Raw genomic sequence first — 56735 nt, 5'->3', positions numbered from 1 at the left:
ACTCCGCTGAGCAGCCGGCGCCGGAACCGGTGCCGGTCGGTGCCGCGGTCGGAACCGAAGCGGCATGGAGCAGCGACGACTCCCCCACCGAGGTGTTTCCCGCCATCGACCCGGATCGGGACGGCAGGCGCTGACACCGGGTCCCACTCCTCTGCGGGCCGCCGCGACCATCCCGGTCGCGACGGCCCGCAGTCGTCTCCGGCGCCCCCGGGTGCGACCGCTCAGTTTCGGTGTCGGGACCGGTCTGTCCCGGTGACAACCCGATCATTCGAGAACCGAGGCTCCCCGATGACCGAAATGCTCGACCTCTTCCCTGCCGCCCGGATGATGACCGAGGTGATCGCCGGGATCCGCGACGATCAGCTCACCGCACGGACGCCGTGCCGGGACGCCACCCTCGGCGACCTGCTCGACCACATCGGCGGCCTGTCCGTGGCGTTCACCGCCGCGGCGATGAAGGAACTCGGCGAGATCACCGCACGTCCCCCGATACCGTCGGCCGCCAACCTCGGCGACGACTGGCGTTCCCGCATCCCCGCGCAGGTCGCGGCGCTGGCGCACGCCTGGCACGATCCCGCCGCGTGGACCGGGACGACACAGGCCGGTGGCCTGGACCTGCCGGGCCGGATCGCGGGACTCGTCGCTCTCGACGAACTGGTGATCCACGGCTGGGATCTCGCTGCTGCCGCGGGCCTGCCCTACCGGTGCGACGAAGCGTCGATCGCCGCGTGCACGGCGTTCGCGTCCACCGTCACCGCGGAGCAGCGCGCCGAGGGCGGCCTCTTCGGTCCTGCCGTCACCGTGCCCGACGACGCGACCGCGTTACAGCGCCTCATCGGCATGACCGGTCGCGATCCGTCCTGGACGCCGCCTCGCGAAGCCGCCTGACATCGGCCGAACTGCATCACATATTGGGTGATGTCACAATCAACTGCCATGAGCACTATGACGAAGAAATCGGCTGCGCTCGCGCTGGGCGTGCGGGTGACGGTCCGCACCGGCTCCGGGCACGCTGCACCGGAACGGGGTGAGATCGTGGCCGACTACGGCCGTGCCGCCGACCTCGTCGCCGACGACCTCGGCCGCGACTGGGCACCCGTGCGTCGGTGGGCGGTCGCGCTCGACGACGGCCGGCTCGTCTTCGCCGACGACGCCGACCTCGACCTCGACACCGCTTCGACGGCCGCCCGCGCCTCGTCCTGAGGCCCGCACCGCCCGAATGTCTTGCCGGCGACGCGTACGCCGTGTGCACACGGCGTCGGGGTGGCACGATCGATTGTGGAGATCGTGACGTCGACGTGACGTTCGGCTCCCGAACAGGAAGTTGGGCAAGATGGCGCAGGGCACCGTGAAGTGGTTCAACAGCGAGAAGGGTTTCGGATTCATCGCTCCCGATGACGGGGGCGCCGACCTGTTCGTCCACTTCTCCGAGATCCAGGGCAGCGGCTACCGCTCGCTGGAAGAGAACCAGCGGGTGGAGTTCGAGGTCGGGCAGGGCCAGAAGGGGCCGCAGGCCCAGCAGGTCCGCGCCCTCTGACGAGTCCGCGAATGCCGATATCGGGGCGCACCCCGCGCGGGTGCGCCCCGATCGGCGTTGTCCGCGCCCGGGGTGACTGCTCCTAGGGAGCAACCGGTACGAACGGCAGGATCTCGTCGCCGTAGGCCCCGACCGTTCCGGCGCTGGACTCCGGCATCTCGTTCCACGCTCCCGGCAGGTCGCGTAGCGGTTCCGAGACCACGATCCGGGCTTTCGGGCCGAGTTCGCCCAGTACTTTCACTTCCGGGTGCAGAGCCTGCAGCGTGGACATCTCGGTCGAGTAGAACAGGGACCGGGAGTGCTTCTCGCTGGAATAGCGAAAGAACCACAGCGACGTGCCGTCCGACGTCGCGACGGTCATCTGCACCGGGTTCGCGATGTCGTGGGCGTGCGCGACCTTCTCGACGAATCCGACGGCGCGGCCGACGGCGCCGAGCGGGTCGTCGGTCAGGCCGAAGGTCAGGGCAAGATAGAACAGCGCCTCCGAGTCCGTCGAGCCGAGGATGTTCGGGTAGAGCGCTGCGTCCACCGCGAGCAGCAGGTCCCGCTTGATCTTCAGGTAGTCCGCGATCGCACCGTTGTGCATCCACAGCCAGTTGTCCTGCCGGAACGGATGACAGTTGCTGCGCTGAACCGGCGTGCCCGTCGACGCGCGCACGTGCGCGAACAGCATGCCGCTCCGCACCTGGGTCGCGAGTTCGCGCAGGTTCCGGTCGTTCCACGCGGGTTCGATGCTTTTGAACAGCGCGGGTCGTGGACCTTCGCCGTACCAGCCGATCCCGAACCCGTCTCCGTTCGTGGTGGTGGCCCCGAGCTGGGAGTGCAGGCTCTGATCGATGAGCGAGTGCACGGGCCGGAACAGCAGATCCTCGGCGAGGATCGGCGCGCCGGAGTATGCCATCCATCTGCACACATCCTCCATTGAAACAGAGTTGCCCGCTCGGCCCCCTCGTTTCCGGGCGAACGGGCATGTTCACCCGACGGCACTCGCACCGTCATTGCTTCGAAACAGACTCTCCTGCAACGTTTCACGGCACTGTTCGGCGAACCCAGTCGATGACGCGCCCGATGGAACCCACAGCCCACGACACGGGGGTTCGCCGGAGTTGACGCCTCCCCGCCTGGAGACAGGAGATTCCCGGCTCAGACCGCAACCGCATCACCGCCGAGGGGAGGTGATCCGCCTGACTCACGTCGTCGACCGCGCCCACGCAGCAAACTCCACGCACTCAATAGAACACATTCGATCATGTTTGCTCACATATCCCGGAACAGTTCTCAACCCCTCGGGGTCGCACGCGCCGACCGGGCGCTGCCGGCGATGGAGATGATCGGGGCGCCCTACCCGCCCGGCCATCCGGGCGGAGGCCGGTGTCGTGAGTGACTTTCCCATCGACGATGGTCCCATCCATCGGTGTCACCGCTCCGAATCACTTCCCGGAAGGTGAGGGCTGCGTCTCCACAGGCGAGCCGGACGTTCGAGAAAAGGATTCCGAAATGGCGTTGTCGAGAGTTTCTACGCATTCCCGTGACGATTCGGCGCCGGCCGCTACCGGATTCCTCCACATGTTCATGGAGGCCAACGCGCTCGCGGGTCGGACGGCGTCGAGGGAGCCGTGGGCGCGGCAGACTCGGGAAGCGAACGGACCGGCACGGGCCCGCCGTACCGACACCCTGGGCGATCGGCGGCCGGAGTGACGTCCTTCGGGTCGTGCCGGACCGTCCCGACTGCCGAAGCGGGTCCCGCTCGCCACCGCGATCCTTGCCGGACCCGTGATGGACTCCGCCCATCCGTGGGGCGCGAAAGACCCCGGTCGAGTCCGGACCACTGCTGTACCCGCCGAGCCCACCTCCTGCGCGCCGAGCGCCGGAGCGAGAGAGGTAATCCGATGCCGATCCTGGACGGTGCCGTGTGAAGGCGATCGACGGACGCACCGACTCGGTCGTGGTGGTGGGAGCGGGTCTCGCCGGCCTGTCCACGGCACTCCACCTCACAGGTGCGGGCAAGCACGTCACCGTCCTCGAACGGGAGAGTTCGGTCGGCGGTCGCGTCGGCACGTACGAGGTGCTGGACGGCTCGGGCCGGCGGTTGTACGGCATCGACAACGGCGCCAGCGTGCTGACCATGCCCTCGCTCGTCGGCGACGCCCTGGCGGCGGTCGGTGAATCGTTCGAAACGACTTCCCCTCCGATCACATTGACCAGACTCTCGCCGAGTTACCATGCCCGCTTCGCCGACGGCACGTCACTGGACGTCTTCTCCGACCCCGACGCGATGTCCGCCGAGATCGAGCGGGTGTGCGGGGCAGCCGAAGCCGCCGGTTACCGCCGGTTGCGCCGCTGGTTGGCCTCGATCTTCGACACCGAGTTCGACCGCTACATCGCGTCGAACTTCGATTCACCGCTCGACCTCGTGTCCTCACGTGGAGCGCTGCTCGACACCCTCAGGCTCGCTCGTCTGGGAGGATTCGGCCGGCTCGGGCCGCGGGTCGGGTCCTTCGTCCGGGACGATCGGCTCCGCCGCATCTTCACCTTCCAGGCGCTGTACGCCGGCATGGCACCCGCGAAGGCGCTGGGCGTATACGGCGCCATCGCCCACATGGACACCTCCCTCGGGGTCTTCTTCCCCGACGGTGGCATGTCCACCATCGCGCGGGCGATGTCGGATGCACTCACACGGCACGGTGGGATCGTGCACGCGGGCACGGAAGTCTCGGCAGTGGATGTCGACGGCACCCGCGCCACCGGCGTCCGGACGGCGGATGTCCGCCATTTCGCTTGCGATGCACTGGTTCTCACCGCGGATCTGCCCGTAGTGGACCGGCTGCTCGACGGTGCGGGCGTCACCCCACGTGGGCGCACACGAGGCTACGCCGTCGCATCACCGTCGGCCGTGGTTTTTCATGGCACGGTCCCGACAACGGTGACGCGGACGTGGCCGAGTCGCGCTCACCACACCCTCGACTTCGGTGCGCAGTGGTCCGAGACATTCGCGCGGATCACGGCCCCCCGTGGTCGAGGTCGGCTGATGTACGACCCGTCGCTGCTGATCACGCGCCCGGCCGTCACCGATCCCGGCCTGCACGTGGTTCGTGACGGTGTCGAGAGCGAGCCGGTGTCCGTCCTTGCACCCTGCCCCAACCTCGACAGCGCCACGCTGGACTGGGGCCGGCTGGGGAGGTCCTACATGCGTGAACTCCAGAAGGACCTGGAACGACGGGGCTATCGAGATCTGCGGTCGGCCATGGTCGTAGACCATCTCGACACCCCACAAACCTGGCTCGACAAGGGCATGCTCGCGGGAAGTCCGTTCTCCTCGGCACATGTGTTCCGTCAGACCGGCCCGTTCCGTCGCAAGAACATGGTGCCCGGACTCGACAACGTCGTACTGGCCGGCTCGGGCACGACTCCCGGGGTCGGAGTTCCGACCGTTCTCATCTCGGGGCGCCTTGCCGCCGAACGGATCACCGGCGCCCCTGCGGTCACCACAACATGTCCGACAGCGTCTCGTGTGGGAGCCCGCCATGGGTGAACTCGAGGGTATCGATCCGAGTCTGCAGGCGGCCTACCGCTTGTGCCGCAACCTGAATGCGCAACACGGCAAGACGTATTTCCTGGCAACCAGGCTGCTTCCGGCATCCAAACGGGCCGGTGTGCATGCCCTGTACGGCTTCGCACGGATGGTCGACGACGTCGTCGACGTAGGCGCAGGCACCCACGTCACTCCGACGGACCGGGCGGCCGCGGATGCGCTGGACGACCTCGAGACGCGTGTCCGCTCGGCGCTGGACGGCAGGCTGTCGGGGCAGACGGAATCCGACCTGGTCCTTCGCGCACTGGCGGACACCACTGCGCGATACGACATTCCGCACGACCACCACTTCGCCTTCCTGCATTCGATGCGGATGGACGTACCCGGAACCCCCATGTTCCGTTCGAGGTACCGGACGATGTCGGAGCTGTCGGAGTACATGTACGGCTCCGCCTCCGTCATCGGGCTGCAGATGCTTCCCATCCTGGGCACATCTGTTCCGTTCGACGACGCCGTCGCACCGGCTCGCGCACTCGGCGAAGCGTTCCAGCTGACGAATTTCATCCGCGACATGGGCGAGGACCTGGACCGCGACCGGATCTATCTTCCGACCCGCGAACTCGAGGCGTTCGGCGTCGACGAGGATCGTCTCCGGCACTGTCGCGCAACCGGCAGGACCGACACCCGATTGGGACGGGCACTGGCCCATCTCGTCGCCCACACCAGATCGGTATACCGCACCGCGGAACCGGGCATCCCCATGCTCGACCCTGCCGTACGCCCGGCGATCCGCACCGCGTTCGTTCTGTATGCCGACATCTTGCGGGCAGTGGAAGAAGGGGGGTACCGCGTGCTCGACGAGCGGGCCGTCGTCTCCCGGCGACGCCGACTCGCCGTCGCGGTGCCGCAACTCCTGATGTCGGGGTTGACGTCGGCCCGACCACGGCGAGCGGTGCTGCCGAAATCCCGCACGGCGTGATCCGACAGTCCCCACCCGACCGAAGAGGAATCCCATGGAACATGTCGTGCTGCTGGACGAGGCCGGCCGTGCCGTCGGCACCGAACCGAAAGCGACCGTGCACACCACCGAGACCCCGTTGCATCTGGCGTTTTCGGCGTACGTCTTCGATCGCCACGGAGGGCTCCTGATCACCCGGCGCGCCCTCGACAAGGCCACGTGGCCCGGCATCTGGACGAACAGCTGCTGCGGTCATCCGGGACCGGATGAACCACTGGGGGAGGCCGTTCGACGGCGACTGCATCACGAACTCGGGATCGATTCGTCCGATGTGGATCTCGTTCTGCCCGACTTCCGCTATCACGCGGTGATGGACAGCGGCCTGGTGGAGAACGAAATCTGTCCCGTGTTCCGGGTGCGCTACGACGGGCCGCGCCCGGTCCCGCATCCGCAGGAAGTGGACGACCTCGAGTGGATCGACTGGCCGACGTTCTCCGAAGGAGTCGACAGCGGCATCCGCACCGTCTCGCCGTGGTGTCGCGAGCAGGTGCGGCAGCTGCGCCGGCTCGGTCCGGTTCCCGCCGACTGGCCCGTCGCACCGATGGCGGCCTTGCCGCCGGCCGCGAAGGACATCCGCGATCTGCCGACCAGCCGCGATCGCTGTCACGGGCAGGCGTAGGCACCGGCCCGGTCACGGCACACGATCTCGGCACCGGGATGCGTTCGGCGCTGTACCAGTCGCATAGTTCGGTGTCATCGAGCACCTCGATGACATATCCCCAGGGCACTTGGACCAACGGGTCGTCGACCAATTGCGTCGGGGTCGGGCACCTTGCTGTCGCGTGGGACCGTCTTCTGTCGCTCGATGATTGTCGCGCCGATCTGCCGAAAGCGAGCACACTGAGAGGTGGCAAGCACGCTCAGGGACAGCAAACAAGGCGAGCGGTATGAGTACACAACAGAATTCACGCGGCCGGGCCGCGCCGGCCGGGCCGCACCGTCGGGGCGCGGCGAACGACCGGAAATCCACGGACAGCGGCAACGTGACGGCAACCACCGCACCCCGCACGGGAGTTCGTTCACCGAAGACGGCGACAAGGTCGAAGCCGTCCCCCCAGACACCTTCGGCGCGAGCCCCCCACAAGGAAACGCCCGGCCCGAGGTCGCCCGCACCGCGGCGCGACCAACCGTCACGGGCAGAACCGCCGTCTCGACGGAAACGAACAGATGCCGCGTCCGGCACGTCGGCTCCGACCACGCGCCGTGTGCACGAGAGACCCCACGGTGCCGTGCCCCGAGAGCATCCGCAGGCGGAGCCGACCACCACCAAGCCGACCGCACGGAAACGTCCCCGAAAGGACGAGACCCGCCCGCCCGCGCACCCGCGGTCCACACCGCCGATCAACACGCATCAGCCGGAAATCTCATCGACCGTGCGGGGCGGCACCACCGACACCGGGCCTGCCGGCACTGTCTGTGATGTGGTGCGTCGATCGTTCGGGGCAGCCGTCGAAGCGTTGGAAAACCGCATTCACCAGCTCGTCGGCGTGCAGAATCGCGGTGACCTGGCGAAAAAGATCCGGAAGTGGATCGACCCACTTGTCGATGAAGTTGCGCACGGCAGCGTGGGCATCAAAGCCGGGCTGGCAGGACTTCAGGCCGTTCTGGCGGGTAAGAACCCGGTGTGGGCTGCGATCAAAGGCCTGGTTTCCGGGTTGAGCCTCGAGGCCAAGATCGGTCTCGTTCTCGTGCTGACCCTCGGGCTCCTGCTCGGGCCGGTGCTGCTCGTGGTCCTCTTGCTGGCACTTCTTGTCGTGGTGGTGGTCGCGGTGGTGCGAGCTGTCACCGAGTAGCCTCACCGCCCACTCCAGCCACCGTCCACGACGATGGTCGTCGGCGTTGCCTTCCCTCGGCAGCGGTGCGTTTCTCCGCATGTACTCGGTCGCGCGAAGGTTCTCGTAGGAAGGCCCGGTGAACTCGCTGCGAAAGAAGCCTGTCACCCCCGTGTCCACGGGGATCGAACGCCGGGCCCACTGCACCGCGAGCTCCGAGGTCAGGTCGAACAACCCGAGTTTGCTCGCGGCGTACGAGGCCTGCACACGGCCCGTTCCGGTCGCCGACGAGAAGCAGCCCGTCGAGTACCCGATCCCGGTCCACGGCAAGGTGTGCAGCCGCATCACCGTCCCACCGACGCGCTCGTGGTTCCTGCCGAGATAGTCAATGTCGGATATTCGCAACTGCTTCCGACATTCACAACCACGGCGCACAGGACGCATCGGGCTCTCGGCGTCTGTGCGCTGGGTCTACCGAGGCGTTTCGCGCTCGGGCCTCTGCCGAAGCGCTCAGGGATTCTTGTGCTCGATCTTCTCGAACTCGGCGACCTCGCCCGCGTCGTGTGCGCGCTCCTTCGCCTCCTTCGCCTCGAGCTGCTTGGCGACCGCATCCTTGAGGGAGACTTTGGCAGGCTCGGCGGCCTCCTCCTCAGCCTTGTGGATGCGCTCCTCGTCCTTCTTCACCGCATCGGTGGCCCGACGCTTCGCGGCTACTTCCTGATCTGCCTTCGCGGTCGCGGCGGCCTTCTCCTGCTCGGCTTCGTTCTCCGCCTGCTTCGCGCGTTCCTGCGCACGCTCCCGCGCCTGCTCGACTTCCTGCTCGCGATCACGCCGTGCGACTTCCTGCTCGGTGGCGGCCCGCTCACGAGCCCACGGGACTTCGGCGTCCGCCGCACGCTTCTCGGCCGCGGCCTGGGAATCGAGCTGCTCCGCGCGCTTCACCGCGTCGGCACGTTCGGTAGCGAGCGCCCCGCGCGTGGCGATCTCCTGGTCGTCGAGCACGCTGCCGACGATTCCGTCCAGCATGCCCAGTCCCCGTTCGTACATCAGGCGCGGCGGGGCGTCGGTGGGCAGGAACCTCAACTGCTGTTCGATCAACCCGAGGGGGAACCGGGCGATCTTGTACTGCAGTCGCAGGACGCTCTTGGGCAGGGTGGTGAGGTTCATGGGCGCATCTCCAACTTCGATGGGGGTAGAGATCCGTAAGTAATGCCGATCGTGTTCATCAGCGATCCGGATCATCGGTCAGCGTCCGATCGAGGACTTCGACCTCGCGGCGTTCCACTTCGACCTCGTGAGATGTGCGCTCGGCGTCGCGGGGGGCGCCAAGGTGGTCCTCGTCGGCGGCTGCGACCTTCTTGACCTGGGCTTTCTCGTCGCTGCGCGCCTGCTGTTCGGCAGTGGTGGTCTCGCGGGCTGCTTCGAGCTGTTCCCGGACCACGATCTCCTGGCATTCGAGTTCGGCGGCCTGCTTGCGGACCCGCGCCTCGCGCTCGGCCTGCGATTCGGCGGCCTCGGTCCGGTACTGCAGGGCCTCGCGTTCGTGCTGTCCGGCTTCGCGTACGGCGCCGAGTTGTTCGACCGCCTCTTCGCTCTCGGCTTCTGCCATCCGGGAGAGGGTGTCGGCCTTCCTGGCCTGCCGGGCCTGCTCCTGCTCGAGGCTGCCTTCTCTGGCGAGGGACTCGTTGCCGGTCAGAGCTCCGGCGACCTGCTTCGTCTTGCCGACCACGGTCTGCTTCAACCCGAGAGGTGTCTTGTCGGATGCGCTGTCTTCGGTCACAGTCATCTCCCGTACGCGAAGGGAACGGCCCCATGGCGACGGGTAGCCCGGCACGGTGGGCTTCAATCCTCGAAAGACTCGAAAGGTGGATGTGCGCGCCGTCGAAGTCGACGACGTCACCCCCGGTCCTCGGCGCGATTCACCTCATTGAAGATCTCGTGCCGCGCCTCGGGGTAGTTCTTCGATGACGACCGCGACCTGCCGGCGACGATCATCCGGTCGCAGTGCCGTCGAGGAAACCAGTTGGTCGTCCTCACCGTGCAGCCCGCGGCAGGGTACGTCGTCGACGCTGCCGGCGGCGGTGATCGTGTGGATGCAGGTGCTCAGCCCCTGGACGGTGGCGCCCAGCACGCCGTGCCCGAAGGCCATCAGCTCGGCGACCTCGGGTCGGGCTTCCACTTGGTGGCCCGGCGGCTCACCCGGATGAAGACGTCGCGTTCGTCTCTGCCGACGAGGACCGAGGAACGAAGGCCGCCGGCAGCGGTAGCGCTGGACACCGATTCCACGTCTGTCTCGCTACCTCAGCTACCTCTCGCGTGCAGGCAGGACCGCGTCCGCTCGGTCCTGCGCACCTGCCGGGGTGTCCGGACCGAAGCCGGTGTCGAGGCATCCCTCGTCGAGGGCACCTCGCCGGAGCCGATTCCTACCAGGGCAGCGGGGACGAGGACCCCACCGCTGCCGAACCCGTCGAGATGATGCTCGACAGGCAGGCAAGCAGCGACAGGTGCGCGAACGGCCCGGGATTGGTGCACCAGGTGGTGGAGATGCTCGCGGGTGCGGTCGGGGACGGCAGGACGACGGTGTGAGCAGTGGCGGCGGCGACCGAACCCGTCATCATCCCGGCCGTGATTGTCAAGACACACAAGGTTTTACGCATGTGATCAACATTTCATGCGGGCATCTGGCCGGGAAGAGTTCGTTCGAACCAATCGGTCCGTGGTAGCGGAACGGGTGGGGCGGGTAGTGGAACCCCACCGGGACCAAGCGCCGCCGTACGCTCGGAGGTCAACCCGTCCTGCTCGCCCCGATGAGCGTTCGCCGCATCGCAACCGGCCCGTTCGGCGATGACGGCGTCGATCGAGCACGTGAATCCCCAGGCGCGATGTCATTCCAACAACGGTCGGACTCTCGGTCCGGACACCGATGGACCATCCGGTCGATCATCGCCGCCGCACCGGCCTGAACTCCGCTCAGCCGCTGAACGGCAAATTGCCCGTCAGGACAACGAACAACCTACCGGTCGGTCGCCCATGGCCTCGTGGCCGGCGGTATCAACCTGTGCAGGGTTTCGTGGGTCCCATGGCCTCCGGCCGATCCTCACTCGAACAGCTCGAGAAACAACGCCTGCGCGGCCCGCGTCGCAGCCGCCTCGTCACCGTCGATCACCGCGGTCACCAGCGCCTCGTGTTCGTCGTGAAATCCCGCACCCGTGGTCCTGATATGGCGGCCCACCGTATCGGTGATGACAGGCAGGAGCGAGTCGTAGAACTCGAGGTAGACCGCGTTGTGGCTGGCTTCGACGATCGCCCGGTGGAGGGTGACGTCCGCAGCGACCGCCGCGTCGGTGTCCTCTCCGTCGAATCGGCCGGCGCGTTCGGCCACCAGCTGTTCGAGCCGGGCGATGTCCCCCGGAGTGCGCCTGCGCGCGGCGAGCGCGGCGGCGGTCACGTCGAGCGCCTGACGAAGTTCCATCACGTCCTGTTCGTGCGCGGTGGCGAAGTACTTGCCGAGCGTGCTGCCGACATCGGATGTCGCGACGACGTAGGTGCCCGCCCCTTGGCGACGCTCGAGCAGTCCGGTGTGCACGAGGGCCTGCACGGCTTCGCGGACCGTGTTGCGGCCGGTCCCGGTGAGCTCGCACAACTCAGGTTCGGTGGGAATACGGTCACCGACTGCCCAGCGGCCGCTGCAGATCTCGGTGCGCAGATGTTCGGTGACCTGCGAGATCAGACTCGCACGCCGGACCGGTTCCCGATAATTCATCCCATCATCCTATGATTTGTCGTTGTGAATATGCTCCGTGGCCGACTGCTCGTCTTCTGCGCGATCGCAATGTCCGCGATCGTGCTCAGACTGGCTGTCACCTCGTTCAGCCCGTTGGCCGCCGAGATCCGGAACGACCTCGGCTTCTCGACGACGGTCGTGGGGGTGTTCGGGATGGTGCCGACAGCGATGTTCGCCCTGTTCGGAGCCGCTACACCCTTCCTGGCCGGACGGTGGGGACTCGAGCGGACGGCCATGATCGCGATGATCATGGCCGGTATCGGAATGGCCACCCGCGCGGTCGTGTCCGACACGTGGTCACTGCTCGGATTGTCGGCTCTGGCACTGGCGGGAATGGGCATCGGAAACGTCGTCATCCCGCCACTGGTGAAGCGGTATTTCTCCGACCGACTCGCTTTGATGAGCTCGGTGTACATCGTCGGCGTCCAGATCGGCACCATCGTGCCCGCGTTCGTGGCAGTGCCCCTGGCCGACGCTGCCGGGTGGCGCGTCTCGATCGGGGTGTGGGCGCTCGTCGGCTTCGCAGCGACAGTCCCGTGGCTCGCCATACTTCTGCGCCGGCGGCGCATCACCCGTGACGAGGAGATCCCCGCGGACACCTCGGCACGTGGGCGGATGTGGCGCTCCCCGCTCGCCTGGGGAATGGCCGGCATGTTCGGCATGACCTCACTGATGACCTACTCGATGTTCGCGTGGATTCCGAGCATTCTTGCCGACGCCGGCGCCTCCCCCGCATTCGGCGGCGCCATGGTGGGCCTGTTCGCCTTCATGGGCCTGGTTGCCGCGTTCGGCGCGCCGTCGCTGTGCGCCCGGATGCGCAACCCGTTCCCGGCAGTGCTCGGCTGCGCAGCATGCTTCCTCGCCGGGTTCGCAGGCTTGTGGCTCGCGCCGATGAGCGCACCGATCCTGTGGACCGTGCTGCTCGGCCTCGGTCCCAGTTCCTTCCCCATGGCACTGACGTTGATCAACCTCCGCACGCGCACCCACACCGGCTCCTCTGCCCTGTCAGGCTTCACGCAGGGGGTCGGCTATGCCGCCGCCTGTGCCGGACCGCTGCTGTTCGGCGTGCTGCACGATGTGACATCGGGATGGACCGCGTCGTTCGCCTTCATGGTTCTGGCCGTCATCCTGCTGGTCATCGCGGCTCATCAGGCGTGCAAACCACGGTTCCTCGAGGACAACTGGATCCGAGTACAGCCCCGATCCGCCGCGTACCACTCGTAGCGACGACGGCGACAAACCGCGCGAACAGCCGGGTTCCGCCCGGCGGTCATCTCCGAAACGAGGACGGCACCCCCGACGAGGTACCGCCGCGCTCATGCCGATCCGACCCGCCTGCGTCAACCGATCTGTTCGAAGAGGGACACGATGATCCCTTCGGGCCCGCGCACGTAGGCCATCCGCACACTGTTCTCGTACTCTCCGATGCCGCCGACAAGCCCGTACCCGTCCGCAGCGACCGAGTCGACAGCCGCCTGGAGATCACCTACCTCGAAGGACACGTTGCGCAGCCCGAGCTCGTTCGCCATCGCGGACGGCGATCCGGGCACGTGGTCGGGGGTGCGGAAGGACGAGAGCTCCAACCGGCACCCTCCGCCGGGCGGCCGCAGCATGACGATCTCGCAGTGCGCGCCGGGGATACCGCAGACGGTCTCCACGAACTCGCCCTCGACGGATCCGGTGCCCTCCACTTCGAGACCCAATCCGACGAAGAACGCGGTTGCCGAGTCGAGGTCCGCGACCGTGATGCCGATGTGGTCGAAACGTTGAACATGCGCCATGGGATCCATCCTCCCTCCGGTCGACCGTGCGGGGACGGACCGGATGCTCGGCGATCGGCGTCGCCGGAAAACGGTGGTCCACCGGCACGAAGCGAGCCGCAAGCTGTGGACGAGCAGAGCCTCACGAACGCCACGGACAGGGCCACCACCCGAGATCCCAGGCCTCGGCTGCCTCGAGGACCAGCCCGGCACCTCGATCGCGATGTCCGCTTTGCTAGTTTCGTGAAGCCAGGTAGTCCCGGAGACGGGGCCAGGTGGAATCCGGTGGGAATCCGGAGCTGACGCGCAACGGTATGGGGTCGCGCGACCCCGAGCCCGATACCCTGCTGGACCGGTGAGGCCCCGCCGTCCCCGGTTGTCACGTGTGGCCCGCTCGCGTGCAGCGGCCACGGGAAGTTCGATGTGCAATGCACCGAAGGATTCGGAAGGCAACAACATCCGCTGCGGTACTGGTGGTTCTCGGCGTCGCCGGATGTGGCTCGCCCGACCGTGGCGACGACGCGGGAGACACCGTCGAGGCAGAGAAGGTGATCAACTGCGGAATCCCGGTCTCGCCGAGTGAACCTGTCGAGCGGGCGGTTGCCGTCAATCAACCCGCGGTCGAACTGTTGCTGAGCCTCGGCCTGGAGGATCGACTCGCCGGGGTCGCGCTCGGTGACGACCGGCTCCTGCCGGAACTCGAGGCGGCTGCCTCACAGGTGTACCGGTTCGACACGGAATTCCCCTCTTTCGAAGCGGTGCTCGACCACGAGCCCGATTTCGTCTACACCACCTTCGACTACACGTTCACCGACGAAGGCATCGCCGACCGCGTCCGATTCACCGAACTGGGGATCGCGACGTACCAGTCTCCGAGCGAATGCACCGGGCAGGACGCTGTCCAGGATTCCGAGCTCACCCTCGAGGACCTGTATGCCGAAATCCTGGAGGTGTCCACACTGTTCGATGTTCGAGATCGCGGTGACCGGCTCGTCGGTCGATTGCGCGACCGGGCGGAGGCGGCGGCCGGAGACATCGATGCCTCCGGTGTGACCCTCGCGTGGTGGTATGCCGGCACCGCGAGTCCGTACATCGCCGGATGCTGCGGCGCCCCGGGAATCATGACCCGTGAAGTCGGCGCGCAGAACGCGTTCCGGGAAAGCAGGCAGTTGTGGCCCGAGGTCGGCTGGGAAAGCATCCTCGATCGCGACCCCACCGTACTCGTCCTGGCCGACCTGACCCGTGGCGGTGACGGCGACAGTGCCGAAGAGAAGATCCGGTTTCTCGAATCGGACCCGGTCGCCAGTCGTCTGACCGCGGTGCGGAACAAGCGGTACATCATCCTCGAGGGCACGACCATGGACCCGTCCATCCGCAACATCGCAGGAATCGAGCAACTTGCCGCCAGTCTGCGCGAACTGGGCGTGACGCAATGACATCCGAGGAACTCGCCGGTCGAACGGGTGGCGACAGTGTGCCCTTGAACACTCCCCGAGCACACCATCCGTGCCGAACGATGACCTGTCAGCGGGCGGTGGCTGCGCGGTCGACGTGGTATGGATGGGGGCGAGGCATACCGGCATTCGCCGTCGTCCACACCGAGCCGAGTACCGATCGTGAGCAAGGAGTCGCGCGATGGCCGCAACGCAGCAGAACACGGCGACGGTCGCCGAACTGATGGCCGAACTGGCCGAACTCGACGACCCCAAGATCCGCGCGGTCAACCTGAAGCACGGCGACGACCACGGGGTGAACCTCACCAAACTGCGGGCCGTCGCGAAACGGCTGAAGACACAGCAAGAACTCGCGGGCGAACTTTGGGAAACCGGCGACAGCGCGGCGCGGCTCCTCGCGATCCTCATCTGCCGCCCGAAGACGTTCGAGAAGGACGACCTCGACGCGATGCTCCGGGCTGCCCGCACCCCCAAGGTGCAGGACTGGCTTGTCAACTACGTGGTGAAGAAGAATCCGCACTGCGAGGATCTGCGCACCGTGTGGTTCGCCGATCCGGATCCGGTCGTCGCGAGCGCCGGGTGGGAACTGACCGCTGCCCGCATCGCGAAGAGTTCCGACGGTCTCGACCTCTCCGGACTGCTCGACATCATCGAGGCACGGATGAAGGACGCCCCGGACCGTCTGCAATGGGCCATGAACCACTGTCTCGCCGAGATCGGCATCGAACACGCCGGGTTACGCGACCGTGCGATCGACATCGGTGAACGCCTGAAGGTGCTCGAGGACCATCCGACCTCCCCCGGTTGCACGTCGCCGTTCGCGCCGACCTGGATCGCCGAGATCGTGCGCCGGCGCAGCTGATCGTCGTCGATGACATCGGCGTGCCGCCACCCGGTCACAGAATCCCCGTATCGGCAACGGACATCGGGGTTTTCAGCGCGGCCGATGCCGACACAGCGCCTGCCGGAGGGCCGTGCCGGTGATGCAGCGCGATCGGTTCAGCTCGCCTGCCGAGAGTCGGGCGGAGTGTTCGCCTGCAATCGACGGATGGCGTCGACCAGCGGCGCGAGAGCAGGTTGGGCTGCTGCCTGATCGAGCTCCTCCCGCAAGGCGCTGTTGTGAGTGGGCCGGGCCTCCTCCAGCAGACGTCGTCCGGCGTCCGTGACGTCGGTGTAGATTCCGCGGCGGTCGGTGGGACACAAGTACCGCGACAGCAACCCGCGCTCCTCCAGCCGGGTCACCAGCCGTGTGGTGGCACTCTGACTGAGAACGACGGAATCGGCGACCTGTCGCATCTGGAGATGTCCACCCTCGCCGTCGTGCTGGCGGCCGAGCACGTCCAGGAGCGAGTACTCGCGTGCGCTCAACCCGTGCGCCGCCTGCAGTGCGCTTTCGATCCTGCCCTCGATTCGCCCGTGCAGTAGCGAGAGCGCCGACCAGCTGTGCGCGAGTGCGGTCATTGTCGGATCCGTGGCGGTCATGGGGCGGCTCCCTCGGTCAGGTCGTGTGAACAGGTGACCACGGCGTGGACCGGCGCGATCAACACACGCCCAACTATACCCGCGCTTGCAATTAGTCAGCGTCTGCAATTATTGTCAACGCTCATAAAGCGCATACGCGCTTCTTCGTCACCCGATCAAAGGATCCTTCTCATGCCGCTCGCACTGCTGGCGCTGGCCATCGGGGCCTTCGGAATCGGCACCACAGAATTCGTGATCATGGGACTGTTACCCCAGGTCGGCGCGGATCTCGGCGTGTCCGTACCGACGGCCGGATATCTGGTCACCGGCTATGCCCTCGGCGTCATGATCGGTGCACCGATCATGACCGCCCTCGGTACCAAGATCTCTCGCAAGAACATGCTGATGCTGCTCATGGGGCTGTTCATCCTCGGCAACGTCATCTCCGCGATCGCCCCGGCCTTCGCCGTCATGCTGATCGGCCGCGTGGTTGCTTCGCTGGCCCACGGCGCCTTCTTCGGGATCGGGTCCGTCGTCGCCGCCGAACTGGTGGCGCCGCAGAAGAAGGCGGCCGCCATCTCGCTCATGTTCACCGGGCTGACCGTGGCCAACGTCGTCGGCGTGCCGATGGGCACGTTCGTGGGCCATACCGTCGGCTGGCGCGTGACGTTCCTGATCGTCGCCGCCCTCGGCGTCCTCGGTCTGGCCGGAGTCGCCAAGCTCGTGCCCGACCTCCCCAAACCGCCGGGCGTGCAACTCCGGCACGAGATCGCAGCCTTCAGGAACACCCAGGTCGTGCTCGCCATGACGATGACCGTTCTGGGCTTCGGAGGCGTGTTCGCGGCGATCACCTACATCGCACCGATCCTGACCGAGGTCGGCAACTTCGCAGAGTCCTCCGTCACGTGGCTGATGGCCGTCTTCGGGATGGGCATGGTGGCAGGCAACCTCATCGGCGGGCACTTCGCGGACCGCAAGCTCATGCCGATGCTCTACACCGCGCTCGCAGGCCTGGCACTGATCCTTGCCCTGTTCACTTTCCTGGCCTCCGACAAGGCGATGTCCGTCGCGGCCGTCTTCCTCATCGGCGCCCTCGGTTTCGCCACCGTCCCGCCCCTGCAGAAACACGTCCTGGACCATGCGCACGGTGCACCGACACTGGCCTCGGCCGCCAACATCGGCGCCTTCAACCTCGGCAACGCTCTGGCGGCCTGGCTCGGCGGCCTGGTGATCTCCGCCGGCCTCGGCTACACCGCAGCCAGCGCCGTCGGCGCGATCCTGGCCGCGTCCGCTCTGGTGCCGGCCGTCGTCTCGCACCGACTGCAGCGTCGATCCGCCCGCGCCGCCACCGTTCCCACACCGGCCCATACCGGCCTCGGCGGCGCCACTCGCGCCACTGCAGACGCCGTCCGCCCCTGACCCTGCCGCATCACACCGGAATCACGGACGGCACCACCGTCCGAGGGCTTTCGGCCCGTAAACCCTCACCCCGCAACACCTTCGAAGGAGAACGCCACCATGACACCCTCCACGGTGCCCACCGTGACCCTCAACAACGGCGTCGAGATCCCCCAGCTCGGCTTCGGTGTCTTCCAGGTCCCCGACGACGCCACTTCCGACGCCGTCACCGCCGCACTACGGGCCGGCTACCGCAGCATCGACACCGCCGCGATCTACGGAAACGAGGCCGGCGTCGGCCGTGCCCTGGCCGCCTCCGAGGTGCCACGGGAGGAACTGTTCGTCACCACCAAGGTGTGGAACGCCGACCAGGGCTACGACGCCACCCTCCGTGCCTTCGACGCCGGTCTCGCCAAGCTCGGCCTCGACTACCTCGACCTCTACCTGATCCACTGGCCCACCCCCGCCCGCGACCTCTACCTGGACTCCTGGCGAGCACTCGAACACCTCGCCCGGGAAGGACGCATCCGCGCCGCAGGGGTATCGAACTTCCAGCCCCATCATCTCGAGCGCCTGCTGGACAACAGCGAGCTCGTCCCGGCGGTCAACCAGATCGAACTGCACCCCGGCCTGCAGCAATCCGAGTTGCGCGCCTTCCACAGCGAGCACGACATCGCCACCGAGGCATGGAGTCCACTCGCCCAGGGCGCCGTCCTGGACGATCCTGCAATCGCAGCGATCGCCCAGCGCATCGGCAGGTCACCTGCCCAGGTGGTGCTGCGCTGGCACCTGCAGCTGGGGAACATCGTCATCCCCAAATCGGTCACTCCGGCCCGCATCCGCGAGAACCGCGACATCTTCGACTTCGAGCTGACCGACACGGACATGGCCACCATTGCAGCGTCCGACCGCAAGCTGCGCACCGGACCCGACCCGGACCGCTTCAACTGACGAATCCCGATCCCGCCGACCGGGCGGGCCCGGGCGCCGCCCGGTACGGGTCGGGTTGTGCAACGCGCGCCCCCGGCACCCCACATCGCGGACATGAGCACCACCACGCCCGCGGTCTCGCCCGGTTGCCGGTGCCGGTATGCACGCTCATGCTTCAGAGATGGACGGACCCGTGTTCCCGCCTCCTCCGCGCTCGGCACGACGCGTGCGACACGAGTGGGACGCCCTGAGCACTCTCCCGCCGTCGGCGCGCCGCTTCGACCCCGAGCAGGTAGCGAACCTTCCGTCGGCCGCTCGACGGTGGCTCACGCACACGCTGGAGCCGGGGGTACCGCTCGCCCGCGCGGTACGGCTGACCATGCGCGGGCACATCAGGCTCGGGTCGTGGCGGCCGTTCCGGGCGACACAGATTCTCGCGCCCGGTGTCGGGTTCGTGTGGGCAGCCACCGCGCGGGTCGCCGGCCTGCCGGTCCTCGGCTACGACCGGTACGCCGAGGGCCGCGGTGAGATGAACTGGAAGCTCGGCGGGCTGGTCCCGGTGATGTCCGCGGCATCCACCGACGTCACCACCAGCGCCGCGGGTCGGCTCGCCTCCGAATTCGTTTTCGTGCCTTCGATATTCGACGATGCAACCTGGCACGGGGCGGGTCCGGACACGGCGTTCGCAACTTGGCGCATCGGTCCCCACACCGAGACCGTGTGTCTCGAGATCCTCGGTGACGGGCACCCCGTCGCGGTGCACATGGACCGCTGGGGCAACCCGAACGGAGAACCCTTCGGCCGTTACCCGTTCGGGGTGGACATCGAGGCGGAGACAGCATTCGGCGGCATCACGATTCCGACCCGGTTCCGCGCAGGATGGTGGTGGGGAACGAACCGCTGGCCCGAGGGCGAGTTCTTCCGCGCGGTGATCACCGGCGCCACCTTCCGGTGAAGGGCAGCGGCGCCGATCTCCCGCAGATCAGAGCAGGACGGTACCGGCGTCGGCCTTGCCCTGTTTGGCGACCTCCGAGTACGCCGCGGCGAGCAACGTCGGATCCGGACCTTCGAGCCGGCCCGGCTTGGCGAGACCGTCGAGGACGACGAACCGCAGCATCCCGGCGCGGTTCTTCTTGTCGGTCTGCATGCCCTTGTGCAGATCGCCGAAGGCCGCGGCGTCGTAGGTGGTGGGCAGACCCACCGATTCGAGGATCGACCGGTGCCGGTCGGCGGTCGCGTCGTCGAGACGCCCGGCCAGCCGGCCCAGTTCCGCGGCGAACACGAGCCCGACCGAGACCGCGGCACCGTGACGCCACCGGTACCGCTCACGACGCTCGATGGCGTGACCGAGGGTGTGCCCGTAGTTGAGGATCTCGCGCAGGCTCGACTCGCGCAGATCAGCGGCGACCACCTTCGCCTTGACCTCGATGGAGCGGCGGATCAGTTCGGGCAGCACCGTGCCGGTCGGATCCAGCGCGGCCTGCGGGTCGGCCTCGATGAGATCGAGGATCGTCGGGTCGGCAATGAAACCGGTCTTGATGACCTCGGCCATGCCCGCGATGATCTCGTTGCGCGGCACCGTCTCGAGCGTCGCCAGGTCCACGAAGACGGCGGACGGTTCGTGGAAGACACCGACCAGGTTCTTACCGGCCTCGGTGTTGATGCCGGTCTTGCCGCCGACCGCGGCGTCGACCATCGCGAGCAGCGTCGTCGGGATGTGGAAGATGCGCACCCCGCGCATCCAGGTCCCGGCGACGAATCCGGCGAGGTCGGTCGCGGCGCCGCCGCCGAGCGACACGACCGCGTCGCTCCGGGTCAGGCCGATGCGGCCGAGCACCTCCCAGCAGAACCCGGCGACCGCGAGGTCCTTGCCGTCCTCGGCATCCGGGATCTCCACGCGGTGCGCGTCGATCCCCTTCTCCGCGAGGACTTCCCGCAGCGCTTCGGCTGTCGCTTCGAGCGGCGGCTGATGGAAGATCGCGACGGTGCGGGTCCCTGTGAGCGTGTCGACGATGTCGCCGAGCAGGCCCCGCCCGATGATCACCGGGTAGGGCTGGGCGGTCTGGACGTCGACGCGTACCGGTTCGGTCACGGTGTGGTGCTCCGCTTCTCTGCGCTGGTGGACGTGCTCTCGGTGGTGCCGGAAGCGGCTTCCGCGTCGAGCTTGGTGATCAGGTACTGGACGACGCGTCCCGGGCTGCGTCCGTCGGTCCGGACCCGGATGGTCGCGGCCTGCCGGTACAGCGGTCGACGCCTGCGCATCAGCTCGCGGTACTTCCTCGCCGGATCGTCGCCGCTGAGCAGGGGCCGGCCGGCGCCCGTTCCGGTCCGGCGCAGACCCTCCGCGATGCTGATCTCGAGATAGATCACGGTGTGCCCTGCGAGCCGGCTGCGGGTTCGCTCGGACAGGATCGCACCGCCGCCGAGGGAGACGATCCCGTCCTGCTGCACCAGTGCGTCCGCGACGACGCGTTCCTCGATCTCCCGGAAGGCGGGCTCCCCGTCCTCGACGAAGATCTCCGGGATGGTGCGCCCGGTGGTGCGTTCGATCTCGGCGTCGGTGTCGAGCAGCGGGAGCTCGAGCGCCTGGGCCAGACGTCGACCGATCGTCGACTTTCCGGCGCCGGGCGGCCCGATCAGTACGGCGCGTGGCCTCATGACAGTCACCGCGGCGGACGTGCCGCGATGCCCTTCAGGTAGTGGTCGGCGTTGCTGCGGGTCTCGGCGAGCGAGTCGCCACCGAACTTCTCGAGTGCGGCCTGCGCGACGACGAGCGCGACCATCGCTTCGGCGACGACACCGGCGGCGGGCACCGCGCACACGTCGGACCGCTGGTGGATGGCGACGGCTTCCTCACCGGTGGTCATGTCGACCGTGGACAGGGCACGCGGGACCGTGGAGATCGGCTTCATCGCTGCACGCACGCGCAGCGGCTCACCGTTGGTCATGCCCCCTTCGAGACCGCCGGCGCGGTTCGTCGACCGCAGGACCCCGTCCGGGCCGGGCTTCATCTCGTCGTGGGCGGCGCTGCCGCGGCGGCGGGCGGTCTCGAAGCCGTCGCCGACCTCGACGCCCTTGATCGCCTGGATGCCCATGAGTGCTGCGGCGAGTCGCGCGTCGAGACGGTCGGCCCCGCTGATGAACGAACCCAATCCGACGGGCAGCCCGTGGACGACGACCTCGACGACGCCGCCGAGGGTGTCACCGTCGCGCTTGGCCGCTTCGATCTCGGCGATCATCGATTCTTCGGCGGCCTTGTCGAAGGCGCGCACCGGGCTCGCGTCGATGGCTTCGAGGTCCGCTCCGGTCGGTTCCGCTCCGACGTACGGGTCGGAGGCGCCGATGGAGATGACGTGGGAGACGACCTCCGCGCCGAACACCTGGCGCAGGAAGTTGCGGGCGACGGTGCCGGCGGCGACGCGCGCCGCGGTTTCGCGGGCGCTGGCGCGTTCGAGCACAGGGCGGGCGTCGTCGAAGCCGTACTTGAGCATGCCGGAGTAGTCGGCGTGGCCGGGGCGAGGACGTGTCAGCGGCGCGTTGCGGGCCTGACCTGCGAGTTCGTCGGCGTCGACCGGGTCGGCGGACATGATGGTTTCCCACTTGGGCCATTCGGTGTTGCCGACCTCGATGGCGACGGGGCCGCCGAGGGTGAGTCCGTGCCGTACACCACCGATGATGGTGACCTTGTCGGCCTCGAACTTCATGCGTGCGCCGCGCCCGTAGCCGAGCCGGCGGCGGGCGAGCTGCTCGGAGATGTCGTTCGACGTCACCTCGACACCGGCGACCATCCCCTCGAGCATCGCGACGAGGGCGGGACCATGGGATTCTCCAGCAGTTATCCAGCGCAGCACACCGCATATCCTTCCATGCCCGATCCGGTTGTCGTGACGGTGGTCCGGTCATGCGGCGGTGAGCACTGCGAGCACGGTGACCGCGCACATCGACGGACCGTGCGGAACGAGCACCGGTCCGGGTCCCGGACCCCACTGCCGCCCCACCCGCATCACCAGCCCCGCGACGGCGGTGAGCAGCGGTGGAAGGACCGCGACGAGCAGCCACGCGGCCGGTCCGGCGACACCCGCGGCGGCACCCACACCGACCGCGAGTTTGATGTCGCCGGCACCCAGGGACCGTGGGGACACGAGATGGGCGAGCAGCATCGGCCCGGCGAGCAGTGCCGCACCGGCGAGTGCCGCACGCCCGTGCCCGGTCCCGGCCGCGAGCCCCACGATCACGACGGCACCGGGCACGGTGAGGACGTTCGGGAGCCTGCGTTCGAGCACGTCCACGGCGCTCAGGCACACACACCACCAGGTCAGCACAACGAGCACTGGCATCACCACCGGGGTCGGGCCGGACAGCGTGGCACACGCAGCGCCGGCGGCGCATGCGGCCTCGCAGGCGCCGTGGAAGGGCGCTCGCCCGGCGAGGCGGGAAGTCAGAGTGCGGACTCCGATTCCGGCGACGAACCCGGCCGCTCCCCACAGCAACGTTTCCATGTGTGCAGCGTGCCGCGTGCTCGACGACGGATCCGCGCTCTGAGGGCCCGGTGCCGGAATCTGTGGATGGATCGCGCGGGTGTGAACAATACGGATCGGCCCCTTGATCGACCTCTCGACCGTGTGACAATCGAAACGAGCCCGATCGGGACTTCAGAGGAGCGAGACCATGCCCATGGCGCCGTTCGACTCCATCACCGCGGTCTACACCCCTGCGCACGCCTGGATGTACGAGGCGATCGTGGCACCGGCGGTCTACCCCTCGCGCCACGTCATCGACGAGCACTTTCTCCCGTTTCTCGCGGAGAACGCGCACATTCTCGACGTCGGCTCGGGAGGCGCCTCGTTCACGAAGTACATCGCCGACCGACGCCCCGACCTGGACATCATCGGTCTCGATCTGGCCGTGCCCCAGGTCAAGCGCGCCACCAGACGAATGCGCCACTACGGCGAGCGTGTCCGTTTCCGGGTGGGAGACGCAACCCGGCTCGACTTCGCGGACGGAGTCTTCGACGGGGTGATCAGTTACGGGTCCATCAAGCACTGGTCGTCACGCGAGACCGGGCTCACCGAGTGCATGCGCGTCCTCAAACCTGCGGGCCCGCTGCTGATCACCGACGCGGACCGCAGCACGAGTTTCGACGACGCCGAGAGGTTCATCGAAAACTACAGAACGCCCCGTCTTCTCGGCGGCATCAATCTCGCGATCTTCCACACGTGGATCGCGGGCCGCTCCATCAGCCTCGAAGAGGCGCGTGACCTCGCGGACCCGCTGGACCTCGTCGACGAGGAGGTCTCCCGGATCCCCGGCATGCCTCTCGTCATGATTTCAGGACGCAAAGCCGGCTGACGATCCTCGGCCTCACGTGCGGGCGGGAAGGGAGCCGAGTCCGCTGATGAATGCGGACAACAACAATTCGGGTTCGCCGACCGCGCGGACGCCGGGATGGGTTGCGAGCAGTTCCTCGAGCATCACCCGCATCTCGGTTCGGGCGAGATTGGCACCGAGGCAATGGTGGATGTCCCGTGCGCCGAATCCCAGGTGCCGGGCGGCGTTGGGACGGGTGATGTCGAACCTGCCCGGGTCCGCGAACACGGTGGGGTCGTGGTTGGCGGACAGGTACCACATGACCACCTTCTGCCCCGCCCGAATACGAACCCCGCCCAGTTCGGTGTCGACGGTGGCGGTGCGTCGCATATAGGGCACCGGGGAGGCGTACCGGATCACTTCGTCGATCGCACCGTCGATATGTGCGGCGAAATCGCTGTGCAGCAGCCGGAACTGGCCCGGATGCGCGCTGAGCAGATGCAATGCCCATCCCAGCGCCTGCCGGGTGGTTTCGAACCCCGCGGTGATCAGCAAGATGACGAACGAACCGAACTCCGAAGCACTCAGGGACTGCCCGTCGGCGGTGGGTTTCATCAAGGCCGAGGTCAGGTCGTCACCCGGCTCGGCTCTCCGCCTCTCCCCCAGTTCCAGGGCGTAGCCGTAGATCTGGGCCAGCCCGGCCGCACCCCCGGGGCCGGTCGCGAAGTCCTCGCCACCGTTGAAGATCACGTCACCCGCGAGTTCGATGATCCGCGGCCGATCCTGCTCGGGGATGCCGAGCAACTCACAGACCACCTGCACCGGCAATCGGCTGGCAACCCGGTCGACGAAGTCGAACACCTTCCCGCGCGGCAGATCGGTGGCGATCCGGTGGGCGTGCCCGCGGATCCGGTCCGTGATGGAGCGGACCGAGGCCGCGGTGAACGCCGATTGCACGATCGAGCGCAGGTATCGGTGACGGGGGTTGTCCATCGCGATCATCGACATCGCGAATTCCCGGATCTCGGCCGGGACGTCGTCGATCGTGAAGCCCTGCGCCGAGGAGAACACCTCCGGATTGTGGCTCACCGTGACCACGTCGTGGTAGCCGACCACCGACCAGAAGCCCGGACCCGCTGATTCGGCGTGGAACTCGATCGCCGGCCGGGCACGCAACGCCTCGAACAACGCCAACCGTCCGGCGACACTGCGGTCCCAGAATGCACGGGCACCCGGCGACACCATCTCGGACACCGGCACAGGCCCCCTCTGTTCGGGTCATCGCGGTCACGGCTACCGCAGCAACTCCTATTGTGCGTCGACCCGCTCGATCTTCCCTGCGCTTTTCCCGAGGACTTCCGGATCAGGGCTTGTGGCGCTGTGAAGGACCACCGCGGGGAACGGAGTCCGGCTGCACCGCCGGGCCGGTGACGTCGCAGTGTGGCCTGCACGCCACCGAATCCGCCGGTATCGCGGCGGCGGGCGCGGGAACGAGGACGGCCGCGAGCACCGCCCCGACGCCGAGCAGCCCCGCGCAGATCAGCATCGCGACATCGAATCCCCCGTCGAACGCGGCCGGGTCGGCGAGTGCTGCGCCACCGATACCGGCGAGCCCGGGAAGCGCGGCGACGGCGAGCAGTTGGCTGGTGCGCGCGACCGCGTTGTTGACGCCGGACGCGATCCCGGCTCGCGCGGTCGGCACCGCTCCGAGGACCGCGGCGGTCAGGGGTGCGACCAGCGATGCCAATCCGAGCCCGAACACGACGACAGCGGGCAGCACATCCCGCAGGTAGGACGCGTCCGCGTCGATGCGCAGCATGAGCAGCAGCCCGACTGCCGCGACGGCGGGGCCGAGCGTCATCGGGCCGCGCGGGCCGTGTCGCTGCGCGTAGCGACCCGCCCGCGACGACAGGAGCAGCATCAGGACTGTGATCGGGATCGTCGCGGTGCCCGCCTCGATCGGCGAATAGCCGACGACGAGTTGCAGTTGCAGCACCAGCAGGAAGAACACGCCGCCGAATGCGGCGTAGACGGTGAAGGTGACCAGGTTCGTGGCGGTGAACATACGGGAGGCGAACAGATCCGGCGGGATCAGTGCGACCGGCGAACGCCGCTCGATCAGCACGAACAACACCAGTACCGCGATGCCGAGGACGGCGACGAGGGGTTGTGCCTCGATCAAGCCGTAGGTCACCAGGCCCAGCCCGGCCGCGCCCAGGACCGCGCCCGCAACGTCGAGTCGGTCCGGCGGCGACGGATCGCGGCTCTCCGGCACGTGACGGACCGCCGCCCACACGACGGCGGCCGCGAGGGGAAGATTCAGCAGGAACACCGACCGCCAGCCGGCGACCTCGACCATCCAGCCGCCGAGCAGCGGACCGACGGCACCGGCGACGCCGCCGAATCCGGACCACAACCCGATGGCGGCGCCGCGATCGTCGTCACGGATGGTAGCCGAGATCAATGCGAGGGATCCCGGCGTGAGCAGGGCCGCGCCCGCGCCCTGCAGGATCCGTGCGATCACCAGCGTGGTGACGTTCGGGGCCAGTCCGCACAGGAGCGACGCCGCCGCGAACCACACTGTGCCCCAGACGAATACCCGGCGTCTCCCCCACCGGTCACCGAGCGCGCCGCCGAGCAGGATCAGCGACGCCAAGGTGAGCGTGTATCCACTGAGCACCCACTGCATGCCGGCGACGCCGGAACCGAGGTCGGCGGCGATGCGCGGGAGGGCGATGTTGACGACCGTGCCGTCCAGCAACGCGAGGCTCGAGCCGAGCACCGTGGCAACCACGATCCATCTGCCCCGCCCGGTGTGCAGACCCACGGCTGCCTCGGTCATCTGTTCATGGTGCCCGTCTCCTCGGTACCTCCGCAGCCGATCCCGGGGCCCGGACGGCGACCCCTCGCCACCGTCCGGGCCGGGTCTATTTCGGCTGGAACCGTTGGGCGCCGTCGATGCGCACCACTTCACCGTTGATGTAGGGGTTCTCGAGCAGATGTTCGGCGAGAAACGCATACTCCGCGGGTGCGCCGAGCCGCTTGGGGAACGGCACCGATTCCGCGAACTTCGCGAGTTTCTCCTCGCCGAGGAACTCCATGATCGGGGTGCGGACGGTACCGGGCGCGATGCTGTTGAGGCGGATGCCGACGGCGCTGAGGTCGCGGGCGCCGGTCAGGGTCAGGGCGTTGACGCCGCCCTTCGCCGCGGCGTACGCGGACTGGCCGATCTGTCCTTCGTATCCGGCGATCGAGCTGGTCATCACGATCGCGCCGCGTTCCCCGTTCTCCTTCGGTTCGAGTGTGGCGATCTTCGCGGCGGTCAGCCGCAGCACGTTGTAGGTGCCGCTCAGGTACAGCGCGATGGTGTCGGTGAATCCGTCGAACGTGTGGGGGCTGCCGTCCCGGTTGACGACCTTCTCGAGCACGCCGAAGCCGCCGTGGGCGATCACCGCGTACCGCAGCGTGCCCAGAGCGTCCGCGGCGGCCAGTGCCGCCTCGATGCTCGCGCTGTCGAGGACGTCGGTCCGCACGTACTCCGCCTTGTTGCCGAGTTCGTCGGCCAGCGCACCGGCCTTGTCGTCGTTGACGTCGGCGATGACGACGGCGGCACCGGCGCCGTGCAACCGGCGCACGGTGGCCTCGCCGAGGCCACCGGCGCCGCCGGTGACGAGAACTACTTCACCTTCGAAAGGCACAGTTCCTCCAGGGATTGTCGTGGATGTGTGCTCAGGCACCGGTCCATTGCGGGGCGCGCTTCTCGGCGAACGCCCGCGCGCCTTCCGTCGCGTCCTTCGACGTGAACACCGGGATGATCAGCTCGAGTTGCTTCTGCCACATCTCGTCGTCGGACCAGCCACGCGATTTCGTCATGATGTCCTTGGTGACCGCGACGGCGAGCGGCCCGTTCGCGGTGATCCGGTCGGCGAGGGCGAGGGCCTGGTCGAGGGCCTCACCCGGTTCGGTAACCACGTTGACGAATCCGTATCCCGCGCCTTCCTCGGCGGTGAAGCTGTCGCCGGTCAGCGCCAGTTCGAGCGCCTTCTGATAGGGAATGCGCCGGTGCAGTCGCAGCAGCCCGCCGCCGGCGGCGACCAGGCCGCGTTTGACCTCGGGGATCCCGAATTTCGCGGTTTTCGACGCGACCACCAGATCGGTCGCGAGTACCAGTTCGGTGCCTCCGGCCAGCGCGAAACCCTCCACGGCGGCGATGATCGGTTTGGTGGGTGGGCGTTCGGTGAATCCGAGGCCGCGGCCGGGGATCGCGACGATCTCGCCGGCCGCGAACGCCTTGAGGTCCATGCCCGCGCAGAAGTTGCCGCCGGCGCCGGTCAGCACTGCGACCGACAGTTCCGGACTGTTGTCGAGTTCGTCGACCGCGCCTGCGAGCCCGTGGCTGACGGCCAGGTTCACGGCGTTGCGCGCGTCCGGCCGATTGATCGTGATCACCAGCGTGCGTCCGCGACGTTCCAGCAGTACTTCGTCCGCCATCGATTGCCTCCCAGCAAATTTCCTATCGTTACGTTTCATGCGACCATTTCCGTGACACCGGTCAGACCTCGACGACGACCGCGCCGCCCTGCCCACCCCCGGCGCACATCGCGGCAACACCGATGCCACCGCCCCGGCGCCGCAGTTCGTAGAGCAGGGTCGTGACCATGCGGGCGCCGGATGCGGAGATGGGATGACCGAGGCTGCAACCACTTCCGGAGAAGTTCACGCGTTCCTCGTCGAGCCCGTACTCGCGGCACGCGGCGATCGGCACGGATGCGAACGCCTCGTTGATCTCCCACAGCGTCACGTCCGAGGCCGCCAGACCCGCCCGGTCGAGGACCTTGCCGATCACCGCGACCGCGCCGAGCCCGGTGTCCCGAGGCGCGAGGGCCGAGTTCGCCCAGGCGCGCACCGCGCCGAGCACGTCGAGGCCTTCGGCGGCGGCGTAGTCCCCGGCGACGAGGGTCACCGCGGCCGCGGCGTCGTTGATGCCGCTGCTGTTGCCGGCGGTGATGGAGAAGCCGTCGATCTCCGGGTGCAGCACCGGCAGCGACGCGAGGCGTTCGAGGGTGGTGTCGCGGCGCGGGTGTTCGTCGACGGCGAAGTCGAGCACCGAACCGTCGGGTTGCTGCACTTTGATCGGCACGATCTCGTCGACGAATTTTCCGGCGTCGATCGCGGCGACGGCACGGCGATGGGAGCGTTCAGCCCAGGCATCCATCTCCTCGCGGGTGATGCCGACGGCCTGCGCGGTGTTCCAGCCGACGGTGATCGCCATGTCGAGGGTGGGCGCGTCCGGTGTCTCCGGATGCGACGGGGGCATCCACGGCTCGCGGAACTCGAGGGCCGGGCCGGGCACGCGCCACTTCATGATCGGCGAGGTCGACAAGGACTGCACGCCCCCGGCGACGATCACGCGTTCCATGCCGACGCCGATGTGCGCGGCGGCGTTCGAGATGGCGGTGAGGCTGCCGGCGCAGTGCCGGTTGACCGCCTGACCGGGCACGGTGGTCATGCCTGCGGCCACGGCCGCGTACCGGGCGAGATCACCCCCGCCGTAGTTCAATTCGGCGAAGATGACGTCGTCGATGTGGGACGGGTCGATGCGGGCGCGGCGCACCGCCTCGGTCAGGACCGTTTCGGCGAGGGTCTCCGCCGGCACGTTGACCAGCGCTCCCTTGAAGGATCGGGCGATCGCGGTGCGGGTGGCGCCGACGATGACGGTTTCGACCATGTGCATCAACCTTCGTGACGTGCCGACCGGGACGGCCGGCGGGTGGGTTGGTGTTCATTGCTTCGCTGCTCACCGACGCGGCATGCGACAGGCGATGGTCTTCGTCTCGAGGTACTGCTGGAAACCTTCGAGCCCGCACTGACGGCCGACTCCGCTGTTCTTGTAGCCACCGAACGGCGTGTCGGCGCCGTAGAACATTCCGCCGTTGACCCCGATCGCGCCGGTCCGGATGCGCCGCGCGACCGACATGCCACGCTCGGTCGATCCCGACAGCACCGCCCCGGCCAGTCCGTACCCACTGTCGTTGGCAAGGCGGACCGCCTCGTCGTCGTCGGCGAACGGCATCATCACCAGGACCGGCCCGAAGACCTCCTCGCGTGCGATCGAGAGGCTCTGGTCGTCGCACACGAACACGGTCGGTTCGACGAAGAAGCCACCCGCCAAGTGGGGCGGCAGGTCGCGCACCGCTCCCCCACCCGTGACGATCCGCGCCCCCTCGCCGACGGCGCGTTCGCACGCATCGAGGACCCGGGCGCGCTGGGCGGCGCTGACGACGGGGCCGACGAGGGTGTCGGGCAACACCGGATCCCCCACCGGCACCGACGCGTACATCGCGGCCACGTTTGCGACCATCTCGTCGAACAACGAGCGGTGCACGAGCATCCGGCTCGTCGCCGCACACGCCTGTCCGGCGTGCACGCACACGCCGACCGCGCTGCGCAGCGCCGCCGCCGGGTCGGCGTCGTCGAGGACGATCAGGGCGGATTTGCCACCCAACTCCAGGAAGTTGCGTTTCATGGTGGCCGCGCCGTCACGCACGATGGTGCGACCGACGGCCGTGGAACCGGTGAACGAGATCAGGTCGACACGCGGGTCGACGACCGGCAGCGCGGCAACCTCGTTCGAATCGGTGGTGACGACGTTGACGACCCCGGCGGGAAAGTCGGTGTGCTCGGCGACGATCCGCCCGATCCGGGTGGCGTTCCACGGAGTGTTCGGATCCGGTTTGAGGACAACGGTGTTACCGGTGGCGAGGGCCGGTCCGAGCTTGTTGAGGATCACCTCGATCGGGAAGTTGGACGGAGTGATCGCCGCGACCACCCCCACCGGTTCCTGCACCACTGTGCGCACATTCCGGGAACCGAACAGGCCGCCACCGTCGAGGACTCGTTCCCACGGGTACTCGTCGATCAGGCGGACCGGGTAGCGCAACGACTCGGCCAGCGGCCAGTTCAGTTGCGCGTTGCCGGTCGTCATGACCGGGCAGCCGGCCTCGGCGACGAGTTCATCGCGCAGGTCGTCCCTCTCGGCCTCGAGTCCCGCCTGGAGCTGGTCGAGGCATCGCGCGCGCAGGGACCGGTTCGCGGACCAGTCGGTGTCGTCGAAGGCGCGGCGTGCGGCGCCGATCGCCCGGTCCATGTCGGCGTACCCGGCCGCCGCGACGGTTCCCAGCGTCCGGCCGGTGGCCGGGTCGAGGTTGTCGTAGACGGCGCCGGAGGCCGCGCCGACCAGCTTCCCGTCGACGAGCATCCGGCGCTCGGCGCGTTCGGCCACCCGGGAGTGTCGCTCCGGCCGCGGTGCGGTTCGCGTCCCGATTTCGCTCACATGACCCCCGTCCACCATCCTGGATGATTAACTGTAACCGTTACCGTATAGTTCATCAACACGTGTTCGACAAGCGGAAGGGGAACCGATGTCGGGTCTGCTCCAGGGCATTCGCATCGTCGAATTGGCATCGTGGACGTACGTTCCCAGCGCCGGTGCGGCGTTGAGCGACTGGGGGGCGGAAGTCGTCAAGATCGAGGACACGCGCGGCGGTGATCCGTGCCGCTACCTCAACATCGGCGGACTCGACCCGGCGCAGTCGCGGTGGACGCGAACTTCATGATGGAACTCGGGAACCACGGCAAACGCAGCATCGGCGTGGACATCAAGTCCGAGCGGGGCCGCGACATCCTGCGGCGGTTGATCGAACGCGCCGACGTGTTCCTCACCAACTGGCTGCCCGCCGCACTCGACCGGGCGGATCTGTCCGTCGAGCGCCTCCGGGAGTTCAACCCGAACGTGATCGTCGCGCGCGGAAGCGGCCAGGGCAGCCGCGGACCCGAACGCGACCGCGGCGGATTCGACGCGGCGAGCTACCTGGCCCGCGGCAGCGTCGCCTACGCGTTGACCCCACCGGACGCCGAATACCCGGTGACACAGACACCCGCCTTCGGCGACCTACAGGGCGGGATCACCCTCGCCGGCGGGATCGCCGCGGCCCTGTTCCATCGCGCCACCACGGGCCACGCCCCGATCGTGGACAGTTCCCTACTGTCCCAGGGTATCTGGGCGATGGCGCCGGACATCGCAGCGGCGGACTACTATGGCATCGACCGGATCCCCGTCGGCAATGCCGGCGCCGCCCCGAATCCGGCCGTCAATCGGTACCGTACCCGCGACGGCCGGTGGATTCAGCTGGTGTTCCTGCAGGCCGATCGGTTCTGGAAGGGTTTCTGCGACCGTATCGGCCGTCCCGACATGGGAACCGACGAACGCTTCGTGCCGTTGGCGAACCTCGTGGCGAACAGGGAGACCGCGACCGCGGAACTGCGCCGCACCTTCGCCGAACGCGATCTCGCCGAATGGCAGAAGATCCTCGGCGACGAGCCGGGCGTATGGGCGACCCTCGCGAGCCCCAAGGAGGTGCTCACGGATCCGCAGGTCGTCGCGAACGGGTATCTCATGACCGTCGAGGACGCCGCGGGCCGCGAGTACCGCACCGCCGCCGCACCCGTCCAGTTCGACGAGACCCCGCCGCCGCCCCGCCGCGCCCCCGAATACGGCGAGCACACCGAGGAGATCCTGCTCGAGCTCGGCATGGACTGGGACGCCATCATCGCGGCCAAGGAAGCCGGAGCCGTCCTGTGAAACGACACCTGAACTGCCCCTGCGGCGAATACCTCACCGGCGCCGACGAGAACGAACTCGTCGAGAACGCGCGAGAGCATCTGACCGAGAAGCATCCCGGGCACGACTACGACCGCGAGCAGATCCTCTTCATGGCCTATTGAACACTCTGTCCCCCAACACCTTTCGCCGCCGAGGAGCGTCGACGTGAACAAGAACGACATGATCCTGATCAGCGTGGACGATCACATCATCGAGCCACCGAACATGTTCGACAACCACCTGCCGAAGAAGTACGCCGCCGACGCACCGAAACTCATCCACACCCCCGACGGCGCCGACATGTGGAAGTTCCGGGACACAGTGGTGCCCAACGTCGCGCTCAATGCGGTTGCCGGGCGGCCCAAGGACGAGTACGGGCTCGAACCCGACGGTCTCGACGAGATCCGGCCCGGCTGCTTCGACGTGCACGAACGCATCAAGGACATGAACGCCGGCGGAATCCTCGCGTCGATGAACTTCCCCTCCTTTCCCGGCTTCGCCGGCCGGTTGTTCGCGACCGAGGACCCGGAGTTCTCGCTCGCGCTGGTGCGCGCCTACAACGACTGGCACATCGACGAATGGTGCGGCGCGTACCCTGGCCGGTTCATCCCGATGGCGCTGCCGGTGATCTGGGACGCCGAACTGTGCGCCGGCGAGGTCCGACGCTGCGCCGAGAAGGGCGTCCATTCGCTGACGTTCACCGAGAATCCCACGGCGCTCGGCTACCCGAGCTTCCACGACCCGTTCTGGAACCCGTTGTGGAAGGCACTCGTCGACACCGACACCGTGCTCAGTGTGCACATCGGGTCGTCGGGGCGGCTGTCGATCCCCGCCGTGGATTCACCACCGGACGTGATGATCACGTTGCAGCCGATGAACATCGTGCAGGCCGCCGCCGATCTGCTGTGGTCGCGGCCGGTCAAGGACTACCCGGATCTGAAGATCGCACTGTCCGAGGGCGGCACCGGATGGATCCCGTACTTCCTCGAACGCATCGACCGGACCTACGAGATGCACTCCACGTGGACCCTCCAGGATTTCGGCGGCAAGCTGCCGAGCGAGGTGTTCCGCGAACACTTCCTCACCTGCTTCATCAGCGACCCGACCGGGGTGCGGCTGCGCCACGACATCGGAATCGACAACATCGCGTGGGAGTGCGACTATCCGCACAGCGATTCCATGTGGCCCGATGCCCCCGAGGTCCTCTCGTCGGTCCTCGTGCGCGAGAACGTGCCCGACGACGAGATCGACAAGTTGACGCACCTGAATGCGATGCGCTGGTACTCGTTCGACCCGTTCACGCACATCGACCGCGAGCAAGCCACGGTCGGCGCACTGCGCGCCGCAGCGGCCGGGCACGACGTGAGCATCCAGCCGCGCAGCCACAAGCACACGGCCGCCGAGGACAAGCTGTCGGCATTCCAGGCGCAGATCAGGGCGGCCACCGCCCACACCGCGACCTGACCGAAACCCCGTGCCCCGTGCGCGGTTTCGGTAGCTCCCGCTACCGAAACCGCGCACGGGTGCCGGCGGCAGTTCTCAGGCGTCGACGTCGAGCGCCACCCCGTACAGACGCGACACCTTCAATCGGACGACCAGCCGGCGCTCGGCGACCAGCTTCTCCAGGAACGCTTGTTGATCGCGAGGGTGCCGAACTGCTGACTACTCAGCAGTTCGGGGACGGTATCGTCGGAGAGCAACTTTCGCCTGTCCCGGGGCATTCCGCGTTCGGCACGGTCACTGCCACCCGGCACGTCACCAGCCTCTGACCGCGGTCCCGTCCCATGCCGGATCCGTCGACAACTCCGGGGCCGGACCGACGAAGGCGGGCGCGGCGTTGTCATCGCCGGTGAGCGTGAAACGCAGCCAGGCGGTGAGGTAACCGCGGAATCCGCCCCCATCGGCCGGCCAGTTGTGCCCCATCCCCAGCAGGCGTCCGCGGACCGCGGGCCCCGGACCGAGAGCGTAATAGGCGGCCTGCGGTACCGCCGTCGAGAGCGGATCCTCTGCTCCGGTCAGGTAGAACACCGGACCTGTCAGCCGGGTCACGTCGATCACGTCGACGGGTCGAGTGGCCCACCAGGGATCGGGCAGGTTGAGCACAGCGGTCGAGGTGATGAGGCCGTCCGAGCCGGTACTGGCATTGATCGCTCCCCCAGCGCCCTGCGAATGTCCGACCGCGGCGACGTGCTCGACGTCGATGCGATCGTGAAAGACGCTCTCCGGATTGTCGTTCTGCGCCAAGACGTAGCGCGCCGCAGCCAGGATCTCGCTTCCGTCGCCGGTGACGCTGCTGTCGGCGACCACGACGACGAAACCCCAGGAAGCGAGGTGCCGGAGCAACTCCTCGTACTGCTCGTATGTCGCATAGCTTCCGTTTCCGAAGGTGACCACCGGATGGCGGCGGGAACCGGTCGCGATGTCGGCGGGGTGGAACACCTGATATCCGGGCACCCCAATCGAGGTGACGGCGTGGATACCGGGGGCCGTGTAGCGCTCACTGACCCATTGCCGCTCCGGAACGGCAGGAGCCACCGGCGCTGCGGGACCTGTCGTCGGCTCCGATGCGAGCGCCGGCGCCGGGAATCCCGCAGCCATCGGCATCGCGATGATCGCGGCGACGAGCAGGGTCCGGGCGTGGCGGGTGGCAGCCGATCGCGGTCGTCGAAACGTCACGCGGCGCATCCTATCCAGTGCCGGCCTAGCGGGGTCGGACGTCGGCTCCCTGCCCGGTGTGTACTTTTGGTGGCTGGGACCGCCAAAGGTACACACCGGGCACGGGGTGTCGCTGTCGAGGAAGGACCTTCATCGGTGCAGGTACAGCAAGAGGTGCGTGGCAGGACGCTGGTGATCCGGCTCGATCGCGAGGACAAGCGCAACGCGATCGACGGCGCGATGGCCGCGGGGATCGATGCGGCCCTCAACCGTCTGGACGACGACCCCGACCTGTGGGTGGGCGTGATCACCGGTACACCGTCGGTCTTCTGCGCCGGTACCGACATCAAGGATGGTTCCGGCGAACCTACCCAGCGCGGCGGGGAGTACGGGATCATCCGGCGGCAGCGCCGGACTCCGCTGATCGCGGCCGTGGAGGGACCGGCCCTCGGCGGCGGGTTCGAGATCGCCCTCGCCTGCGACATGATCGTCGCGGCCGAGACCGCGGTGTTCGGGTTGCCCGAGTCTCGGCGCGGCCTGGTTGCGACCTCCGGTGCCCTGTTCCGCGCTCCTCGCGCACTGCCGCTGAACGTTGCCCGTCAGCTGCTCATCACCGGTGACACGCTGTCCGCCCGTCGCGCCTACGACCTCGGTGTCGTCAACGAGGTCACCGCGACCGGCGGCGCGCTCCACGCCGCCCTGGCGACGGCCGACAAGATCTGCGCCTCCTCCCTGACCTCGGTACGCGAAAGTCTCGCTGCGGTGAATGCGCTTACCGCGGCCGACGACAACCTCGGCTGGGAGATCACGGCCCGGGCGAAGGACACGATCACCGCGTCCGCCGACATGAGTGAGGGAGTCGACGCCTTCTTCGAACGACGGGAGCCGCGCTGGACCGGCCGCTGATCGCTCGCTGACGGACGGCTGCGGCACCCACGGGGATCAGACGGTGGCGTCGACCGGCGGGACGTCGTAGAACTGCTGAGCCCACTTGCGCAGCGACAGATACGGTTCGGAGTCCTTCGGCGACAGCGGCGGATGTTCGACGTATTTCTGGTGCCGCCAGATGCTCAGGTCTTCCCATACCGTGACGAGGAACTGCCGCTCGACACGGTCGCGGACGTCGGCCGGCGGCACGTCGTCGTCACCGGGGTTGCGAGGCCACCAGATCGAATAGAACAGGTCCGAACTCTCGTCGTCGACCGGGGTGGTCGCGAAGATCAGCCGATGCTTCGACGATCCCTCGAACGCGCTGATCGACCCGCCGAGCCCGAACATGTGGGCGTGGATCTTCAGCGCCATCTTCTCCGGGTCGTCGCTGCGCGCGTCGGGCCAGCCGGTGAGGAACGTCCACGCGTGCTCGGACGCACGGTAGTCCAGCATCTGCGGTGTGACGGTCGCGCCGTGCACGTATCGGAAGTGCAGGCTGTCCGGCCCGTTCTCGAGCACCACCTGCGGGTGCACGGGTTCGCGTTCGGTCTTGCGGGAGAACTCCGGATACGGGCGGTAGTAGTCCGGCAACTCGCCCGATCCGACATCCGGGAACAACGCGAGGATGCCGGGCATCTCCCAGGCCGGTGCGGTCCCGTCGGGGTGATGCCACATGAACACGCACCCGTCGCGTTCGACCACCGGATACACCCGCAGCCGCACGGTCGGCCTGGTGCGGTTCTCACCGGGGATCGCGCGGTTGGTGCCGTCCGGTCCCCATCGCCAGCCGTGGAAGGGGCATTCGACGCAGTCCCCCACCACGGTGCCGCCGTAGCCGATGTGCGCACCGAGGTGCCTGCAATGGCCGGTGAGGATGTGCATCTCACCGGCATCGTCGCGGTAGGCGACCAGGTCCTCGCCGAAGTACTTCAGCGGCCGGACCTCCCCCGCCGGGAATTCCGCGGACCATCCCACCATGAACCACCCGGTTATCTTCCAGGTGAACGGAACCTTCACAGCACCTCCAGATTTCAGGCAGTCGGACGTTCGGCGGCGATCGCGCACTCCTCGACGAACGCCAGCACACTCCGGTGATAGGCGCCCGCCGCGAACCCGACACTCATGTTGTGTCCGCTCGCGGATTGGCGGTGCGACACCAGCCGGGGTGTCGACGTGAAGCCGCGTGCGATCTCGCCGAGTGTCTCCGGATCGGTGCGCCACACCCGTTCGTGTTCGGCGTGGGTGAGCCGCACCGGAACTCGGATCTGCGGGGACAGCACCGGGAACTTCGTCGGCCACCGGAACGCGACCGTCTCCTCGTGTCGGGGTGTGCGCGACGACAACGACCGTCCGCCGCGCACCTCCTCCGGGTACAGGTGCGCGGGAAACCACAGCAGATCCCGGATGGTTCCGCGGTCGCCGGTGCCGCGCATCTGCGCGATCACCCGCTCCGCGTCATCGAATTTCGCGGTGCCGGTCCCGGCCAGTTCCAGGCCGAGCAGGTCGGCGCCACGCGGGTCCGCGGCCATCCGGGCGCCGAGGTCGCACCCGGCCGAATGCGCCAGCAGGAACGTGCCGGCGCCGCGCGGCGCCGCGCCGAGCAGTGCGTCGACGGTGTCGTAGCACGCCCGGATACGTCGGGCCGGGTCGTCGAATTCGTCTCCGAACGGCGCGGATGCACCGTAGCCGGGTCGGTCCGGGGCGATCACGGTGTAGCCGAGTGCGGCTCCCGCGCGCAGCAGCGACAGTTCGGGCCTGCCCGGCAGATCGAAGTATTTCGCGGTGGTCGCGCCGCCGTGCAACGCGACCACGACCGCGCGGGGTGCGGCGACTTCGGCGCACAATGCCGACATCGGGATGCCGTCGACGTCGACGACCCGTTCGGTCACCGCACCGAATTCGGTGTCGCAGCTCCGCATTTCGAGTCCTTCCGTCGTCATCGGTCCGCCCGCAGCAATAGGACACCGCTCGGGGTCAGGCCGCCACTGCTGACCACCGCGACCTTCGCGTCGCGGACCTGCCGCAGGCCGCCGTGCCCGCGTAGCTGGACGACGGCCTCGTGCACGAGTCCCATCCCGTGGGTGCGACCGTGCGACAGTTGCCCGCCGTGCGTGTTCAGCGGCAGCACCCCGTGGGGCGCGATGGCGGTGCCGCCGGCGAGAAAGTCCTTGGCCTCGCCGATCCCGCAGAAGCCGAGCGCTTCGATCCAGGACAGGCAGTTGAAGGTGAAGCCGTCGTAGAGTTCGGCGACGTCCACGTCGGCCGGGCGCAGGGAGGTACGACTCCACAGGTGCGCGGACTGGCCGAGCACCTGCGGTTCGTGGGTCAGGGTGCTCTGATCCCAGTCGACGCGTTCGATCATCTGGGTGCCCACCGCCTCGACGAGGACGGGTGGTTGTGCGAGGTCCCGGGCGGTTTCACGGGCGGACACGATCACCGCGACCGCGCCGTCGCACGGCACGTCGCAGTCGTACAGGCCGAACGGTGTCGTGATGGGGCGCGCGGACAGGTAGTCGTCCATCGACATCGGCTCGCGGTAGATCGCGGTCGGGTTCACCGCGGCGTTGGCGCGTTGGTTGAGCGCGATCCATCCGAGGGTTTCACGGTCGGTGCCGTACCGGTGGAAGTGCCGCTGCGCGGTCTGCGCGAGCAGGTGCGCCGCCGAGACCGCTCCGAACGGCGCGAACCACCCGTCGGCCACCCCGGCGGGTGGGCCGATATGTCCGGCCCGGGCGAGCTCGGCGTAGGTGGATTCCCACACCGTGCGGAAACAGAGCACGTGCCGGGCAAGGCCCGCGGCGACGGCGAGCATGGCCGCGATGACCGAACCGCCCGGACCGAACGTTTCGGCGGCACCGTTGTGCCAGGTCGGCCGCAGGCCCAGGGCCGATTCGACGGCGGTGACCCCGCCTTCGGTGAACGGGCCGAGCGCACCCGCCCCAGGGTAGGTGGACAGCCCGTCGATGTCGGCGACGTCGAGGCCGGCGTCGGCGAGTGCGGCACGGCACGCCTGCACGGTGAGCGACAGCGGATCGGCCATGAGCCGGCGCCCGATCTGCGACATTCCGATGCCGGTGAGCGCGACCCGATCCTCGAACTTCGTCACGGTTGCCATCGGCCGCACCGCACCCCGCATCGCCGCCGGGTCGATCTCGTCGGCCGGCAGCTCACCCGCCTCCGCGTCCGGGACCGGCCGGAACAGCGGCAGCCACACGTCCCCGACGTGCTCGAAGACCACTTCCATCCGCATGCCGAGAACGAGGTCGCCGGCGTGGCATTCCACGGCGTTTGTCGTCAATCGCACCCGCGGGTCCTCGTCCACCGCGACCTGGGCGACGATGTACGGCGAAGGCATGCCGGGTGGCGCGAAGCGATGGTTGACGGTGAACCCGATCAGCGTCGCGTTCCCGGAGACCGCGCGGGTGCCCATCGACTCGCCGCGACAGTAGCGGCACACCGGTTGCGGCGGATGGATCAGCGCCGCGCAGGACAGGCACTCCCGGAACCGCAGCCGGCCGTCAGCACCGGAGGTCCAGAAGAACTCGTTCTGCGGGGTGAGCGCCGGCAGCGGACGCACCGCGGCCGCGGCGTCGGCCGTCACGTCAGGCGCCTCGCCGGGCGACCGCGGCGTCCAGTCCGAGCAGGTCGAGCATGTTGCCGCCCATGACCTTTCGCACGTCGTCCGGCGCGATCCCGTCGAGCTGCCCGAGCAGGCTCAGCGGATCCGCCAGCCCCTCGGGATGCGGCCAGTCCGAGCCGTAGACGACGCGGTCCGCGCCGAGCATCCCGACGACCTCGCGGTAGTCGTCCTCCCAGAACGGGTTGACATAGACGCCGCGGCGGAACGCCTCGATGGGGTCCTCGAGGAACAGTTGCGGCATCTTGTCGTAGGCGTGCCGCAGGTTGCGGAACAGGGTGGGCAGCCAGTCCGTGCCGTTCTCGATGGAGATGATCCGCAGGTCGGGATTCCGCGACAGCGCGCCGTGACACACGAGCGCGGTCATCGCGTCCTCGATCGCGCGCGAGCCGATGGCCGCGGTTCGGAATGCGGTGGGGGCGAACGGCTTGTATTCGGTGGCGGGTTCCCAGATGTCGAGGACCTCCGAGTAGCCGCTGTCCGACGCGTGCATCGACACCGGGATTCCGGCGTCCACACAGGCCCTCCAGAACGGGTCGAACTCCTCGAACCCGAACGAGCGGCTGCCCCGGAAGCCGGGCACCGGCGCGGGACGGACGAGCACCGTCTTCGCGCCGCGTTCGAGGCACCATGCGAGTTCTTCGAGTGCCCGGTCCACGATCGGCAGGGTGACGACGGGGACCGCGAAGATCCGGCCCTCGTAGTCGAAGCTCCAGTGCTCGTACATCCACTGATTCAGTGCGTGGATGACGTCGTGGGTCAGCTCGGGATCGTTCTTGAGACGTTCCTCGACGAGACTCGCCAGCGTCGGGAACATCAGCGCGTAGTCGAGGCCCTGTTCGTTCAGCTTCTCGAGGCGCGCCGCGGGATCCCGGAACGCGGGAATCGACTTCATGGGCTTGCCCATGATCTCCCGCGCCGACTTGCCGTCCGGATTGCCGTTGCGGAAGTAGTCCTCCTGCGCACCGGGCGCGGCGACCACGGAGAACGTCGGGTTGGGGATGAATTCACTGATGGTGTTCTGCACGACGATCTTGGTGCGTCCGTCGATGTCGACGTAGCGGATCGCGTTCTTTGCGTGCTCGGGAAGGTACTTGGTCAGCGCATCCCGGGTCTCGTACATGTGGTTGTCCGAGTCGAAGATCGGGAACCGATGCGGATTCGTGGTCATGGGGAACCGTCCTCAGTGCGCCTTGGCGCGCGCGGGCTGTGAGTAGTCGGGCCGGCCGAGGCCGAGCACGTGCTGGGCGATCATGTTGCGGAACACCTCGAGGGTGCCGCCGTAGATTCCGCACAGCGGCGCCCACCGGAACAGGTGCTCGGCGCCGCCGTCGTCGGTGGCGCCTTCGGTGTCGATCGGCAGTGCCGATCCGGAACCGAGGATGTCCATCAGGTCCGGGGAGATGTCGCGCATCGTCTGCGCGAGGGCGACCCGGCCGAACATGTGCGGCGCCGACAGAGCGGCCTCCATGCGGGCGATGCTGCGGCCGAGCCGGAGCGCGACCGCCCGGTCGTCGAGCGGCCGGCGCCCGTCCGGGCCTTTCTGTCCGAGGATCCCGGCGATCCGGTCCACGCGGGTCGCCATCGTGGTGCCCTGGTGAATCAGGATGGACACGTCCTGCAGACCGTCGTGTGCGGCGTCCACGACACCGTGTTCCTCGCTGAGCGGGCCCATGAGCACAGCCCAGCCGCCGCTGACCTCGCCGAGCCGGTACCTGTCGTGGACGCGCACGTCGGAGTAGTAGACGATGTTGGTGCGGTCGCCGTCGACGGTGCGCAGTCCCTGGATCTCGATGCCAGGGGTGTCGAGCGGAACGAGGAACATCGTCAGGCTCTTGTGCTTGGGGGCGTCGGGATCGGTGTTGGTGATGAGGAAGACGTACTGGCAGTTGTGTGCGCCGGTGGTGAACATCTTGGAGCCGTTGATGATCCAGTGTTCACCGTCCCGCACTGCGCGGGTCTTGCAGGTCGCGACGTCGGATCCGCCGTCGGGTTCGGTGTAACCCAGGCACAAGCGGACCTCACCGCTGTCGATCTTCGGCAGCACCTCGGCGCGCACCTCGGGCGAGGCGAACTTCTCCACCGATCCGGTCACGATCGCGGTGGTGCCCGCGGTGACCCACGGCACCTGGGCGCGTCGTTTCTCCAGGTCCCACAGCCTGCGCCGCAGCCGGTTCAGGCCGCCCTCGGATTCGGGCGCGCGTTCGGCGGCGAGCCAGCCGTCGGCTCCCATCGCCAGGTGCACGCCCTCGTCGAAGTTGTCGCCGGTGTCGCGGTCGCGGCGGCGGACCTCGTCGGTGACGTGCGTGTCGAGGAAGGTGCGTGCGCGCTGCTGGAAGGCGGCGTCCTCGTCGGACAGTTCCACGAGTGAGAAATCCATGGTTCCCCCTGATCTTGTCGGCGCGGCGTTAAGCCTGCGCGGCGGCCAAGCTTTCGGCGACCCGGATCGCGGCGTCGGCGGGATCCCCGCCGGCCAGCGCCCAGCCGCGGGCGCGGACCAGGTACGCAGAGGCCGCCGATTCGGCGGCGACCCCGAGTCCGCCCTGCACGTGCACGGCCATCGTCGCCGCGCGCGGTGCCTCCTCGGCGAGGTACACGAACGCCGCCGACGCGAGCGCCGGCGCCGCGTCGGGTTCGTTGTCGAGGAACCACGCGGCTCGCCGCGTCAGGTTGCGGGCCCCGTTCACGACGATCGCGATGTTCGCGAGCGGATGCGAGATGCCCTGCAGGGTCGCGATGGGCACCCCCATCGTGTATCGATTCTTGGCGAATTCGGCTGCGATGGTGAGTGTTTCCTCGACCAAACCGACCAGGGCCGCGGACATCAGCAACCGCCATTCCTCGAGCGCGCGGTCGTACTGTGCGAACGCCTCCGGACCGCTGGCGATCACAGTGCGGCGATCCGCGGCGGCCGGGTCGATCCACGCCGAGGGCAATCTGCCGATGTTGTCGGCCTTCGCGGGCCGGGTGTCGAATTCGAGCCGTACGATGTCGTCGCCGTCGCGGACGACGATACGGTCGGCGACCGACCCCGACGGGAGGAGGCGCCGCCCGCCCGGGGCGTCGAATCGCGGGTCCAGTGCTACGATCTCGCGTCCGGTGACGACGTCGGTGGTGTCGAGTGCGCCGACCCGGGCGAGCAGGCGGGACGCGGTCACGTGGTCGATCCACGGCACCGGGGCGAGGGTGCGGCCGAGTTCCTCGGCGACGATCGACAGGTCGACCAGGGTCGCGCCGTCGCCGCCGACGTCCTCGGGAAGCGCCATCGACGTCGCGCCGGTCGCGCACAGTTGTTCCCACAGGTCCTTGTCGAATCCACTCGGTTCGGCGGCGCGCACGACCTCGAGGGGACTGCGCGACCGGAAGAACTTCGCATACGCGGCCTGCAGTTCCGTATGGTCCTCGGACAGGCTGTAGTCCTGCCTGCGCAATTCGTAGCGGTCCATGTTGTGTGCCCCCTGTTCCGTCATTCGACCGGGTCGCCGGCGGGTCGGTCGCCGAAGAAGAATTCCTGCGCGTTGCGGTGGAGGTAGTTGTCGCGGACGGCGTCCGGGAGGTCCAGCGCCATCACCTCGGGAACGAGGCGGCGCATCGGCAGCACCGGCCAGTCCGATCCGAAGATCACCTTCTCCCTGCCGCGGGTGCGCATGTAGTGCAGCAGGCTTTCGGGCAGCCGTTTGGGTGACCACGCCGACGTCATCAGCCGCAGGTTCTCGTACTTGATGAGCAGCCGAATCGCGACGTCCCACCACGGGTCGGCGCCGTGGATCATGCACAGCTTCAGTTCGGGGAACCGGTAACAGACCCGGTCGAGGTGGATCGGGTTCTGCACTTCCCCGGGAATGGGCGGCCCGGGCAGGCCGGTGTTCATGCACAGCGGCAGGCCCAGTTCGGCGCACTTGTAGTACAGCGGGGAGTACACGGCGTCGGTGGGCGGATACATGCCGTCGCCCCAGAAGCTCGGCCCCACCGTCGTGTACGCGACCGGCAGATCGTGCACGAGCGCGGCGAGTTCGCGCAGCGACGACACCGGATGCAGCAGGTCCACCCCGTTGACGGCGAGGACGAACCGCTCCGGCATCTCCTCGACGAACTTCAGGGCGGTCGGCGACGGTTTGACCATCGAGTACATGAGGATCGCCTTCTCGACGCCCTGCTCGTCCATCTCGTCGATCAGTTCGGTCAGGTCCACCTGCCGGTACATCGATTGCGGGCCCTTGAAGTACTTGTCCCGCACCTCGAGCATCCACCCCGGCTGTTCGCGCTCCCCGAAGTGCACGTTCACCAGGCAGTCGATGACCTTCGGCATGGTCACGCTCCGTCCTTCTCGAGTGCCGGCTCCGCGACATGCCGCGCGGCCCACCGGTAGTCGGGCTTCCCGTTCCCGAGCCGCCGGATCTGCGGTACGAACACGAACTTCTTCGGTGCCTTGAATCCGGCCAGCGATTCCCGGCACGCCCGCCGCAGTTCGTTCTCGGCGGACTCGCCGTCCGCGGACTGCACGAGCGCGACGATCTCCTGTCCCCAGCGGGGGCTGGGCCTGCCCACGACGAGCGCGTCGACGACACCGGGTTGTGCCCGCAGCACTTCCTCGACCTCCTCGACGAAGACCTTCTCGCCCCCGGTGTTGACGACCAGCGAATCGCGGCCGAGCAGCCGCAGTGCGCCGTCGGCGTCGACGGTGACGCGGTCGCCGGGGATCGCGAGCCGCTGCCCGTCGATGATCGGGAAGGTCGCTTCGGTGGCTGCGCGGTCGTCGAAGTAGCCCAGCGGTACGCGGCCGGTACGGGCGGCCCAGCCGATCTCCGGGTCGCCGGGATCGAGCAGCCGGGTGCGGTCGTGCGAGACGGCGGTGCCGCCGGGCATCGGATCGAACGTATCGACCTGGGTGCCGTGGGAGCTGCGCCCGTATCCCATTCCGCCGGTTTCCGACGAGCCGTACCCCTCGACGAGGAACGCGTGCGGGAGGTGTTCGAGCAGTGCCCGTTTGTGGACGGGGTTGGTGGCCGCTCCCCCGGTACCGATGACCGACAGCGACGACAGCTCGTACGGGCGGCGCCGCATCTCCCGGACGAGCGGGCCGGCGTAGGCGTCGCCGACGATCGTCATCAACGTGACCTTCTCCCGCTCGGCGGTCTCGAGCGCGGCCCGCGCGTCGAATTTCTCCCGGTCGTCGTACAGGACGACCGTCTGTCCCGCGAGCAACCCGGCGAAGGTGGTCCAGGTCCCGGCGGCATGCGACAGCGGCGACGCGGCGAACCACACCTGGCCTGTCGCCCGCGCCAGTGCCTGCACGGGTTCGACGGTGACGTGGTCGGCACCGTTCATCGACGAGACGTACATGTCGCCCTGTCGCCACAACACCCCCTTGGGCCGGCCGGTGGTGCCGCCGGTGCACAGCATGATCAGATCGTCCGGGGACGTCGCGATCACGTTGTCGGGGTCGCCGAGTGCCACGGCCTCGTCGAACGGCACGGCACCGGCGAGTTCGGGGATGCCCGAACCGTCGTCGACCGAGACCAGCAGCTCCACCCCTGCCGGGGCGGCCTCGGCCACGACGGGTCCGAACGAACGGTGGTACACGATTCCGCGAGGGGCGATGTAGGCGAGCAGGTCGCCGATCTCGCGGCGCGTGTAGTGGTGGTTGATGTTCACCGGCACCACCCGCGCCTTGGCGCACGCGATCATCAGGTTCGGGTACAGGTCGTTGCGCATGATCAGCGCGATGCGATCCTGGCCGCATTCCCACCGGTCGAGTCGCTGCCGCGGGATGTGCTCTCCGAAACCGCGGTCGGCGAGGAAGTTCGCGAACCGGCGGGTCGTCGAGGCGGATGCGCCGAAGGTGATTCGGCGGTCACCGCACACCGTCATCGTGCGGTCCGGGACCGCGTCGGCGACGGCGTCGAACACCGCGCCCAGGCTCCATTCGCTCACTGCATCCTCCGATCGCCCCCGCGCGCCCGGCTCAGACGGTCGCCGCGACGGGGGCGCCGAGAAACGCCAGCGCGTTGTCCCGCATGATCTTTCGGACGTCACCGGCGTCGAATCCGGCGAGTTCGTCGGTGAACGACAGCGGTTCGGCCAGTCCTTCACCGTGCGGCCAGTCGGATCCGAACAGGATGCGGTCGGCGCCGATCTTCTCGGCGAGACGCGGCAGGTCGTCCTCGTAGTACGGTGCGACCCACACGTGCTCGCGCAGCGTCTCGACCGGGTCGTCGGGGAACGAACGTGGCGACTGGTTCGCCAGTTTCGCCATGCGCTTGGCGAGGCGGTGCACCCAGTCCGAGCCGTTCTCGATGCTCGCCACCCGCAGCGCCGGATGCCGGGTGAAGACGCCGTGGATGATCAGTGAGGCCATGGTGTCGTGGATCGCGCGGTCGTCGACGAGGATCTTGTCCAGGGCGTCGCCCGGACCGAACGGCTCGAAGGTGTCCTTGCCGCCCCACATGGCGGCGATCTTGAGGTAGCCGCTGTCGCCGAGGTGGAATGCGGCCGGCACGTTCGCTTCGGCGAGGCGCGCCCACACCGGATCGTGCGCGCGGTCGCCGAGCGAGCGGGGCTTGCCGATGCCGGGGACCGGCGCCGGCCGGATGTGGACGAGGCGCGCGCCGCGTTCGAGCACGAACTCGATTTCGGTCACCGCCGCCTCCGGGTCGGCGAGCGAGATCATCGGCGCCGACAGGATCCGTCCGTCGGGCCGGTCGAAGCCCCAGTCCTCGTCGAGCCACAGGTTGAACGCGTGCAGCGACGCCATCGTGGCCGGGATGTCCTCGCGGAGGGCTTCTTCGACGCCGCATCCGAATGTGGGGAACATGAAGATCGTGTCGAGCGACTGCCGGTCGATCACGGCGACGCGGGCGTCCCGGTCCCGGTATTCGGGTCGTAGTTCGAGTTCCTCGACCTTCATCAGGGTGGCCGGGTCGACGCCTTCGGGTACCTGTCCGCGGAACAGCGGGTCGAGGCAGCCAGGCACGATGATCGGGTCGAAGGTGGGGTTCGGGATGAACCGGTTGACCTTGTTGCCGATGATCGCGGTCTGCCGCCGCCCTTCCTGCACGATCTGCACACCGCGACGACGGAAGTTCTTGTCGAGATGCCGGGTGAAGGCGTCCAGCGGTTCGTAGTAGTGGTTGTCGACGTCGATCGCACGGTGGTCGAGGGTGGTCATGGGGTTCCTTCTTTCGTCTCTCGAGCGGGTCGTGTCGACGGGGGTCAGGGGACGATCGCGGTGCGGGTGACCGGTTCCGCGACAGCCTGCCGCGCGTAGATGCCGCGCTGCAGTGACAGCAGCAGCGCGTTGCGGGTTTCCTCGGGGCGGATCAGCTCGTCGAATCCCATGTGTTCGGCCGAGCGGTAGGACGCTTCGAGTTCCATCGCCCGCAACGTCGTGTCGAGGTCGGCGTCGGCGTTGGAGGCGTTGCTCAGTGCGGCCGCACTCATCGCCCCCATCGTCGCCCCCGGGTATGCGTAGGTGGCGGCCTGACCGTCGAACCCGATGAGCGACATCACCATCGATCCGAATCCATATGCCTTGCGCAGTGTCACGTGCAGCTTCAGAGTGGTCGCGGTCGTCTGTGCGACGAACATGCGGGCACCGCTGCGCAGCACGCCGTCGTGTTCGGATTCGCTGCCGGGCAGCATGCCGGGGTTGTCGGTGAGGAACACCAGCGGCAGGTGGAACGCATCGGCCACGGCGATGAAGTGCGCGGCCTTGTCGGCCGCGGCCGCGTCGATCGATCCTGCGAGAACCTGTGGCTGGTTGGCGACCACGGCGACCGGATGCCCACCGAGATGAGCGAGCGCGCAGATGATCGCTTCGCCGTACTTCGGTTGCACCTCGAACCAGTCGCGGGTGTCGAAGACGATGTCGATGACGGTGCGCATGTCGTAGGTGCGCCGGCCGTCGCGCGAGACGATGTCGAGCAGTTCCGGTGTCTCCCGCGGCTCGGAATACTCGTCCGGCTCGGTCATCTGCGGGTACGACCACGCGCTCGGCGGGAAGAACGCGAGGTAGCGGCGGATCTCGTCGAGCACGTCCTCGTCGGTCTCGGCGACGTTGTGGATCACCCCGCTCGCGATCGCGACACCTGGTCCACCGAGGTCTTCCTTCGACACGTCCTCTCCGGTGGACATCTTCACCACGGGAGGACCGGCGGTGAAGATCGCTCCCTGCCGGCTCATGATCGCGAAGTCCGCGACCGGCGCGACGAGCGCGCCGTGCCCGGCGGACGGGCCGAGCACCGCCGTGACCATCGGCACCTTCCCGGAACAGCGGGCCTGTGCGAGCAGGTCCGTCGGGGTGCGGCCGTAGTGGTCACCGGTGGGACGGAAGCCGGCACCCTCGAGGAGCATCACCAGCGGAACCTTGTTGCGCACCGCCAGTTCCGCGAGCCGGTACCGCTTGGAGTTGCTGCCGGGTGCGATCGTCCCGGCGAGCGTCGTGAAGTCCTCGGCGCCGACCATGACGGGCAGTCCGTGGATGAGCCCGGACCCGGCAACGATCGCGTCGGCAGCCACGTCGCCGCCGACGAGGGTGCCGAATTCGTGGAAGGTACCCGGGTCGAGGAGACGTTGGATCCGGGCGCGCGCATCGAGTTTGCCTTTGCCGCGGTGCTTCGCGACCCGGACGGTGCCACCCATCGCGAACGCGTGTGCGCGTCGGCGTCCGAGATCGTCGAGGGTGTCGTCCCAGGTCCCGGCGTTCGTCATCGATCGTCCTTGGGTGTGAGGGCGGTCAGGCCAGCGTGTAGCGGATCGGCAGGTGCTTCAGTCCCCCGACGAAGGTGGTCGCGATCGTCGCGGGGTCGCCGTCGAGTTCGATCGAGCCGAGCCGGGGCAGCAGTTCGGTGAAGAATTTGCGGATCTCGAGGCGCGCGAGTCCCGCACCGAGACAGAAGTGCACACCGAATCCGAATGCGACGTGGTTGTTGGGTTCGCGGGTGATGTCGAACCGGAACGGGTCGTCGAAGATCTCTTCGTCGCGGTTGCCGGAAACGTAGGACAACAACACCGAGTCGCCCGCGGCGATCGGCACGCCCCGCAGGACGGTGTCCTCGGCGGCGGTCCGCATGAACGCCTTGACGGGGGTGACCCATCGGATGATCTCCTCCGTCGCCCGCGGCATGAGATCGGGTTCGGCGCGCAGTTTGTCGCGCTGATCGGGGTTCTCGACCAGGGCGCGCAGACCCCCGGAGATGCTGCTGCTCGTGGTGTCGTGTCCGGCGGTGGCGATGAGGGTGTAGTACGACATGGTGTCGATGTCCGACAGCGGCTCGCCGTCGATGCAGGCATTCGCGATGGTCGATGCGAGGTCGTCGGTGGGATTCGCGCGGCGGGCGGCGGTGAGCGCCGAGAAGTACTCGAACATCTCGAGCAGCGAGTTCATCTTCTCGTCGGCGGGCGTGGCGCGTCTGAGCTCGTCGTCATCGCTGCCGACGAGTTCCTGGGTGAGCGTGCGCATCTTCGGGAAGTCGGATTCGGGGACGCCGAGCAGCGACATGATCACATAGAGCGGGAAGTCGATCGCGATGTCCTGCACGAAATCACACGTGCCGCCCAGCTCACGCATGCGGTCGACGTAACGCCGCGCCAGTTCCTCGATTCGGATCTCCATGGCGCGCATCGACTTCGGCCGGAACCAATCGGCGGCGATCGCCCGCACCACACGGTGCTGCGGATCGTCCATGTGGATCAGGGTGCGGACGCCCGCGGCCGCCTGCATGGCGTCGGATTCCTCGGTCATGAGCACCGGGCGCGGCCAGTTGACGAAGCGGACGTTCGCGCGTTCGATCGCCATGATGTCGGCGTGCTTGGTGACGGCCCAGAACGGCTTGTAGGACGGCACGTCGACGTATGCCACCGGCGCCTCGGCACGCAGTCGTGTCAACGCGGCGTGCAGGCGTGGTTCGTCGGCGTACGCGGTGGGCTCCGCCAGCACTTTCGCGGCTTCCTCGACGATCGACATGCTCATCCGTGGCACATTCCGTTTCGTTCGGGCCGGGTCCTCGTCCGTCTGCCATTGCGACGTCCGGAATCGTTGTTCGCGTCTCCAGAGTGATTTATAGTGAGCCTTACTGTCAAGCATTCTATAACTCCTTCCGTTGCGGCGGACAGCATTCTCAACAGGAGTTTTCATGACCTCCGACCAGCACAGAGCCGTCCCCGCCCACATTGCCGCCGACTCCCCCACCCCGGGTGATGGGAACCTTCATTCGGTCTGTCCGGCCGATGGTTCCCATCACCGGGATCACGCGCCCCCATTCGAACCCCAGAGGTGACCAGTGGACAGTTCCGTCCGAGACCAGACACTCGACTTCCGCGACCCCTACCCCTTCTTCGCGGCGCGTCGGCGCGAAGGTGGGGTGTTCCACGGAACGGTCATGGACTACTCGCGCACACCGGAGTCGTTGCGTCCCGCGGATTCGTATGCCGCGCTCTCCTATTCGACGGTCAACGCCGCGTTACGCAACGACCGCGTGTTCAGCTCCAAGATGTACGACTCCACGATCGGCGTGTTCATGGGACCGACGATCCTCGCGATGAGCGGCACGAAGCACCGCGCGCACCGGAACCTGGTGTCGGCGGCGTTCAAACCGCAGTCGCTGCGCGTGTGGGAGCCGGACATCGTGCGGCCGATCTGCAACGCGCTGATCGACGAATTCGCGGGCACCGGCCACGCCGACCTGGTCAGGGATTTCACGTTCGAGTTCCCGACCCGCGTGATCGCACGGCTGCTCGGCCTGCCCGCGGAGGATCTACCGTTCTTCCGCAAGGCCGCGGTGGCCATCATCAGTTACGCCGGGAACGTACCTCGCGCCCTGGAAGCGTCCGAGGACCTGAAGAACTACTTTCTCGGCCACATCGAGCAGCGACGGTCGCAGCCGACCGACGACATCATCAGCGACCTGGTGACCGCTGAGGTCGAGGGCGAGCAACTCACCGACGAGGCGATCTACTCGTTCCTGCGGCTGCTCCTCCCGGCCGGCCTCGAAACCACATACCGATCGTCGGGAAATCTGCTGTATCTGCTGCTGCGTCACCCCCGCCAGTTCGCGGCCGTGCAGGGCAATCACGGTCTGATTCCGCAAGCGGTCGAGGAAGGCCTGCGCTACGAAACTCCCTTGACCTTCGTGCAACGCTTCACCACGGAGGACACCGAGCTCGGCGGTGTTCCGGTTCCGGCGGGCGCGGTCGTCGATCTGGTTCTCGGCTCGGCGAACCGGGACGAGGACCGATGGGAACGCCCCGGGGAGTTCGACATCTTCCGGAAACCCGTGCCGCACATCAGTTTCACCGCGGGCGCCCACACCTGTCTCGGCCTGCACCTTGCGCGCATGGAAACTCGGGTGGCAGTCGAATGCCTGCTCACACGCCTGACGAACTTCCGCCTACAGGACGAGGGTGATCCACACATCACCGGTCAGCCGTTCCGCTCCCCCAACCTGCTGCCGGTGACGTTCGATGTCGTCTGAGGAGCACGCGGTGATCGACGAGCCGGTCCTGCTCACCGACCTCACCGACGGTGTGCTCACGCTGACCCTGAATCGTCCGGAACGCCGTAACGCGATCACCCGGCAGATGTGGACGTTGCTACGCGACCGGCTGCGGGACGTCGAACCGGGGCACGACGTGCGCGCGGTCGTGCTGACCGGTGCGGGCGGAGCTTTCAGCAGCGGCGCCGACCTGACCGCCACCACGGGCATGGACGAGTTCCCGGACCCGAACGAGGAGATTCGCAGCGTCAACGACACCGTGAAACTGCTGCACGATCTGCCGGTCCCGACCATCGCGAAAGTACGGGGCGTCGCTGCCGGCGCCGGATGGAACCTGGCGCTCGGCTGCGATTTCGTGGTCGCGACCCCGGAGTCCCGGTTCTGCCAGATCTTCGCCCGGCGGGCACTGTCGGTCGACACCGGCGGTTCCTGGCTGCTGCCCCGCCTCGTCGGTCTGCAGCAGGCCAAGCGGCTGACAATGCTCGCCGACATGATCGGCGCCGACGAGGCACACGACCTCGGTCTGGTCACGTGGCTGCGACCCGACACCGAGATCGACGGGTTCGTCGCAGCACTCGCGGCCCGGCTCGCGGCAGGACCGCCGGTTGCGTTGGCGCAGACCAAGTCCCTCATCCACTACGGAATCGACCGGACACTGGGCGAAGCCCTCGCCGGCGAGGCGGCAGCGCAGGCGGTGAACCTGTCGGCGCCGGACGTCCTCGAAGCGTTCGCGGCGTTCGCCGAGAAACGCGATCCGGTCTACCGCCGCACGCCCGTCGCGGAGCGCTGACACAGCCGCGTCCGTCCTGTGAGCGCCGCCGCCCCGTTTTCCGAGCGCACGGACATTGCGTCGATCCAATGAGACGAGCGGTACATTCGCCCGGTCGCGGGCCAGGCGACCGGGCCACGCGGCGCCCTCGACGAGTCCACCGGCGACCACGGCCGGATCCGGAGTGTCCGCCATAGCGCTACCCGGCGTCATCCTCACTCCCGGCAGCGACAGCAGCGACCCAACCGTCGATGTCGGTCCAGTCGCGGGCGTGGCCGTAGTGTCCGCCCATCAGCCGGAACACGACCCGGCCGATGCCCGGCCAATCGCCGGGTGAGATGGTTCCCGCGAAGAATCGGTGCCTGCGCACGTCCGCCGCCGACCGCAGCGTCTGCATTGCCTGCGGCTCCGGAGTCACCCGCCGCAGGTATCGCGCGACGCGGGGCGACAGGAGACTGCTCGTCGCACCCACCGACGACACCGAGAACGCCCACACCGTTCGACCCGCGAGGTCCGGGCCGAGGCGGTCGAGCGCGTCCGCCGCGCCGGGAAGCCACTGTCCGTTGTGGATCGCGCTGCCGACGACGAGCACGTCGTACTCGCGAACCGTGTCGGCGGACGCCAGGTTCTTCAGGTCGGCGGTGTGGCCGGCCTGCTCGAGAGCCGCGGCGATGCGTTCCGCGATCCCCCGCGTGGATCCCTTCGCGGTCGCGTATCCGACCAGTGTTCTCATGCGTCGCCCCTCCCGTGTGAGGGTCCCGGGTCACGCTCGGCGGTCGTCAAGAAACGCTGCTCGGCAACCACCACACACCGGCGACGGTGCCGGTGCTCGGGCCCTGTCCGGCCGCGGCGGCGAGAACCTCGTCGCGGTGGAGACCCGGCAGCACGCGGTACCGGATCGAGGGGCGCTCGCTGACCAGCGTGAGCGGCCACCACAGGGCACGGACGTAGTCTCGCGCGGATGCGGCTCCGTCCCACTGGTAGAAACCCCGATACCGCCCGGCTTCGTCCGCGGTGAGCCACAACTTCGACACGAACCCGGGAAAACCCGCGAACAGCGGTGTGTTGAGCAAGCTCTCCGCACGGAACAACGCGTGCCCACGACCCCGGACACCGCGCAACCGGAATTCGACCACGAGGATCACAGGGTCGGCCGGCTCGGCGCGATCGGCGACGGTTTCCCGGTAGATCACCGCGGAAGTGCCGTCGGCGAAGATGATCGTCCGGCCCTTGTTTCCGGTCGGGAGGTGCAGACGCCGGCGCGCGAGAAGCCCGGCAGTGCGTCCGGCACAGCGTGCGAGCCGCAGCAACACCGTATGCAGGGCCAGCGGCTCCGGACGGTCGTCCGGCTCACCGCCGGAACCGAACGGGTTCGGTACAGGATCGCTCGCGCTCATCGGCCGGTCCCGTCGTATCGGCGACACGGACATCGCACACGTTACGCCGCGGAGCCGGTCGGCACGACCGACCGCGCCGGCAGATGTCCCGACCCGGCGGCTCGACGAGCCGTGCCAGGCATCCGCGATACTCGGTCACGTCCCGGAAGTCCTACGAACGGAGCGAAGGCGTGAAGCATGCATCAGCAGGCCGGTCCACCCGGGCCATCCACGGCACCACCGTCACCGACGCCCACGGTGCACCGCACATCCCGGTCTACAACACCACGACCTTCGCATTCGAGAACACCGCGGCGCTGCTCGACGTCGCCGACGGACGCGTCCGGGGTCCGCTCTACACCCGTTACGGCCTGAACCCCACGATCTTTGCCCTCGAGGAAACCATGGCCTCGATCGAAGGCACCGAGAACGCGTTGGCGTTCTGCTCGGGTATGGCCGCCGAAACCGCACTGTTCGCGCACTACGGACGCGAGGGAATCGTGTGCGTCGGCGACGCCTACGGCGGCACCATGGAATTGCTCGGCAATCAGCTCGCACAACTCGGCATCACCACCACGTTCCTGCTGGGCGATCAGCTCGACCGGCTCGAGGAGTCGCTGGGCGACGGAGCGAAACTGGTGTTCTTCGAAACTCCGACCAACCCGGCACTCGGAATCTACGACATCACCGCCCTCGCCGACCTTGCGCATCGGTACGGCGCGAAGGTCGCGGTCGACAACACCTTCGCGTCACCGGTGAACCAGCGTCCGCTCGAGCTCGGCGCCGACCTCGTCTCCTATTCCGCGACGAAGTACCTCGGTGGCCATTCCGATGTCACCGCCGGATTCGTACTCGGGACAACCGAACTCGTCGAACCGCTGAACGCTTGGCGCAAGAGCTTCGGATCGGCGATCTCACCGGAAACCGCGGCCGTGTTGTCGCGCAGCCTGCGTACCCTCGTCGTGCGGGTGCGCCAGCACAACGCGAACGCCCAGGCGGTCGCCGAGGCGATGGAAGCCGATCCACGAGTGTCACGGGTGCTGTATCCGGGGTTGCCGAGTTTTCCCGGTCATGCGATCGCGGCGAAGCAGATGTCCGGGTTCGGCGGAGTCGTCACCGTCGAAGTCGCGGCCGATGCCGACACGACCGTGCAGGTCGTCGACCGGCTCGAGCTGTTCGCGTTGGCCCCGAGCCTGGGGGGCGTGGAAAGCCTGGTGACGCAACCGGTCACCACCACCCACTACGACCTGACCCCCGAGGAACGCGAACGTCGCGGGATCACCGGGTCGATGATCCGGTTGTCGATCGGCCTCGAGGACGCCGACGACCTGATCGCCGACCTCACCCAGGCACTCGACGTCGTCGGCCACTGAGTCGGCCACCTTCAGCGGCCGTCGAGTGTGCGACGGGCGGACTCGATTTCGTCGTCGTGACCGACCACCCACCGAGCCGGTGCCGTCACGATCGGCCGAAGCCTCACGGAACGGGTGAGCGGTCCAACCGACGACGATCCGCCGTCGCCGCTGTTCGAGGCCGTTCACCGCAGCGAACGGATCCCGGACCACGACTGCACCGACAGCGGATTCGGTCCGTGGCCGCAGCCGATCCGCCGCTGTTCCGGCAGGATGGGACACGAGTCGAACCACGGGAAGGAGCACCCCATGTGTGGACGCTACGCGAGCACGAGCACCCGCGACGACCTGGTGGCGGCGTACGACACCGCCGCCACGGTCGGTGACGAACTGCCCCCGTCGTACAACATCGCACCCACGCAGCACGTGAACGTGGTGCTCGAACGCGTCCCGCACGACGATCCCGATGCCGCGCCGGTCCGGCGCCTCGACAGCACGGTCAAGTGGGGGCTGGTGCCCTCGTGGGCGAAGGACCCGAAGATCGGCTCCCGCATGATCAACGCGCGGTCCGAGACCGTCACCAGCAAACCCGCGTTCAAAGCGGCGGCGGCGCGGCGGCGCTGTGTCCTGCCGGCGGACGGCTACTTCGAGTGGATGAAGGACGAGAACGGCAGGAAGATCCCGTTCTTCCTCCACGCCGACGAACCGATCGCGATGGCCGGCCTGTACGAATTGTGGCCGAATCCGGAACTGCCCGAGGACGATCCGGACAGGTGGTTGTGGACGTGTACGGTCCTCACCCGTCCGGCGACCGATGCGGCCGGGCACATCCACGACCGCTCCCCCGTACTGCTGCCGGAGTCGTTCGTCGGGCCGTGGCTCGATCCGTCGCTCACCGATCGTGACGATGTCGATGCCCTGCTCAACTCGATCCCGGAGCCGCACCTGCACCCGTACGAGGTCGGCACCGCAGTGAACAATCCGCGCAACAACTCCCCGGATCTTCTCCGGCCGGTGAACACCTGAGTCCCGCCTACTGCTCGGAGGGCAGCGTGCAGCATCCTCTGTAGACCGATGACACGCGGCATGTCGAAGCCTCGAGGGCGGTGTCGACGGACTCCGCGCGCACAGCCCATTCCGTGTGCGTCTGCGTCCGGCGGCGTGCACCGCCGAGCCGCGCCGCCGCGAACTCCGTCAGCCGCCCGGTGACCTCCGGCGGGCCACCCGACCACAGCTGAAACGTGAGTGCGGACTCAGACGCCGGGCGCGCGCACGCGTCGGCGAAGCTCTGTACCGTTCGCCATGCCGCGCCGACGTCCTTCGTCCTCAGCGAATGCGCTCCCCCTGCCGACGCCGACAGGCCGTCGTACGTCACAAGCTCATTTCCGACACGCGCCGGGACGGAGGTCCCGGTGGCGGAACCCGTCCTGGTCGGCGAGAGCCCCTACTGACTTTCCGACCGAGGCGTGATTGCACGTCACACCGAACCTGCGACCTCCGGACCGTGCGCGGCGATGTGACGGCACACCAGCATGTGGTGAGCGCTCTTCTGGAACCGGTAGTCGACCTCGACGACTTCACCGGCGATGTCGTGGTTCCGAAGGTCGGTGAGGAGCTCGTCCAGGCGTGGATAGCGAACCGATGAGCCCGAGGCCACGAGCGGAAAGACCCGCAGTTCACCGCGGGCGACCCTCATCAATTCGCGGATCGCGTCGAAGTGGAAGGTGTGGTCGAGCCGGTCGGAATAGCTGAACAGCAGGTGCGAGCTGAGCACGAGATCGAAAGCGACGTCGGGGAACGGCAGGGACGGCAACCGTCCGGCAACATAGCGGCGCGGATGCCGGCGGATATCGGCGGTGAAATCCTGAACCGCCCGCCGGCGCACGCGTGCGTGTTTTTTTGGATCGGC

General features: G+C 68.0%; 55 protein-coding genes, 2 pseudogenes and 1 riboswitch (1 of these 58 running past the window's edge). Of the genes and pseudogenes, 24 read left to right on the top strand and 33 right to left on the bottom strand.

Features of this window, described 5'->3' with window-relative positions:
- The 4 genes from A8G15_RS09215 to A8G15_RS09200 all read left to right on the top strand — a co-directional run.
- On the top strand, positions 1–134 hold the 3' end of the coding sequence (locus A8G15_RS09215; protein ID WP_068158284.1) for a B-4DMT family transporter. Its footprint begins 427 nt before the window's first position; 134 of the gene's 561 nt are visible here — the last part of the coding sequence; the start codon falls outside the window, past its left edge; it ends in the stop codon at positions 132–134.
- Between the two features lie 154 nt (positions 135–288).
- Positions 289–888 (top strand): TIGR03086 family metal-binding protein, encoded by a 600-nt coding sequence (locus A8G15_RS09210; protein WP_068158282.1) that lies wholly within the window; start codon positions 289–291, stop codon positions 886–888.
- Positions 889–936: 48 nt separating this feature from the next.
- Complete coding sequence (locus tag A8G15_RS09205; protein WP_156665318.1) at positions 937–1203, top strand: hypothetical protein; 267 nt, start codon at positions 937–939, stop codon at positions 1201–1203.
- Between the two features lie 130 nt (positions 1204–1333).
- On the top strand, positions 1334–1537 hold the full coding sequence (locus A8G15_RS09200; protein WP_068158269.1) for a cold-shock protein: 204 nt from the start codon (positions 1334–1336) through the stop codon (positions 1535–1537).
- An 82-nt stretch (positions 1538–1619) separates the two neighbouring features.
- Here the strand turns inward: A8G15_RS09200 and A8G15_RS09195 are convergent, their stop codons facing one another.
- Entirely contained in the window at positions 1620–2438 is an 819-nt protein-coding gene (locus A8G15_RS09195) for a class II glutamine amidotransferase (RefSeq protein WP_068158433.1), read from the bottom strand.
- Between the two features lie 1011 nt (positions 2439–3449).
- Here A8G15_RS09195 and crtI point away from each other — a divergent pair.
- The 5 genes from crtI (at position 3450) to A8G15_RS09170 (ending at position 8244) form a co-directional block, all read left to right on the top strand.
- Positions 3450–5069 (top strand): phytoene desaturase family protein, encoded by a 1620-nt coding sequence (gene crtI / locus A8G15_RS09190; protein ID WP_068158265.1) that lies wholly within the window; start codon positions 3450–3452, stop codon positions 5067–5069.
- On the top strand, positions 5062–6048 hold the full coding sequence (locus tag A8G15_RS09185; RefSeq protein ID WP_068158262.1) for a phytoene/squalene synthase family protein: 987 nt from the start codon (positions 5062–5064) through the stop codon (positions 6046–6048). Before crtI ends, A8G15_RS09185 begins: the two co-directional genes overlap by 8 nt.
- A 34-nt stretch (positions 6049–6082) precedes the next feature.
- Complete coding sequence (gene idi, locus A8G15_RS09180) at positions 6083–6706, top strand: isopentenyl-diphosphate Delta-isomerase (protein ID WP_068158260.1); 624 nt, start codon at positions 6083–6085, stop codon at positions 6704–6706.
- Between the two features lie 610 nt (positions 6707–7316).
- Positions 7317–7880, top strand: a complete 564-nt coding sequence (locus A8G15_RS09175) for a hypothetical protein (protein WP_245687767.1) — start codon at positions 7317–7319, stop codon at positions 7878–7880.
- A 118-nt stretch (positions 7881–7998) separates the two neighbouring features.
- Positions 7999–8244 (top strand): hypothetical protein, encoded by a 246-nt coding sequence (locus tag A8G15_RS09170; RefSeq protein ID WP_068158256.1) that lies wholly within the window; start codon positions 7999–8001, stop codon positions 8242–8244.
- Positions 8245–8369: 125 nt separating this feature from the next.
- Here the strand turns inward: A8G15_RS09170 and A8G15_RS09165 are convergent, their stop codons facing one another.
- The 5 genes from A8G15_RS09165 to A8G15_RS09145 form a co-directional block, all read right to left on the bottom strand.
- Positions 8370–9026 carry an IF2 family translation initiation factor gene (locus tag A8G15_RS09165; RefSeq protein WP_068158254.1) on the bottom strand — a complete coding sequence of 219 codons (657 nt, stop codon included), beginning with the start codon at positions 9024–9026 and terminating at the stop codon, positions 8370–8372.
- 58 nt (positions 9027–9084) lie between these two features.
- Positions 9085–9645, bottom strand: a complete 561-nt coding sequence (locus tag A8G15_RS09160) for a general stress protein CsbD (RefSeq protein ID WP_068158250.1) — start codon at positions 9643–9645, stop codon at positions 9085–9087.
- A 138-nt stretch (positions 9646–9783) separates the two neighbouring features.
- Entirely contained in the window at positions 9784–10038 is a 255-nt protein-coding gene (locus A8G15_RS09155; RefSeq protein WP_245687766.1) for a hypothetical protein, read from the bottom strand.
- A 244-nt stretch (positions 10039–10282) separates the two neighbouring features.
- Positions 10283–10495, bottom strand: coding sequence for a hypothetical protein (locus A8G15_RS09150; RefSeq protein WP_156665317.1), 213 nt, complete (start codon positions 10493–10495; stop codon positions 10283–10285).
- Between the two features lie 461 nt (positions 10496–10956).
- Positions 10957–11622: a FadR/GntR family transcriptional regulator gene (locus A8G15_RS09145; protein ID WP_068158245.1), complete on the bottom strand. Its 666-nt coding sequence runs from the start codon at positions 11620–11622 to the stop codon at positions 10957–10959.
- 30 nt (positions 11623–11652) lie between these two features.
- Between A8G15_RS09145 and A8G15_RS09140 the strand changes: the two genes are divergently transcribed.
- Entirely contained in the window at positions 11653–12867 is a 1215-nt protein-coding gene (locus A8G15_RS09140) for a CynX/NimT family MFS transporter (RefSeq protein WP_068158233.1), read from the top strand.
- Between the two features lie 116 nt (positions 12868–12983).
- On the opposite strand, the gene A8G15_RS09135 is transcribed toward A8G15_RS09140, so the two are convergent.
- Positions 12984–13424, bottom strand: a complete 441-nt coding sequence (locus A8G15_RS09135) for a VOC family protein (RefSeq protein WP_068158230.1) — start codon at positions 13422–13424, stop codon at positions 12984–12986.
- A 212-nt stretch (positions 13425–13636) separates the two neighbouring features.
- A riboswitch (cobalamin riboswitch) is annotated at positions 13637–13769 on the top strand.
- Between the two features lie 62 nt (positions 13770–13831).
- Between A8G15_RS09135 and A8G15_RS09130 the strand changes: the two genes are divergently transcribed.
- Positions 13832–14839 carry an ABC transporter substrate-binding protein gene (locus A8G15_RS09130; RefSeq protein WP_082899772.1) on the top strand — a complete coding sequence of 336 codons (1008 nt, stop codon included), beginning with the start codon at positions 13832–13834 and terminating at the stop codon, positions 14837–14839.
- Between the two features lie 199 nt (positions 14840–15038).
- A complete protein-coding gene (locus tag A8G15_RS09125) occupies positions 15039–15719 on the top strand; it encodes a DNA alkylation repair protein (protein WP_068158227.1) in 681 nt (226 codons plus the stop codon).
- Between the two features lie 137 nt (positions 15720–15856).
- Here the strand turns inward: A8G15_RS09125 and A8G15_RS09120 are convergent, their stop codons facing one another.
- Complete coding sequence (locus tag A8G15_RS09120) at positions 15857–16339, bottom strand: MarR family winged helix-turn-helix transcriptional regulator (RefSeq protein ID WP_068158224.1); 483 nt, start codon at positions 16337–16339, stop codon at positions 15857–15859.
- A 171-nt stretch (positions 16340–16510) separates the two neighbouring features.
- Here A8G15_RS09120 and A8G15_RS09115 point away from each other — a divergent pair, with 171 nt between their 5' ends.
- The 3 genes from A8G15_RS09115 to A8G15_RS09105 all read left to right on the top strand — a co-directional run bounded on the left by A8G15_RS09115 (position 16511) and on the right by A8G15_RS09105 (position 19601).
- Positions 16511–17737: an MFS transporter gene (locus tag A8G15_RS09115; RefSeq protein ID WP_068158221.1), complete on the top strand. Its 1227-nt coding sequence runs from the start codon at positions 16511–16513 to the stop codon at positions 17735–17737.
- Between the two features lie 99 nt (positions 17738–17836).
- Positions 17837–18667, top strand: a complete 831-nt coding sequence (locus A8G15_RS09110) for an aldo/keto reductase (protein WP_068158210.1) — start codon at positions 17837–17839, stop codon at positions 18665–18667.
- A gap of 160 nt (positions 18668–18827) precedes the next feature.
- Positions 18828–19601, top strand: a complete 774-nt coding sequence (locus A8G15_RS09105) for a DUF6544 family protein (RefSeq protein WP_068158207.1) — start codon at positions 18828–18830, stop codon at positions 19599–19601.
- A 27-nt stretch (positions 19602–19628) separates the two neighbouring features.
- Here the strand turns inward: A8G15_RS09105 and aroB are convergent, their stop codons facing one another.
- The 4 genes from aroB to A8G15_RS09085 are packed head-to-tail and all read right to left on the bottom strand — an operon-like array spanning position 19629 to position 23145.
- A complete protein-coding gene (gene aroB / locus A8G15_RS09100; RefSeq protein ID WP_068158203.1) occupies positions 19629–20738 on the bottom strand; it encodes a 3-dehydroquinate synthase in 1110 nt (369 codons plus the stop codon).
- On the bottom strand, positions 20735–21304 hold the full coding sequence (locus A8G15_RS09095) for a shikimate kinase (RefSeq protein ID WP_068158201.1): 570 nt from the start codon (positions 21302–21304) through the stop codon (positions 20735–20737). Before A8G15_RS09095 ends, aroB begins: the two co-directional genes overlap by 4 nt.
- Before the next feature lie 5 nt (positions 21305–21309).
- Positions 21310–22497: a chorismate synthase gene (gene aroC, locus A8G15_RS09090; protein WP_068158198.1), complete on the bottom strand. Its 1188-nt coding sequence runs from the start codon at positions 22495–22497 to the stop codon at positions 21310–21312.
- Positions 22498–22545: 48 nt separating this feature from the next.
- The gene (locus tag A8G15_RS09085) at positions 22546–23145 is read right to left on the bottom strand and encodes a prepilin peptidase (RefSeq protein WP_068158195.1); all 600 of its coding nucleotides are present in this window, start codon (positions 23143–23145) and stop codon (positions 22546–22548) included.
- A 169-nt stretch (positions 23146–23314) separates the two neighbouring features.
- On the opposite strand from A8G15_RS09085, the gene A8G15_RS09080 reads away from it, so the two are divergent.
- Positions 23315–23995 carry a class I SAM-dependent methyltransferase gene (locus A8G15_RS09080; RefSeq protein ID WP_068158192.1) on the top strand — a complete coding sequence of 227 codons (681 nt, stop codon included), beginning with the start codon at positions 23315–23317 and terminating at the stop codon, positions 23993–23995.
- A 12-nt stretch (positions 23996–24007) separates the two neighbouring features.
- On the opposite strand, the gene A8G15_RS09075 is transcribed toward A8G15_RS09080, so the two are convergent.
- From A8G15_RS09075 to A8G15_RS09050, 6 genes are all read right to left on the bottom strand, one after another.
- A complete protein-coding gene (locus A8G15_RS09075; protein WP_068158427.1) occupies positions 24008–25198 on the bottom strand; it encodes a cytochrome P450 in 1191 nt (396 codons plus the stop codon).
- 118 nt (positions 25199–25316) lie between these two features.
- Positions 25317–26795 carry an MFS transporter gene (locus A8G15_RS09070; RefSeq protein ID WP_068158189.1) on the bottom strand — a complete coding sequence of 493 codons (1479 nt, stop codon included), beginning with the start codon at positions 26793–26795 and terminating at the stop codon, positions 25317–25319.
- A gap of 85 nt (positions 26796–26880) precedes the next feature.
- Complete coding sequence (locus A8G15_RS09065) at positions 26881–27651, bottom strand: SDR family NAD(P)-dependent oxidoreductase (protein WP_068158187.1); 771 nt, start codon at positions 27649–27651, stop codon at positions 26881–26883.
- A 31-nt stretch (positions 27652–27682) separates the two neighbouring features.
- Positions 27683–28444 carry a crotonase/enoyl-CoA hydratase family protein gene (locus tag A8G15_RS09060; RefSeq protein WP_068158185.1) on the bottom strand — a complete coding sequence of 254 codons (762 nt, stop codon included), beginning with the start codon at positions 28442–28444 and terminating at the stop codon, positions 27683–27685.
- A 61-nt stretch (positions 28445–28505) separates the two neighbouring features.
- Positions 28506–29681: a thiolase family protein gene (locus tag A8G15_RS09055; RefSeq protein WP_068158182.1), complete on the bottom strand. Its 1176-nt coding sequence runs from the start codon at positions 29679–29681 to the stop codon at positions 28506–28508.
- Between the two features lie 69 nt (positions 29682–29750).
- Positions 29751–31211, bottom strand: coding sequence for an aldehyde dehydrogenase family protein (locus A8G15_RS09050; RefSeq protein WP_245687773.1), 1461 nt, complete (start codon positions 31209–31211; stop codon positions 29751–29753).
- Between the two features lie 163 nt (positions 31212–31374).
- On the opposite strand from A8G15_RS09050, the pseudogene A8G15_RS09045 reads away from it, so the two are divergent.
- The 3 genes and pseudogenes from A8G15_RS09045 (at position 31375) to A8G15_RS09035 (ending at position 34079) form a co-directional block, all read left to right on the top strand.
- Positions 31375–32594: pseudogene (locus A8G15_RS09045) on the top strand (CaiB/BaiF CoA transferase family protein).
- The gene (locus tag A8G15_RS09040) at positions 32591–32737 is read left to right on the top strand and encodes a DUF1059 domain-containing protein (protein WP_068158180.1); all 147 of its coding nucleotides are present in this window, start codon (positions 32591–32593) and stop codon (positions 32735–32737) included. The pseudogene A8G15_RS09045 and the gene A8G15_RS09040 overlap by 4 nt, the downstream one beginning before the upstream one ends.
- Positions 32738–32780: 43 nt before the next feature.
- Positions 32781–34079 carry an amidohydrolase family protein gene (locus A8G15_RS09035; RefSeq protein ID WP_068158174.1) on the top strand — a complete coding sequence of 433 codons (1299 nt, stop codon included), beginning with the start codon at positions 32781–32783 and terminating at the stop codon, positions 34077–34079.
- A 291-nt stretch (positions 34080–34370) separates the two neighbouring features.
- Here A8G15_RS09035 and A8G15_RS09030 read toward each other — a convergent pair whose 3' ends face one another.
- Positions 34371–35291 (bottom strand): poly(ethylene terephthalate) hydrolase family protein, encoded by a 921-nt coding sequence (locus A8G15_RS09030; RefSeq protein ID WP_245687765.1) that lies wholly within the window; start codon positions 35289–35291, stop codon positions 34371–34373.
- Positions 35292–35426: 135 nt separating this feature from the next.
- Between A8G15_RS09030 and A8G15_RS09025 the strand changes: the two genes are divergently transcribed.
- Positions 35427–36176, top strand: a complete 750-nt coding sequence (locus A8G15_RS09025; RefSeq protein WP_068158170.1) for an enoyl-CoA hydratase-related protein — start codon at positions 35427–35429, stop codon at positions 36174–36176.
- A 36-nt stretch (positions 36177–36212) separates the two neighbouring features.
- On the opposite strand, the gene A8G15_RS09020 is transcribed toward A8G15_RS09025, so the two are convergent.
- The 11 genes from A8G15_RS09020 to A8G15_RS08970 are packed head-to-tail and all read right to left on the bottom strand — an operon-like array spanning position 36213 to position 49807.
- Positions 36213–37217: an aromatic ring-hydroxylating oxygenase subunit alpha gene (locus A8G15_RS09020; protein ID WP_068158160.1), complete on the bottom strand. Its 1005-nt coding sequence runs from the start codon at positions 37215–37217 to the stop codon at positions 36213–36215.
- 14 nt (positions 37218–37231) lie between these two features.
- Positions 37232–38119, bottom strand: a complete 888-nt coding sequence (locus A8G15_RS09015) for an alpha/beta fold hydrolase (RefSeq protein WP_068158159.1) — start codon at positions 38117–38119, stop codon at positions 37232–37234.
- Between the two features lie 17 nt (positions 38120–38136).
- Positions 38137–39801, bottom strand: a complete 1665-nt coding sequence (locus A8G15_RS09010) for a thiolase C-terminal domain-containing protein (RefSeq protein ID WP_068158157.1) — start codon at positions 39799–39801, stop codon at positions 38137–38139.
- Position 39802: 1 nt separating this feature from the next.
- Positions 39803–41008, bottom strand: a complete 1206-nt coding sequence (locus tag A8G15_RS09005) for an amidohydrolase family protein (RefSeq protein WP_068158155.1) — start codon at positions 41006–41008, stop codon at positions 39803–39805.
- Between the two features lie 12 nt (positions 41009–41020).
- The gene (locus tag A8G15_RS09000; RefSeq protein WP_068158150.1) at positions 41021–42217 is read right to left on the bottom strand and encodes an acyl-CoA dehydrogenase family protein; all 1197 of its coding nucleotides are present in this window, start codon (positions 42215–42217) and stop codon (positions 41021–41023) included.
- Between the two features lie 28 nt (positions 42218–42245).
- Entirely contained in the window at positions 42246–43283 is a 1038-nt protein-coding gene (locus tag A8G15_RS08995; RefSeq protein ID WP_068158419.1) for an acyl-CoA dehydrogenase family protein, read from the bottom strand.
- 20 nt (positions 43284–43303) lie between these two features.
- Positions 43304–44146: an amidohydrolase family protein gene (locus tag A8G15_RS08990; protein WP_068158147.1), complete on the bottom strand. Its 843-nt coding sequence runs from the start codon at positions 44144–44146 to the stop codon at positions 43304–43306.
- 2 nt (positions 44147–44148) lie between these two features.
- A complete protein-coding gene (locus A8G15_RS08985) occupies positions 44149–45771 on the bottom strand; it encodes an AMP-binding protein (protein ID WP_068158145.1) in 1623 nt (540 codons plus the stop codon).
- A 31-nt stretch (positions 45772–45802) separates the two neighbouring features.
- Positions 45803–47005: an amidohydrolase family protein gene (locus A8G15_RS08980; protein WP_068158142.1), complete on the bottom strand. Its 1203-nt coding sequence runs from the start codon at positions 47003–47005 to the stop codon at positions 45803–45805.
- A 44-nt stretch (positions 47006–47049) separates the two neighbouring features.
- Complete coding sequence (locus A8G15_RS08975) at positions 47050–48546, bottom strand: acyl-CoA carboxylase subunit beta (RefSeq protein WP_068158141.1); 1497 nt, start codon at positions 48544–48546, stop codon at positions 47050–47052.
- Positions 48547–48571: 25 nt separating this feature from the next.
- Positions 48572–49807: a cytochrome P450 gene (locus A8G15_RS08970; protein WP_068158140.1), complete on the bottom strand. Its 1236-nt coding sequence runs from the start codon at positions 49805–49807 to the stop codon at positions 48572–48574.
- Between the two features lie 310 nt (positions 49808–50117).
- Between A8G15_RS08970 and A8G15_RS08965 the strand changes: the two genes are divergently transcribed.
- On the top strand, positions 50118–51308 hold the full coding sequence (locus tag A8G15_RS08965) for a cytochrome P450 (RefSeq protein ID WP_068158139.1): 1191 nt from the start codon (positions 50118–50120) through the stop codon (positions 51306–51308).
- 10 nt (positions 51309–51318) lie between these two features.
- A complete protein-coding gene (locus tag A8G15_RS08960; protein ID WP_068158138.1) occupies positions 51319–52119 on the top strand; it encodes an enoyl-CoA hydratase/isomerase family protein in 801 nt (266 codons plus the stop codon).
- 178 nt (positions 52120–52297) lie between these two features.
- Here the strand turns inward: A8G15_RS08960 and A8G15_RS08955 are convergent, their stop codons facing one another.
- Positions 52298–52831, bottom strand: coding sequence for a flavodoxin domain-containing protein (locus tag A8G15_RS08955; RefSeq protein WP_068158133.1), 534 nt, complete (start codon positions 52829–52831; stop codon positions 52298–52300).
- A gap of 46 nt (positions 52832–52877) precedes the next feature.
- Positions 52878–53495: a YdhR family protein gene (locus A8G15_RS08950; protein ID WP_245687764.1), complete on the bottom strand. Its 618-nt coding sequence runs from the start codon at positions 53493–53495 to the stop codon at positions 52878–52880.
- Between the two features lie 170 nt (positions 53496–53665).
- Between A8G15_RS08950 and A8G15_RS08945 the strand changes: the two genes are divergently transcribed.
- Positions 53666–54847 (top strand): trans-sulfuration enzyme family protein, encoded by a 1182-nt coding sequence (locus A8G15_RS08945; RefSeq protein ID WP_068158414.1) that lies wholly within the window; start codon positions 53666–53668, stop codon positions 54845–54847.
- 288 nt (positions 54848–55135) lie between these two features.
- Positions 55136–55852, top strand: coding sequence for an SOS response-associated peptidase (locus A8G15_RS08940; RefSeq protein WP_068158412.1), 717 nt, complete (start codon positions 55136–55138; stop codon positions 55850–55852).
- A gap of 451 nt (positions 55853–56303) precedes the next feature.
- On the opposite strand, the pseudogene A8G15_RS08930 reads toward A8G15_RS08940, so the two are convergent.
- Positions 56304–56735: pseudogene (locus A8G15_RS08930) on the bottom strand (hypothetical protein); the annotation flags it as partial.

The organism is Rhodococcus phenolicus, from assembly GCF_001646785.1.
Lineage (GTDB): Bacteria > Actinomycetota > Actinomycetes > Mycobacteriales > Mycobacteriaceae > Rhodococcus > Rhodococcus phenolicus.
Note: the sequence above shows the minus strand (reverse complement) of the source record. Positions and strands in the feature narration are given on the sequence as shown.

Excerpts from the sequence above, each read along its gene's own strand:
- A8G15_RS09210 (WP_068158282.1), top strand. The coding sequence starts at position 289 with ATGACCGAAATGCTCGACCTCTTCCCTGCCGCCCGGATGATGACCGAG.
- A8G15_RS09205 (WP_156665318.1), top strand. The coding sequence starts at position 937 with ATGAGCACTATGACGAAGAAATCGGCTGCGCTCGCGCTGGGCGTGCGG.
- A8G15_RS09200 (WP_068158269.1), top strand. The coding sequence starts at position 1,334 with ATGGCGCAGGGCACCGTGAAGTGGTTCAACAGCGAGAAGGGTTTCGGA.
- A8G15_RS09195 (WP_068158433.1), bottom strand. The coding sequence starts at position 2,438 with ATGGCATACTCCGGCGCGCCGATCCTCGCCGAGGATCTGCTGTTCCGG.
- A8G15_RS09185 (WP_068158262.1), top strand. The coding sequence starts at position 5,062 with ATGGGTGAACTCGAGGGTATCGATCCGAGTCTGCAGGCGGCCTACCGC.
- idi (WP_068158260.1), top strand. The coding sequence starts at position 6,083 with ATGGAACATGTCGTGCTGCTGGACGAGGCCGGCCGTGCCGTCGGCACC.
- A8G15_RS09165 (WP_068158254.1), bottom strand. The coding sequence starts at position 9,026 with ATGAACCTCACCACCCTGCCCAAGAGCGTCCTGCGACTGCAGTACAAG.
- A8G15_RS09160 (WP_068158250.1), bottom strand. The coding sequence starts at position 9,645 with ATGACTGTGACCGAAGACAGCGCATCCGACAAGACACCTCTCGGGTTG.
- A8G15_RS09145 (WP_068158245.1), bottom strand. The coding sequence starts at position 11,622 with ATGAATTATCGGGAACCGGTCCGGCGTGCGAGTCTGATCTCGCAGGTC.
- A8G15_RS09140 (WP_068158233.1), top strand. The coding sequence starts at position 11,653 with ATGCTCCGTGGCCGACTGCTCGTCTTCTGCGCGATCGCAATGTCCGCG.
- A8G15_RS09135 (WP_068158230.1), bottom strand. The coding sequence starts at position 13,424 with ATGGCGCATGTTCAACGTTTCGACCACATCGGCATCACGGTCGCGGAC.
- A8G15_RS09130 (WP_082899772.1), top strand. The coding sequence starts at position 13,832 with ATGCACCGAAGGATTCGGAAGGCAACAACATCCGCTGCGGTACTGGTG.
- A8G15_RS09125 (WP_068158227.1), top strand. The coding sequence starts at position 15,039 with ATGGCCGCAACGCAGCAGAACACGGCGACGGTCGCCGAACTGATGGCC.
- A8G15_RS09120 (WP_068158224.1), bottom strand. The coding sequence starts at position 16,339 with ATGACCGCCACGGATCCGACAATGACCGCACTCGCGCACAGCTGGTCG.
- A8G15_RS09115 (WP_068158221.1), top strand. The coding sequence starts at position 16,511 with ATGCCGCTCGCACTGCTGGCGCTGGCCATCGGGGCCTTCGGAATCGGC.
- A8G15_RS09110 (WP_068158210.1), top strand. The coding sequence starts at position 17,837 with ATGACACCCTCCACGGTGCCCACCGTGACCCTCAACAACGGCGTCGAG.
- A8G15_RS09105 (WP_068158207.1), top strand. The coding sequence starts at position 18,828 with ATGGACGGACCCGTGTTCCCGCCTCCTCCGCGCTCGGCACGACGCGTG.
- A8G15_RS09095 (WP_068158201.1), bottom strand. The coding sequence starts at position 21,304 with ATGAGGCCACGCGCCGTACTGATCGGGCCGCCCGGCGCCGGAAAGTCG.
- A8G15_RS09085 (WP_068158195.1), bottom strand. The coding sequence starts at position 23,145 with ATGGAAACGTTGCTGTGGGGAGCGGCCGGGTTCGTCGCCGGAATCGGA.
- A8G15_RS09080 (WP_068158192.1), top strand. The coding sequence starts at position 23,315 with ATGCCCATGGCGCCGTTCGACTCCATCACCGCGGTCTACACCCCTGCG.
- A8G15_RS09075 (WP_068158427.1), bottom strand. The coding sequence starts at position 25,198 with ATGGTGTCGCCGGGTGCCCGTGCATTCTGGGACCGCAGTGTCGCCGGA.
- A8G15_RS09070 (WP_068158189.1), bottom strand. The coding sequence starts at position 26,795 with ATGACCGAGGCAGCCGTGGGTCTGCACACCGGGCGGGGCAGATGGATC.
- A8G15_RS09060 (WP_068158185.1), bottom strand. The coding sequence starts at position 28,444 with ATGGCGGACGAAGTACTGCTGGAACGTCGCGGACGCACGCTGGTGATC.
- A8G15_RS09055 (WP_068158182.1), bottom strand. The coding sequence starts at position 29,681 with ATGGTCGAAACCGTCATCGTCGGCGCCACCCGCACCGCGATCGCCCGA.
- A8G15_RS09050 (WP_245687773.1), bottom strand. The coding sequence starts at position 31,211 with ATGCTCGTCGACGGGAAGCTGGTCGGCGCGGCCTCCGGCGCCGTCTAC.
- A8G15_RS09015 (WP_068158159.1), bottom strand. The coding sequence starts at position 38,119 with ATGCGGAGCTGCGACACCGAATTCGGTGCGGTGACCGAACGGGTCGTC.
- A8G15_RS09005 (WP_068158155.1), bottom strand. The coding sequence starts at position 41,008 with ATGACCACGAATCCGCATCGGTTCCCGATCTTCGACTCGGACAACCAC.
- A8G15_RS09000 (WP_068158150.1), bottom strand. The coding sequence starts at position 42,217 with ATGGATTTCTCACTCGTGGAACTGTCCGACGAGGACGCCGCCTTCCAG.
- A8G15_RS08995 (WP_068158419.1), bottom strand. The coding sequence starts at position 43,283 with ATGGACCGCTACGAATTGCGCAGGCAGGACTACAGCCTGTCCGAGGAC.
- A8G15_RS08990 (WP_068158147.1), bottom strand. The coding sequence starts at position 44,146 with ATGCCGAAGGTCATCGACTGCCTGGTGAACGTGCACTTCGGGGAGCGC.
- A8G15_RS08980 (WP_068158142.1), bottom strand. The coding sequence starts at position 47,005 with ATGACCACCCTCGACCACCGTGCGATCGACGTCGACAACCACTACTAC.
- A8G15_RS08975 (WP_068158141.1), bottom strand. The coding sequence starts at position 48,546 with ATGACGAACGCCGGGACCTGGGACGACACCCTCGACGATCTCGGACGC.
- A8G15_RS08970 (WP_068158140.1), bottom strand. The coding sequence starts at position 49,807 with ATGAGCATGTCGATCGTCGAGGAAGCCGCGAAAGTGCTGGCGGAGCCC.
- A8G15_RS08955 (WP_068158133.1), bottom strand. The coding sequence starts at position 52,831 with ATGAGAACACTGGTCGGATACGCGACCGCGAAGGGATCCACGCGGGGG.
- A8G15_RS08950 (WP_245687764.1), bottom strand. The coding sequence starts at position 53,495 with ATGAGCGCGAGCGATCCTGTACCGAACCCGTTCGGTTCCGGCGGTGAG.
- A8G15_RS08940 (WP_068158412.1), top strand. The coding sequence starts at position 55,136 with ATGTGTGGACGCTACGCGAGCACGAGCACCCGCGACGACCTGGTGGCG.